Source organism: Polaribacter marinus (assembly GCF_022662535.1).
GTDB lineage: Bacteria > Bacteroidota > Bacteroidia > Flavobacteriales > Flavobacteriaceae > Polaribacter > Polaribacter marinus.
The window spans coordinates 173,014-223,127 of the sequence record NZ_JAKQYM010000006.1; the positions used below are offsets into that span (position 1 = coordinate 173,014).

At 30.0% G+C, this 50,114-nt stretch carries 53 protein-coding genes (1 of these 53 running past the window's edge); 39 read left to right on the forward strand and 14 right to left on the reverse strand.

Going from position 1 to position 50,114, the window contains the following annotated elements; all coding sequences use genetic code 11:
• From MC378_RS09875 to pheS, 4 genes are all read right to left on the reverse strand, one after another.
• A protein-coding gene (locus MC378_RS09875) for an efflux RND transporter periplasmic adaptor subunit (protein WP_242178596.1) crosses the window boundary here: on the reverse strand, positions 1-515 show its 5' portion. It extends 616 nt beyond the left edge of the window; 515 of the gene's 1,131 nt are visible here — the first part of the coding sequence; its start codon is at positions 513-515; the stop codon falls past the left edge of the window.
• Between the two features lie 11 nt (positions 516-526).
• The gene (locus MC378_RS09880) at positions 527-1,030 is read right to left on the reverse strand and encodes a GbsR/MarR family transcriptional regulator (protein ID WP_242178597.1); all 504 of its coding nucleotides are present in this window, start codon (positions 1,028-1,030) and stop codon (positions 527-529) included.
• Between the two features lie 173 nt (positions 1,031-1,203).
• Entirely contained in the window at positions 1,204-1,467 is a 264-nt protein-coding gene (locus MC378_RS09885) for a hypothetical protein (protein WP_242178598.1), read from the reverse strand.
• Positions 1,467-2,486, reverse strand: coding sequence for a phenylalanine--tRNA ligase subunit alpha (pheS, locus tag MC378_RS09890; RefSeq protein ID WP_242178599.1), 1,020 nt, complete (start codon positions 2,484-2,486; stop codon positions 1,467-1,469). Before pheS ends, MC378_RS09885 begins: the two co-directional genes overlap by 1 nt.
• Positions 2,487-2,695: 209 nt before the next feature.
• Here pheS and gdhA (MC378_RS09895) point away from each other — a divergent pair, with 209 nt between their 5' ends.
• The 7 genes from gdhA (MC378_RS09895) (at position 2,696) to MC378_RS09925 (ending at position 12,277) form a co-directional block, all read left to right on the forward strand.
• Entirely contained in the window at positions 2,696-4,039 is a 1,344-nt protein-coding gene (gdhA, locus tag MC378_RS09895) for an NADP-specific glutamate dehydrogenase (RefSeq protein WP_242178600.1), read from the forward strand.
• 114 nt (positions 4,040-4,153) lie between these two features.
• The gene (locus tag MC378_RS09900) at positions 4,154-7,186 is read left to right on the forward strand and encodes a PEP/pyruvate-binding domain-containing protein (RefSeq protein WP_242178601.1); all 3,033 of its coding nucleotides are present in this window, start codon (positions 4,154-4,156) and stop codon (positions 7,184-7,186) included.
• Positions 7,187-7,366: 180 nt separating this feature from the next.
• Entirely contained in the window at positions 7,367-8,704 is a 1,338-nt protein-coding gene (gdhA, locus tag MC378_RS09905) for an NADP-specific glutamate dehydrogenase (RefSeq protein WP_242178602.1), read from the forward strand.
• A gap of 68 nt (positions 8,705-8,772) precedes the next feature.
• Positions 8,773-9,612: an alpha/beta hydrolase family protein gene (locus tag MC378_RS09910; protein ID WP_242178603.1), complete on the forward strand. Its 840-nt coding sequence runs from the start codon at positions 8,773-8,775 to the stop codon at positions 9,610-9,612.
• Between the two features lie 30 nt (positions 9,613-9,642).
• Complete coding sequence (gene dinB, locus MC378_RS09915; protein WP_242178604.1) at positions 9,643-10,725, forward strand: DNA polymerase IV; 1,083 nt, start codon at positions 9,643-9,645, stop codon at positions 10,723-10,725.
• The gene (locus MC378_RS09920) at positions 10,725-11,831 is read left to right on the forward strand and encodes an NAD(P)/FAD-dependent oxidoreductase (protein WP_242178605.1); all 1,107 of its coding nucleotides are present in this window, start codon (positions 10,725-10,727) and stop codon (positions 11,829-11,831) included. The genes dinB and MC378_RS09920 overlap by 1 nt, the downstream gene beginning before the upstream one ends.
• On the forward strand, positions 11,828-12,277 hold the full coding sequence (locus MC378_RS09925) for a 3-oxoacyl-ACP synthase (RefSeq protein WP_242178606.1): 450 nt from the start codon (positions 11,828-11,830) through the stop codon (positions 12,275-12,277). The genes MC378_RS09920 and MC378_RS09925 overlap by 4 nt, the downstream gene beginning before the upstream one ends.
• On the opposite strand, the gene MC378_RS09930 is transcribed toward MC378_RS09925, so the two are convergent.
• Both MC378_RS09930 and MC378_RS09935 read right to left on the reverse strand, forming a co-directional pair.
• Positions 12,255-13,181 carry an ABC transporter ATP-binding protein gene (locus tag MC378_RS09930; protein ID WP_242178607.1) on the reverse strand — a complete coding sequence of 309 codons (927 nt, stop codon included), beginning with the start codon at positions 13,179-13,181 and terminating at the stop codon, positions 12,255-12,257. The genes MC378_RS09925 and MC378_RS09930 overlap by 23 nt on opposite strands.
• A gap of 234 nt (positions 13,182-13,415) precedes the next feature.
• Positions 13,416-15,491 (reverse strand): M13 family metallopeptidase, encoded by a 2,076-nt coding sequence (locus tag MC378_RS09935; RefSeq protein WP_242178608.1) that lies wholly within the window; start codon positions 15,489-15,491, stop codon positions 13,416-13,418.
• A 191-nt stretch (positions 15,492-15,682) separates the two neighbouring features.
• Here MC378_RS09935 and MC378_RS09940 point away from each other — a divergent pair, with 191 nt between their 5' ends.
• Positions 15,683-16,741 carry a flavin-containing monooxygenase gene (locus MC378_RS09940; protein WP_242178609.1) on the forward strand — a complete coding sequence of 353 codons (1,059 nt, stop codon included), beginning with the start codon at positions 15,683-15,685 and terminating at the stop codon, positions 16,739-16,741.
• Positions 16,742-16,749: 8 nt separating this feature from the next.
• Here the strand turns inward: MC378_RS09940 and MC378_RS09945 are convergent, their stop codons facing one another.
• Positions 16,750-18,813, reverse strand: a complete 2,064-nt coding sequence (locus MC378_RS09945) for a prolyl oligopeptidase family serine peptidase (protein WP_242178610.1) — start codon at positions 18,811-18,813, stop codon at positions 16,750-16,752.
• Positions 18,814-18,932: 119 nt separating this feature from the next.
• On the reverse strand, positions 18,933-19,307 hold the full coding sequence (locus MC378_RS09950; RefSeq protein ID WP_242178611.1) for a DoxX protein: 375 nt from the start codon (positions 19,305-19,307) through the stop codon (positions 18,933-18,935).
• 211 nt (positions 19,308-19,518) lie between these two features.
• Here MC378_RS09950 and trxA point away from each other — a divergent pair, with 211 nt between their 5' ends.
• The 23 genes from trxA to MC378_RS10065 all read left to right on the forward strand — a co-directional run bounded on the left by trxA (position 19,519) and on the right by MC378_RS10065 (position 38,846).
• Entirely contained in the window at positions 19,519-19,878 is a 360-nt protein-coding gene (gene trxA, locus MC378_RS09955) for a thioredoxin (protein ID WP_242178612.1), read from the forward strand.
• Between the two features lie 141 nt (positions 19,879-20,019).
• Positions 20,020-20,358 carry a PadR family transcriptional regulator gene (locus MC378_RS09960; protein WP_242178613.1) on the forward strand — a complete coding sequence of 113 codons (339 nt, stop codon included), beginning with the start codon at positions 20,020-20,022 and terminating at the stop codon, positions 20,356-20,358.
• A gap of 1 nt (position 20,359) precedes the next feature.
• The gene (locus tag MC378_RS09965) at positions 20,360-21,019 is read left to right on the forward strand and encodes a hypothetical protein (protein WP_242178614.1); all 660 of its coding nucleotides are present in this window, start codon (positions 20,360-20,362) and stop codon (positions 21,017-21,019) included.
• Positions 21,016-21,717, forward strand: coding sequence for a hypothetical protein (locus MC378_RS09970; RefSeq protein ID WP_242178615.1), 702 nt, complete (start codon positions 21,016-21,018; stop codon positions 21,715-21,717). Before MC378_RS09965 ends, MC378_RS09970 begins: the two co-directional genes overlap by 4 nt.
• Positions 21,718-21,730: 13 nt before the next feature.
• On the forward strand, positions 21,731-22,438 hold the full coding sequence (locus MC378_RS09975) for a hypothetical protein (RefSeq protein WP_242178616.1): 708 nt from the start codon (positions 21,731-21,733) through the stop codon (positions 22,436-22,438).
• A gap of 52 nt (positions 22,439-22,490) precedes the next feature.
• Positions 22,491-23,957, forward strand: a complete 1,467-nt coding sequence (locus tag MC378_RS09980; RefSeq protein ID WP_242178617.1) for a DUF5687 family protein — start codon at positions 22,491-22,493, stop codon at positions 23,955-23,957.
• 11 nt (positions 23,958-23,968) lie between these two features.
• Complete coding sequence (locus MC378_RS09985; RefSeq protein WP_242178618.1) at positions 23,969-24,664, forward strand: ABC transporter ATP-binding protein; 696 nt, start codon at positions 23,969-23,971, stop codon at positions 24,662-24,664.
• A 90-nt stretch (positions 24,665-24,754) separates the two neighbouring features.
• Complete coding sequence (gene porW / locus MC378_RS09990) at positions 24,755-26,971, forward strand: type IX secretion system periplasmic lipoprotein PorW/SprE (protein WP_242178619.1); 2,217 nt, start codon at positions 24,755-24,757, stop codon at positions 26,969-26,971.
• Positions 26,972-27,017: 46 nt separating this feature from the next.
• Positions 27,018-27,389, forward strand: a complete 372-nt coding sequence (locus MC378_RS09995) for a bactofilin family protein (protein WP_242178620.1) — start codon at positions 27,018-27,020, stop codon at positions 27,387-27,389.
• Positions 27,355-27,573 carry an AtpZ/AtpI family protein gene (locus MC378_RS10000; RefSeq protein WP_242178621.1) on the forward strand — a complete coding sequence of 73 codons (219 nt, stop codon included), beginning with the start codon at positions 27,355-27,357 and terminating at the stop codon, positions 27,571-27,573. The genes MC378_RS09995 and MC378_RS10000 overlap by 35 nt, the downstream gene beginning before the upstream one ends.
• Complete coding sequence (locus MC378_RS10005; protein ID WP_242178622.1) at positions 27,566-27,955, forward strand: DUF6168 family protein; 390 nt, start codon at positions 27,566-27,568, stop codon at positions 27,953-27,955. The genes MC378_RS10000 and MC378_RS10005 overlap by 8 nt, the downstream gene beginning before the upstream one ends.
• 80 nt (positions 27,956-28,035) lie before the next feature.
• A complete protein-coding gene (atpB, locus tag MC378_RS10010) occupies positions 28,036-29,169 on the forward strand; it encodes a F0F1 ATP synthase subunit A (protein ID WP_242178623.1) in 1,134 nt (377 codons plus the stop codon).
• Between the two features lie 36 nt (positions 29,170-29,205).
• Positions 29,206-29,394, forward strand: a complete 189-nt coding sequence (gene atpE / locus MC378_RS10015; protein ID WP_013993139.1) for an ATP synthase F0 subunit C — start codon at positions 29,206-29,208, stop codon at positions 29,392-29,394.
• Positions 29,395-29,493: 99 nt separating this feature from the next.
• Positions 29,494-29,994 carry a F0F1 ATP synthase subunit B gene (locus tag MC378_RS10020; RefSeq protein WP_242178624.1) on the forward strand — a complete coding sequence of 167 codons (501 nt, stop codon included), beginning with the start codon at positions 29,494-29,496 and terminating at the stop codon, positions 29,992-29,994.
• A 7-nt stretch (positions 29,995-30,001) separates the two neighbouring features.
• Positions 30,002-30,559, forward strand: a complete 558-nt coding sequence (atpH, locus tag MC378_RS10025) for an ATP synthase F1 subunit delta (protein WP_242178625.1) — start codon at positions 30,002-30,004, stop codon at positions 30,557-30,559.
• A gap of 21 nt (positions 30,560-30,580) precedes the next feature.
• Positions 30,581-32,158 (forward strand): F0F1 ATP synthase subunit alpha, encoded by a 1,578-nt coding sequence (atpA, locus tag MC378_RS10030; RefSeq protein ID WP_242178626.1) that lies wholly within the window; start codon positions 30,581-30,583, stop codon positions 32,156-32,158.
• A gap of 49 nt (positions 32,159-32,207) precedes the next feature.
• Positions 32,208-33,074, forward strand: a complete 867-nt coding sequence (gene atpG, locus MC378_RS10035; RefSeq protein ID WP_242178627.1) for an ATP synthase F1 subunit gamma — start codon at positions 32,208-32,210, stop codon at positions 33,072-33,074.
• Between the two features lie 96 nt (positions 33,075-33,170).
• Complete coding sequence (locus MC378_RS10040) at positions 33,171-33,656, forward strand: hypothetical protein (RefSeq protein WP_242178628.1); 486 nt, start codon at positions 33,171-33,173, stop codon at positions 33,654-33,656.
• Between the two features lie 94 nt (positions 33,657-33,750).
• A complete protein-coding gene (locus tag MC378_RS10045; RefSeq protein ID WP_242178629.1) occupies positions 33,751-34,683 on the forward strand; it encodes a hypothetical protein in 933 nt (310 codons plus the stop codon).
• 178 nt (positions 34,684-34,861) lie between these two features.
• Positions 34,862-35,614: an SDR family NAD(P)-dependent oxidoreductase gene (locus MC378_RS10050; RefSeq protein WP_242178630.1), complete on the forward strand. Its 753-nt coding sequence runs from the start codon at positions 34,862-34,864 to the stop codon at positions 35,612-35,614.
• A gap of 2 nt (positions 35,615-35,616) precedes the next feature.
• Complete coding sequence (locus MC378_RS10055; protein WP_242178631.1) at positions 35,617-36,480, forward strand: aldo/keto reductase; 864 nt, start codon at positions 35,617-35,619, stop codon at positions 36,478-36,480.
• Position 36,481: 1 nt separating this feature from the next.
• Positions 36,482-37,624: an ATP-binding protein gene (locus MC378_RS10060; RefSeq protein ID WP_242178632.1), complete on the forward strand. Its 1,143-nt coding sequence runs from the start codon at positions 36,482-36,484 to the stop codon at positions 37,622-37,624.
• A gap of 154 nt (positions 37,625-37,778) precedes the next feature.
• The gene (locus MC378_RS10065; protein WP_242178633.1) at positions 37,779-38,846 is read left to right on the forward strand and encodes a glycosyltransferase family 4 protein; all 1,068 of its coding nucleotides are present in this window, start codon (positions 37,779-37,781) and stop codon (positions 38,844-38,846) included.
• A gap of 239 nt (positions 38,847-39,085) precedes the next feature.
• Here the strand turns inward: MC378_RS10065 and MC378_RS10070 are convergent, their stop codons facing one another.
• Positions 39,086-39,868 carry an alpha/beta fold hydrolase gene (locus tag MC378_RS10070; RefSeq protein WP_242178652.1) on the reverse strand — a complete coding sequence of 261 codons (783 nt, stop codon included), beginning with the start codon at positions 39,866-39,868 and terminating at the stop codon, positions 39,086-39,088.
• Between the two features lie 47 nt (positions 39,869-39,915).
• Here MC378_RS10070 and MC378_RS10075 point away from each other — a divergent pair, with 47 nt between their 5' ends.
• Both MC378_RS10075 and brnQ read left to right on the forward strand, forming a co-directional pair.
• Positions 39,916-41,466 (forward strand): serine hydrolase, encoded by a 1,551-nt coding sequence (locus MC378_RS10075; protein WP_242178634.1) that lies wholly within the window; start codon positions 39,916-39,918, stop codon positions 41,464-41,466.
• Position 41,467: 1 nt separating this feature from the next.
• Positions 41,468-42,748: a branched-chain amino acid transport system II carrier protein gene (brnQ, locus tag MC378_RS10080; RefSeq protein ID WP_242178635.1), complete on the forward strand. Its 1,281-nt coding sequence runs from the start codon at positions 41,468-41,470 to the stop codon at positions 42,746-42,748.
• 71 nt (positions 42,749-42,819) lie between these two features.
• Here brnQ and MC378_RS10085 read toward each other — a convergent pair whose 3' ends face one another.
• The 3 genes from MC378_RS10085 to ribB are packed head-to-tail and all read right to left on the reverse strand — an operon-like array spanning position 42,820 to position 44,487.
• Positions 42,820-43,224: a hypothetical protein gene (locus tag MC378_RS10085; RefSeq protein ID WP_242178636.1), complete on the reverse strand. Its 405-nt coding sequence runs from the start codon at positions 43,222-43,224 to the stop codon at positions 42,820-42,822.
• A 24-nt stretch (positions 43,225-43,248) separates the two neighbouring features.
• Entirely contained in the window at positions 43,249-43,824 is a 576-nt protein-coding gene (locus MC378_RS10090) for a Crp/Fnr family transcriptional regulator (RefSeq protein ID WP_242178637.1), read from the reverse strand.
• Positions 43,825-44,487, reverse strand: coding sequence for a 3,4-dihydroxy-2-butanone-4-phosphate synthase (ribB, locus tag MC378_RS10095; RefSeq protein ID WP_242178638.1), 663 nt, complete (start codon positions 44,485-44,487; stop codon positions 43,825-43,827).
• A gap of 145 nt (positions 44,488-44,632) precedes the next feature.
• Here ribB and MC378_RS10100 point away from each other — a divergent pair, with 145 nt between their 5' ends.
• The 4 genes from MC378_RS10100 to MC378_RS10115 all read left to right on the forward strand — a co-directional run bounded on the left by MC378_RS10100 (position 44,633) and on the right by MC378_RS10115 (position 47,837).
• Positions 44,633-45,472 carry a helix-turn-helix domain-containing protein gene (locus MC378_RS10100; RefSeq protein WP_242178639.1) on the forward strand — a complete coding sequence of 280 codons (840 nt, stop codon included), beginning with the start codon at positions 44,633-44,635 and terminating at the stop codon, positions 45,470-45,472.
• A gap of 455 nt (positions 45,473-45,927) precedes the next feature.
• Positions 45,928-46,476: a carboxymuconolactone decarboxylase family protein gene (locus MC378_RS10105; RefSeq protein WP_242178640.1), complete on the forward strand. Its 549-nt coding sequence runs from the start codon at positions 45,928-45,930 to the stop codon at positions 46,474-46,476.
• Positions 46,477-46,509: 33 nt separating this feature from the next.
• Complete coding sequence (locus MC378_RS10110) at positions 46,510-46,866, forward strand: cupredoxin domain-containing protein (RefSeq protein ID WP_242178641.1); 357 nt, start codon at positions 46,510-46,512, stop codon at positions 46,864-46,866.
• 188 nt (positions 46,867-47,054) lie between these two features.
• The gene (locus MC378_RS10115; protein ID WP_242178642.1) at positions 47,055-47,837 is read left to right on the forward strand and encodes an alpha/beta fold hydrolase; all 783 of its coding nucleotides are present in this window, start codon (positions 47,055-47,057) and stop codon (positions 47,835-47,837) included.
• 59 nt (positions 47,838-47,896) lie between these two features.
• On the opposite strand, the gene MC378_RS10120 is transcribed toward MC378_RS10115, so the two are convergent.
• Together MC378_RS10120 and MC378_RS10125 are read right to left on the reverse strand one after the other, a co-directional pair.
• On the reverse strand, positions 47,897-48,235 hold the full coding sequence (locus tag MC378_RS10120) for a cupin domain-containing protein (RefSeq protein WP_242178643.1): 339 nt from the start codon (positions 48,233-48,235) through the stop codon (positions 47,897-47,899).
• Positions 48,236-48,247: 12 nt separating this feature from the next.
• Complete coding sequence (locus tag MC378_RS10125) at positions 48,248-48,682, reverse strand: RrF2 family transcriptional regulator (RefSeq protein WP_242178644.1); 435 nt, start codon at positions 48,680-48,682, stop codon at positions 48,248-48,250.
• Between the two features lie 220 nt (positions 48,683-48,902).
• Here MC378_RS10125 and MC378_RS10130 point away from each other — a divergent pair, with 220 nt between their 5' ends.
• Positions 48,903-49,214 carry a hypothetical protein gene (locus tag MC378_RS10130; protein ID WP_242178645.1) on the forward strand — a complete coding sequence of 104 codons (312 nt, stop codon included), beginning with the start codon at positions 48,903-48,905 and terminating at the stop codon, positions 49,212-49,214.
• 318 nt (positions 49,215-49,532) lie between these two features.
• A complete protein-coding gene (locus MC378_RS10135) occupies positions 49,533-50,054 on the forward strand; it encodes a hypothetical protein (protein WP_242178646.1) in 522 nt (173 codons plus the stop codon).
• Positions 50,055-50,114: the final 60 nt, after the last annotated feature.

Here is a 50,114-nt window from a genome sequence, read left to right on the forward strand (position 1 = left end):
TTAATAGCACCAACAAAGCCATCAACAGGACTTTTAATAGTTGCGTAACCAATATTTGCAGAAATACTACTATAATTTGCTTTTGCTTGTGCTAAGTTTGCTTTTGCAGTTTCTAATTGCACGGGACTTATTATGTTTTTTTCTACAAGTGGAATTAGTTTCTCTACTTCTACCTGTGCCACATTAATACGAGCTTTAGCAGCCCCAGCATCTTGACTTAAGGATTGTGTTTCTAGTTTAAAAAGGGTTTGACCTTTACGTACTTTTTGGCCCTCATCAACCATTACTTTTTGAATGTATCCTGATACCTTTGCTCTTACATCACTGTTTACTATTCCTTCAATGTTTGTAGGGTATTCTTTATAATCTGTTACAGTTTTTAATTGTATTTGTGCTGTTGGAAAAGCTTGAGGAGGAGCTTGTGGTTTTTGAAGTGATTCTTGTTTGTTATTACAACTTATAACAGCTAAAAAGAGGCTTAGCGATAATAGAATATATAATTTGTTGTTTTTCATTTTATAAATATTTAAATACTAATTTTATCGTTGTTTAATTTTGATTTTAATTTTTCTATAGAAGCTGAAGCTCCGTTTATAAATTCAATGTAATCGTTATGAAAGTTTAAATCGAATTTTTCTTCTTCATTTTCAATTTTATTATTATTTATTTTCTCTTTATAGTTTTTAATTTCTAGATGTAGTTCTCGTTCTTCTTTCCAATGTTTTGTCAATTTATTAATGTGTTGAATAATGGTATTCGTATTAATTATAAAATATTTTTTACGATCTCCAGTTTTAGTGAAATATTGAATCTTGTTTAAATCTTGCAAATGATTAAGGTGCGTAGATATTGTACTTTTACTTGCGCAAAGAATATTTACCATATCTTCAAAAGTTGCCCCTTTTTTTCCGGTAAGAATTATATAAGATAAAATACGAGCAGCAACAGGTGCCAACTGTTCTCTGTTTTCTAAATGAACACCTAGTTTTTCTACTAAAGCCATTTTTTCTTTACAAATATTATCTTTCATTTTTTTTGTTTTTATATGACTGTTTCTATTTTTGAAACGAATTGAAACAGTAATTTTTTTGCAAATATATTAATAGTTCGGAACAAACCGAACAAAAAGAACATAAAAAATGTTAAATAAAAAAAACCGATAGAATTATCGGCTTTAAATACTTTAGGGTGTGTGTTTTTGTGTTAAACTTCCCATATTTTATAAAACTCTTTTTTAGAGATAAGATCTCCATCACACTCATCAATAGTTAATGTACCATCACACAAACTACCAAATTCATCCTCTAAATTAGCTGCATTATATTTAGTTACTTTTCCGTTTTTATAAACAGTAATTTGTTTTAAAACCTCGTCTGAATCGTTGGTTTCAAAAAACCAAGTAGAAGTTCCCCAATCTGCATATTTATCATCTCTATTTTCGTCCCAAAATTGTGAAAAGTAGTTCATTATAATACCGATTTAAATTGTTCTAAGAAACGTTTGTCATTTTCATAAAACATTCGAATGTCTGGTATTTGATATAACAACATGGCAATACGTTCTATACCCATTCCAAAAGCGTATCCAGAGTATTTTGTAGGATCAATATTTGCATTTTTTAATACATTAGGATCTACCATACCACAACCCATAATTTCTAACCAACCAGTACCTTTGGTAATTCTGTAATCAGTTTCGGTTTCTAAACCCCAATAAATATCTACCTCTGCACTTGGCTCTGTAAAAGGGAAATAAGAAGGACGTAAACGTATTTTAGATTTCCCAAACATTTCTTTAGTAAAGTATAAAAGGGTTTGTTTTAAATCGGCAAAAGATACATCTGTATCAATATATAAACCTTCGACTTGATGAAAAATACAATGTGCACGCGCAGAAATATCTTCATTTCTAAAAACTCTTCCCGGAGAAATTGTTCTTATAGGTGGTGTATTATTTTCCATATAACGCACTTGCACAGAAGATGTGTGAGTACGTAATAAAATATCAGGATCTTGTTCTATGAAGAAGGTGTCTTGCATATCTCTTGCAGGATGATATTCTGGCAAGTTCAAAGCAGTAAAATTATGCCAATCGTCTTCTATCTCTGGGCCTTCAGAAACGGTAAAACCTATTCTATTAAAAACTTCAATAATTTGATTTTTGACCAATGAAATTGGATGACGAGAGCCTAATTCAATAGGTTCAGAAGGTCTAGACAAATCTCCATAAAACCCTTTATCTTCAACAGCATTTTCTAAAGATTCATTCAGAGCAGTAACTTTTCCTTCTGCAGATTTTTTTAAATTATTTAAGGCTTGTCCAAAATCTTTACGCATAGCTGCGTCAACATTTTTAAACTCAGCAAAAAGGTCTTTTAACACACCTTTGCTTCCTAAGTATTTGATTCTAAAAACTTCAATTTCTTCTTTAGTAGTTGCTTTAAAAGCTTCTACATCACCAATCAATTCTTTAACTTTATCTAACATTATTCATTCTAGATTAGAGTACAAATTTACATTTTTTTCAAGAGTTTTATTACGGATTTTAAAACTATTGCAATTCACACTACGAAATCGATTGAAAACAAGGGGTTTTAGAATTAATATAAATTTAATTTTAAATTTAATCAGATTGAAAATTAGCTATCTTTGTCACTTTAAATTTTTATTAATACCATAAAAAGCACATGAAAATTATGGAATCTAAAATAAACGCTTTTATGAATTACGTAAAAGAACGTAATTCTAATGAACCTGAATTTTTACAAGCTGTACATGAAGTTGCAGAAACAGTAATTCCGTTTATTGAAAAAAACTCTAAATATCAAGGGAAAAAATTATTAGAGAGAATGGTAGAGCCAGAAAGAACATTAATGTTCCGTGTGCCATGGGTAGATGATAGTGGAGAAACACAAATAAATAGAGGTTATAGAGTAGAGTTTAATTCTGCAATAGGCCCATATAAAGGAGGTTTGCGTTTTCATCCATCAGTAAACTTATCAATTTTAAAATTTTTAGGTTTTGAACAAGTGTTTAAAAATTCTTTAACAACTTTACCAATGGGTGGAGGAAAAGGAGGATCAGACTTTAATCCAAAAGGAAAATCAGACAGAGAAGTAATGGCATTTTGTCAAGCCTTTATGTCAGAATTATTTCGTCATATTGGAGCAAATACAGATGTTCCTGCAGGTGATATCGGTGTAGGAGGTAGAGAAATTGGATTTATGTTTGGTCAATATAAAAAATTACGCAACGAGTTTGTAGGTGTTTTAACAGGAAAAGGTGCAAGTTGGGGAGGATCTTTAATTAGACCAGAAGCGACGGGTTATGGTGATGTATATTTTGCACAAAATATGTTAAAAACCAAAGAAGATTCTTTTGAGGGAAAAACAGTTGCCGTATCTGGTTCAGGTAATGTTGCACAATATGCTACACAAAAAGCTACCGAATTAGGAGCTAAAGTAGTTACAATGTCTGATTCTTCTGGATATATATATGATATAGACGGAATTGATGCTGAAAAGTTAGCATACATAATGGATATTAAAAATGTTCGTAGAGGTAGAATTAATGAATATGTAGAAAAATATCCAAAAGCAAAATTTTTCGCAGGAGAAAGACCTTGGTCTACTAAATGTGATGTAGCTTTACCTTGTGCAACTCAAAATGAACTAAATGGAGATGAAGCGAAAATATTAATTACAAATGGTTGTATTTGTGTTGCAGAAGGAGCAAATATGCCTTCTACACCAGAAGCAATTACTGCTTTTCAAGAAGCAAAAATATTGTTTTCTCCTGGAAAAGCATCAAATGCTGGTGGTGTTGCAACTTCTGGTTTAGAAATGAGTCAAAATTCTTTACGTTACAATTGGACTAGAGAAGAGGTAGATACTAAGTTACATCAAATAATGAACGATATTCATGCTTCATGTGTTGAATACGGAACACAAGCAAATGGTTATGTAGATTATGTAAAAGGAGCAAATGTTGCTGGTTTTGTAAAAGTTGCAGATGCTATGTTAGATCAAGGAGTTGTGTAAATAAAAATTTTAATAATATGTAAAAGCGCATCATTTTTGATGCGCTTTTTTTATTTTTAAATAGTTTAGAAACTAAAATTTATATATTGTGTGTCAATAACAAAAGGAACAAATATGAAAGAAAATATAATAGCCAACTTAAAATCATACGCTTTTAAAGAAGTTACTTTCGATAAGTTAATGAAAAAAAGAATTCATCAGATATTAATTGTTTGTTCTAATTATGATTTTTATATGCTTGAAGAAGATGGTAGAATTGAGGAACGAATTTTTAATGAATACACTTCTTTAAATTTAAGACATCCACCAACTTTTTTACATGCAAATTCTGCAAGAAGGGCTGTTAAGAAGATGGAAACAAACACAATAGACATGGTAATTACATGGCTAGATATAGGTAATTATAAGGCTTTTGAAACCTCAAAAAAAATTAAAGAAGCTTTTCCAGATGTACCAATTGCAGCATTAAGTCATCACTCATCACAATTAAGAAGCAAGCTACAGAAAGGAAATACAGGAATTATCGATTTTGTATTTCATTGGAATGGAAATGCCGACATATTTTTAGCAATTATAAAATTAACGGAAGACAGAATGAATGCTCAAGTTGATATTAATAGCGTTGGTGTTAAAGCTATTTTATTAATAGAAGATTCATTGAAATTTTATTCGAGATATATTCCATTAATATATAAAGAGCTTCTGAAGCAGACACAAGAGCTAATGTCTGAAGGATTAAATGAGCATCGAAAAATGCTGTTAATGCGTGGGCGGCCAAAAATTTTATTGGCTACAACTTATGAAGAGGGTATGGATTTATTTAACACCTATAGAGATAATTTATTAGGTGTTATATCTGATGTTAATTATTTTAAAGATGGTGTTAGAAATGAAGAAGCAGGATTTTTATTTTTAAAACACGTTAGAAATTACAAGCGTTATTTTCCTTTTTTAATTCAATCTTCAAATGCAGATAACGAAAAACGAGCTTTAGAATTAAAAGGGAAATTTTTATACAAACATTCTGAAACTTTAGGAGTAGATATAAAAAATTATATCATAAAGTATTTTTCGTTTGGCGATTTTGAATTTTGGGACCCTGTACAAATGAAAGTTTTAGCAACTGCTAAAGATTTAAGCGAATTTCAAAAAGCACTACATATTGTAACTAAAGACTCTTTAATGTATCATGGTACAAGAAGCGAATTTTCTAAATGGGTAAAATCAAGAGCACTTTTTCCGTTAGCAGATTTGTTAAGCACTGTTGAATATGAAGAATTTGAAGACGTAGAACAAATACGAGAATTTTTAATTAGGTCTATTAAACTATACAGAGTTTATAGGTCTAGAGGTGTAATTGTAAAATTTAACAAATATAAATATGATGAGTTTGTTGGTTTTGCAAGAATTGGAGAAGGAAATTTAGGAGGAAAAGGAAGAGGTTTGGCTTTTATAGATTCCTTTTTAAAACGAAACAACTTATATAATAAATACGAAAATGTAAGTATTTCAATCCCAAGAACAGTAGTCATTAGTACAGAAGTATACGATCAATTTATAGACACACATAAACTAATTAAGTTTGCAGCAAAATGCAATAATGATGAAGAAGTTTTAAAAGAATTTATATCCAAAGAACTTCCAAAATGGGTTTTAGAAGATATTAGAGCATTTTTAAAAACAACAAAATGTCCAGTTGCAGTACGCTCATCAAGTATGTTAGAAGATTCTAATTATCAGCCATTTGCAGGTGTTTTTTCTACCTATATGCTTCCAAATTCGGACATAGACAAAATGGTTGAAATGGTTTCTAATGCAGTAAAATCTGTTATTGCTTCTGCTTTTTTCGAAAATAGTAAATCCTATTTAAAAGCAATATCACACACAATAGAAGAAGATAAAATGGCGGTAATTTTACAAGAGATTACTGGTAAACAATACCAAGATGTGTATTATCCAAATATATCGGGAGTTGCACGTTCTATTAATTTTTATCCGATTGGAGAAGAAAAACCAAATGAAGGAATAGCTAATATTGCTTTAGGTTTAGGAGAATTAATTGTTGGAGGAGGGCAGTCTTTGCGTTTTTCGCCCTATCACCCTAAAAAGGTGTTACAATTATCTTCTCCGGGCTCAACTCAAAGAGATACACAGCAATATTTTTATGGCCTAGATGTTAATCCAGATAGTTATCAAACATCAACTTCTGAAGCCATTAATAAAAAGAAGGTAACTATTAGAGGGGCAGAAAAACATGGTTCTTTAAAGTTTGTAGCATCAACCTACGATTTACAAAACAATAGGATTATACCAGGTGTAATGCATGATGGAATTCGTGTAATTACATTTGATAATATTTTAAAATACAACACTTTTCCGTTGCCAGAAATTTTACAAGAACTATTACGAATTGGGCAACGAGAAATGAGAAATCCCATAGAAATAGAGTTTGCCGTAAAGTTAGATGTTCCGTCAGGAAAGCCAAAAGAATTTAGTTTTTTACAAATTAGACCTATTATAGAAAGTGTAGAAACGGTGTGTAAATTGCCTAAAAATTTAGATATTTTAGACACTATAATTTATTCTGAATCTGCTTTAGGAAATGGAAAATATGAAAATATCTGCGATGTTGTTTATGTAAAACCCAACACATTTAATTCTGCTAATACAAGAGAAATTGCAAAAGCAGTAGAAGCCATTAATAAAAAATTTATTGATGCAGACAAACCTTATATTTTGGTAGGCCCAGGACGTTGGGGCTCAAGCGATTCTTGGTTAGGAATCCCAGTACTTTGGTCTCAAATTTCTGCAGCAAAAATAATTGTAGAATCGGGTTTAAATGATTTTAGAATAGACCCGAGTCAAGGAACACATTTTTTTCAAAATTTAACATCCTTTAAAGTGGGCTATTTAACCATAAACCCATTTATAAAAGATGGTTTTTTTGATGTAGATTATTTAAATGAACAAGAAGCTGTTTTTGAAGATCCTTATTTACGACACATTTCTTTTCAAAATCCACTTACAGTTATTGTGGATGGTACAAATAATAAAGCTGCAATTTTTAAAGCAGGTATTTCATTGAAAGATACTTACGTAAATGAAGAAAGTACAGATGAAGAGTTGCCACCTGAGGGATTTATGTAAAAATATGTGTCTAATAAAAAAGACCCCTTAAGCGTTTAAATATATTTCATATTCGTAAAAAAGGATTATTTTTTTGTTAAATCTTAAAAATACAACGAAAGATGTTGTTTAAAAATCAATTTTAAAAATGTATTTTTGTTATGAAAATTATACTATAAAATAGTTGTTAATTATATTAATATGAATGTCAAAGAAATTTTAACAAACCTAGAAACAAAACATCCTAATGAAAAGGAATATTTACAGGCTGTTAAAGAAGTTTTAGAATCTATTGAAACGATTTATAATGAAAATCCTCAATACGAATCGGCAAAAGTTATTGAACGTTTAGTAGAACCAGATCGCATTTTTACTTTTAGAATTTCTTGGATTGATGATTCAGGAAATGTTCATGTAAATTTAGGTCACAGAATACAATTTAATAACGCTATTGGCCCTTACAAAGGAGGTATTCGATTACATCCAAGTGTAAATTTAAGCATCTTAAAGTTTTTAGGGTTTGAACAAATATTTAAAAATGCCTTAACCACATTACCAATGGGTGGTGCAAAAGGAGGTTCAGATTTTAATCCAAAAGGAAAATCAGATACAGAAATCATGCGTTTTTGTCAAGCGTTCATGTTAGAATTATGGAGGTTTATTGGCCCAAGTACAGATGTACCTGCTGGAGATATTGGAACAGGAGCTAGAGAAATTGGGTTTATGTATGGTATGTATAAAAAATTACAACAAGAAAACTCAGGTGTTTTTACTGGTAAAGGTTTAAATTGGGGAGGAAGCTTAATTAGACCAGAAGCAACTGGTTTTGGAGGCGTTTACTTTACAAAAGAAATGTTAGAAACTAAAAATGATGATTTTAAAGGTAAAATAATTGCACTTTCCGGTTTTGGAAATGTAACTTGGGGTGTTGCTTTAAAAATTACAGAATTAGGCGGAAAAGTAGTTACCATTTCTGGTCCTGATGGATATATTTATGATGAAAAAGGGTTAGATAATGATAAAATAAGTTACTTGTTACAATTAAGAGCAAGTAATAATGATATTGTTTCTCCGTATGCCGATGAGTTTCCGGAAGCTACCTTTTATCCAAATGAAAAACCTTGGGGAGTAAAATGTGATATTGCAATGCCTTGTGCAACTCAAAATGAGTTAAACGGTGAAGATGCAGAAAAATTAATTGCAAATGGTGTACAATATGTAGCAGAGGTTTCTAATATGGGTTGTACTCCAGAAGCCATTCATGAGTTTCATAAAGCCAAAATTTTATACGCACCAGGGAAAGCCGTTAATGCAGGTGGAGTAGGAGTTTCTGGATTAGAAATGTCTCAAAATGCAATGAAAATCAATTGGACTAAAGAAGAAGTAGACGTTAAATTGCATCAAATAATGCATTCTATACATGTTTCTTGTTTAAAATTTGGAACAGAAGAAGATGGTTATATAAACTATGTAAAAGGAGCAAATATTGCCGGTTTTATTAAAGTAGCCGATTCAATGTTAGATCAAGGAGTAATTTAATAGTATTCTTTAATAAATAGAATTAAGAAGCGCATCAATTTTGATGCGTTTTTTTTATTTTTGATATTATGAAAATGACTAAGAATATAATTTTACAAGGCAAACATCACAAACCCATCTTAGTTGATGTTATTTATAAAGAAACTCATCAGCCTAAAAAAGTGATCATTTTTTGTCATGGTTATAAAGGGTTTAAAGATTGGGGAGCTTGGAATAGTATGGCTCAAACTTTTGCTAAAGCAGGATTTTTCTTTATAAAGTTTAACTTTTCTCATAATGGAGGAACCTCAGAAAATCCAATAGATTTTCCAGATTTAAAAGCTTTTGGTAACAACAATTATACAAAAGAATTAGATGATTTAGGGACTGTTATAGATTGGATTTCTACAAATAAAGATTTTAAAAATGAAGTTGATTTAGAAACGATTTCTTTAATTGGGCATTCTCGTGGAGGTGGAATAGTTTTGCTAAAATCGAATGAAGAAAAGTGTATAAAAAAAGTAATTACTTTGGCTGGAGTTTCAAATTATAAAACACGATTTCCAAAAAAAGAAGCTTTTCAAAAATGGAAAGAAAAGGGTGTTTATTATGTGAAAAATGGACGAAATCATCAAGAAATGCCTCACTTTTATCAATTTTATGAAGATTTTATTAGAAATGAAAATCGTTTAAATATTCAAAAAGCAACGGAAAATCTAAAGATTCCTCAGTTAATAATTCATGGTGATAATGATACTTCTGTAGCAATCAGCGAAGCGAAAAAACTACATCTATGGAACCCTAAAAGTGAGTTTAAAATCATAGAAAATGCAAATCATGTTTTTAATACTGCTCATCCATGGAAAAAAGAAGTTTTATCTAAAGAATTAGAAAAAGTCACACAAATTTGTATTGATTTTTTGAAATAATATTCAACTCAAATTCCGTATTTTCGAAAGATGGAATTACAACCTCCTTTTCGAAAAATTATACATGTAGATATGGATGCTTTTTATGCATCTGTAGCAGCGTTAGATAATCCGGAATTAAGAGGAAAAGCAATTGCTGTTGGAGGAGAAGGAAGAAGAGGTGTTATTTCTGCAGCAAGTTATGAAGCGCGTAAATTTGGTGTAAAATCTGCAATGAGCGGTACTTTAGCTAGACAAAAATGTCCGCATTTAATCTTTGTAAATAGTGATTTTGATCGTTATAAAGAAATATCAAAACAGATTAGAGAAATATTTTACGAGTATACCGATTTAGTAGAACCACTTTCTTTAGACGAAGCTTATTTAGATGTTACAGAAAACAAAAAAGGCAACCCATCTGCAAATGATATTGCTAGAGAAATTAGGCTACGTATTTTTGATGAAACTGGCTTACGGGCTTCTGCAGGAATTTCTATAAATAAGTTTATTGCCAAAGTTGCTTCAGATATTAACAAACCTAATGGACAAAAAACAGTTCATCCAGAAGAAGTTATTCAGTTTTTGGAAGATTTACCAGTCAATAAATTTTATGGAGTTGGTAAAGTTACCGCAGCTAAAATGTATAATTTAGGCATTTTTGTGGGCAACGATTTAAAGAAAAAATCATTGGAAGAATTGGTACAATTGTTCGGTAAATCTGGGGTTCATTATTACAATATTGTTCGCGGTATTCATAATAGTAAAGTAAAACCAGATCGAATTAGAAAGTCGATTGCTGCAGAAAGAACATTTGATGAAAATATTTCTTCAGAAATTTTTATGCTAGAACGTTTAGAAAAAATTGCAGATGAACTGGAAAGACGTATGAAAAAATCTGATACAAAAGGAAAAACCATTACTTTAAAAATTAAATATTCAGATTTTACGCAACAGACAAGAAGTAAAACTACCACAAATTTTATGCAAACAAAACGCGAATTTTTCCCTGTAGTAAAAAAATTATTATTTCAAGAAAAGTTGCAAAACTCTGTGCGTTTATTGGGGCTTTCTTTTGCAAATTTAAATACAGAAACAAAAGAACCTTTTTGGGTACAATTACAATTTGATTTTTAATGAATTATAGTTATTGGGAAATAAAAGAATGGTTTTCTAACATCGATTTTACGATTGTTGGTAGTGGAATTGTAGGTTTAAACTGTGCCTTAGAGCTTAAGAAAGAGCATCCAAAATCTAATGTTTTAATTCTTGAAAAAGGAATGTTGCCTCAAGGAGCAAGTACTAAAAACGCAGGATTTGCTTGCTTTGGAAGTTTATCAGAAATCATTGACGATTTACACGCACACACAACACAAGAGGTTTTTAATTTAGTAGAAAAACGTTGGAAAGGCTTAGGTTTGTTACGTGAGAATTTAGGCGATAAAAACATTGATTTTCAGCAAAACAAAGGGTTTGAATTGTTTCAAGATCCAACTTTTTTTAATGAATGTATTTCTAAAAAAGAAGAAATTAATCAGTTGTTAAACCCGATTTTTAAAAATGATGTTTTTTCTACCTCTAAGAATAATTTTGGTTTTCAAAAAGTACATCAAAAATATATTGTAAACAATTTTGAGGGACAAATTGATACCGGAAAAATGATTTCACATTTGCTTAAAAAAGTACAGAATATAGGTGTAAAAATATTGAATAATATTACCGTAGAGAGTTTTATTGAGGGAGATAAAAAAGTAAATATAAAAACTAATATATCAGATTTTTACACTAAAAAATTACTAATAACAACCAATGGTTTTGCGGGACAACTTTTAGATGAAAATATCAAACCCGCTAGAGCCCAAGTTATTATTACTGAACCCATAAAGAATTTACAGATAAAAGGAACATTTCATCTAGATAAAGGCTATTATTATTTTAGAAATATTGATGATAGAATTTTATTTGGTGGTGGAAGAAATCTCGATTTTAAAACAGAAGAAACTACTCATTTTGGTCAGACAGCAATTATTCAAAATGAATTAGAAAGAATATTAAAAGAAATCATTTTACCCAACACAAATTTTAAAATAGACCAAAGATGGAGTGGAATTATGGGAGTAGGAAATCAAAAAAAGGCAATTGTAAAACAACTTTCTAATAATGTATTTTGTGGTGTAAGATTAGGAGGAATGGGAATTGCTATAGGTAGTTTGGTGGGAAAAGAATTAGCAGATTTGTTATGAATATAAAACAAGCACTTTTTATACAATGTCAAAACTATGTAAATAATCGTTTACAAACAATTGACAAAATTATTACATCTAACCAGAATGCACTGCAATCTGAAACCAAAAGTTCAGCAGGAGATAAGCATGAAACAGGTAGAGCAATGTTGCAATTAGAAATGGAAAAAGCAGGTCAACAACTTGCGGGAATTGTTCAAATGAAAGAAATTTTGGCTAAGATTGATATTTCTAAAGCATCAAAAAAAGCACATTTAGGAAGTGTTGTCTTTACCAATAAAGCCAACTATTTTTTAAGTGTCAGTGCAGGAAAATTAACAGTAGAGGGCAAGAATTATTTTGCGGTTTCTGTTTCTTCACCAATCGGAAAAATGTTATTAGGAAGGCAAGAAAAAGATAAAATTTCTTTTAATAGTGTCGAATTTATAATTCAATTAATAAATTAATTTTTTCACCTTTTTGTAAATCAGAAGAAGAATTAAAAAATACTTTTTGCTCATCAAGAACAGCTTCAACCAACCAATAAGAACCTTTAAAAAAAGAATTTAAAACGGTTGCTTTTAATTCAGGTTTTTCAACCATTTTTAGTTGATGAGGATATACTAAATGTTTTTTATTGTTGATTGTAATTTCGTTAACGTCATCAAATAAAGAGGCAACATATTTTTCTTTTGGAGCGTTGTATATTTCTTTAGGAGTTGCATTTGCAATGATTTTTTTATTACGAATTACGAGTAGTTTATCAGCAAAAGAAAGAGCATCATCTTTATCGTGAGTAGCCACAATACACGCAATATTTTTTTCTTTTAAATAGCTAAATAAATTTCTTCTCAAAGAGTTCTTTTTAAAGTTATCTATTTGTCCAAAAGGTTCGTCAAGTAATAATAGTTCTGGTTCTTTTGCAAGTGCTCTAGCTATTGCCACACGTTGTTTTTGACCTCCACTTAAATTTTTAACTTTTGTATTTCTAAAAGCTGTCATTTCTATTACGTCTAATAATTCTTGTGTACGTTTTTCACTTTCTTTGGGATAAAAACGTGACAAGAATTTTTTGATGTTTTCTGACACGGAAGTATAAGGCATCAAATCAAAATCTTGGGCCACATATTTAAAGAAATCCATTCCAGGAACTAAATAGTGTTTTGGACCTAAAACTCGATTTTTATTCCAGAAAATTTCACCCTTTTGCAGATCTAATAAACCGTAAATTATTTTTAAAAGAGTTGATTTACCACAACCACTTTCTCCCATTATACATAAGTGTTCTCCTTGTTGTAAAGAAAAATTAATATCTTTTAAAACAGGTTTATTTTTGTGATAAGAGAAAGAAATTGTTTTGACCTTTAGCATTTTGCAAAAATAAGACTTCTAAATTGATTCGTTGCGGCAAAAAACAGGTAAGTATGTTTGCGTTAACGATTGAAGTATTTGTTTAAGCTCTTTTTTGAAGAGCAAAAAAACGAGTGCGAAAAGCGTGACCCTTGTGGTAACGGCAAAAAAAAACCGATACTTTTGCATCGGTTTTTAATTTAAGTTTTAGTGTTTGATTTTCATAAAGAGAACCTCAAAAAAAGATTTATGACCTTACCAAATTCTTACTCTGTCTTCTGGTTTTAAATACATTTTATCACCTTCTTTAACATCAAAAGCTTTGTAGAAAGCATCTACATTTTTAAGAGGCATGTAGGCTCTATACATTCCAGGAGAGTGTGTATTGGTCATGATTAAGTTTTTAAGAGCCTCATCACGCATTTTGGTTCTCCAAATAGTTCCCCAAGAAAGGAAAAAACGTTGTTCTGGCGTATAACCATCAATATCAGCAGGTCTTCCATTTTTCTTTAAGAAAATTTGTAATCCTTCAAAAGCAGCTTGTACACCACCTAAATCACCAATATTTTCTCCTAAGGTATATTTTCCATTTAAATGCATACTATCAATAGCAATAATGTCGCTGTATTGTTTTACTAATTTATCACCTACTACTGCAAATTTTTCAGAATCTTCTTTTGTCCACCAGTTTTTAAGGTTTCCATCACCGTCAAAACGAGCGCCAGAATCATCGAAACTATGTGAGATTTCATGACCAATAACCGCACCAATTCCACCATAATTTACAGCTTCATCTGCTTTGTAATCATAAAAAGGTGGTTGTAAAATAGCAGCAGGAAAAACGATTTCATTATTTACAGGATTAAAGTAAGCGTTTACAGTTTGAGGAGACATTCCCCATTCTGTTCTATCTACTTCTTTTCCTAATTTTGCCATGTTTTTATTGTAGTTCCATTTGGTAACATTAATTGCATTTTCAAAATAAGAACCCCCTTCTTCTAATCCTTTTACTTGTAATTCTGAATAATCTTTCCAAACATCTGGATAAGCAATTTTAACGGTTAATTTGTGTAGTTTTTCTAAAGCTTTTTCTTTAGTTACTTCACTCATCCAAGGTAATTGTGCAATTCTGGCCTCAAAACCAAGCATTACATTATCAATCATTTCTTTGGCTTTCTTTTTTGCTTCTGGTGGAAACATTTTTTCTACATATAGTTTTCCTAAAGCTTCACCAACAGCACCGTTTAAGCTTCCTAAAGCGCGTTCATCTCTTGCGCGTTGTTTTTTTGCTCCTTGCATTTCTTTGCTATAAAACTCCCAATTAGCAGTTTCTAAATCTGTAGAAAGTGTACTTAATGCACCGTTAATAGTATTCCAACGTAATAATAATTTAATATCTGCAACAGAACGTTTTGCAAAGATATCACTCATTGCTTTAAAATAATTTGGGTCAGTAACAATTACGGTTTCAATATCTTTTACACCTACACCTTCTAAATGAGCTGCCCAATCTATAGAGGGAGCTAATTTTTGTAATTCAGCAACAGTCATAGGGTTGTAAAGTTTACGTATATCTCTACTTTCCTCTTTTGTCATCATTGGTTCTGCTAAACTAGTTTCTAAAGCAACAATAGTAGCTGCATTCTTTTTAGCTGTAGCTGCATCATCACCAAATTCTTGCAACATTTTTGCCACAAACTCTTGGTATTTTTCTAACTTGTCTTTTACTTTAGCATCTACATAATAATCTCTAGACAAACCTAACCCTCCAGAACTCATATATCCAGCATATTGGCTGCTGTTTTTTAAATCGTTAAAAACACCAAAACCATAAAAACCACCACCACCATAAGGTGCCATGTTTGTTAAATAGGTTTCTATATCTTTTTTGGTTTTAATTTCATCTACTTTTGTTAAGTAAGGCATTACTGGTGCTTTTCCTTGTTTGTTTCTAGCAACAGTATCCATTATTGTTTCGTAATAGTTTACCGCTTTTTCTTGATCTGAATCTATTTCATTTCCTTTAGCATCTTTTACTTTTGGAAAATCTCTTTCTTTAATTGCGGTATTAAGAATTTCTAAAACATCTGCATCTGTTTTTTTGCGAAGTTGATTAAAACCACCCCAAGAAGTTTGATCGTCTGGAATTTCTGTTTTGTCTAACCAAGCACCGTTTACATGTCTAAAAAAATCATCCGTAGGTTTTACGGTTTTATCCATGTTTTCTAGGGCAATACCAGGCGTTTTTTCTTTTGGCTTTTCTTGTTTACAAGCAACAATTCCTAAAGAAGCGATTGCTGATACAAAAAATACTTTTTTAAATGTTTTCATTATTTATAAATTAGATTTAGTTATTAGTGTCTTAATTTTAAAATTGTTACAGTTTCAATTAAGATTTTCTTAAGGTTAAAATTAATATCAAATATAAGTAAATTTAAAAATAGAATTCTTTTGATTTTGTTTCTTAACTAATTTAAGTAAAGGTCTTTTAAATATACTAGTTTTGTATTTTAAAATGATATATGAAGGATTTTATAATTATTGGAGCGGGTCAATCTGGTTTAGCTATCGCTTACTATTTAAATAAGCACAATGTAAATTATTTATTAGTTGATGCAAATTCTGAAATTGGTGCCCCATGGTTAAAAAGATGGGATTCTTTAAAATTATTTACTCCTTCTGAATTTAATAATTTGCCTGGGATGAAATTTCCGTATAAAAAAGGACATTATGCAAATAAGTTTGAAGTGGCAGATTATTTAAAATCTTATGTATCTAAATTTAATATTCCTGTTGCGTTTAATCATAAGGTTACTTCTTTAAAAAAAGAAAAGGGAGTTTTTAGTTTAAAAAGTAAAACAAAAACATTTGAAGCAAAAAATGTGATTATAGCAACGGGGCCTTTTCACAAACCTTTTACACCGAGTTGTCATATAAAAATAGCTAAAAATATCTTTCAGATTCATAGTGAGCATTATAAAAGCCCTAATCAACTACAAGAAGGCGCAACATTAGTTGTAGGAGCAGGCGACTCGGGAGTGCAAATTTTAAATGAAATTTCTAAAACTAATAAACTTGTTTATTTTTCAGGGAATACAAATATTGTTTCACTTCCACAGGAATTTTTAGGCAAAACCCTTTGGTGGTGGTTTCGTAAAGTTGGTTTTTTAACGGCAAACAAATATTCTTGGATTGGAAAAAAAATAAGTAAAAGCGGGCAACCTGTTATTGGCACAGATGTAAAAAGGTTGTTCAAAAAAAAGAATGTTATTTGTGTGGGGAGAACCTTGGATGCAAATAAAGAATGCATCATTTTTGAAAAACAAAATATTTCAGATATTAAAAATATTGTTTGGGCAACAGGGTTTAAACCTAATTTTAATTGGATTGATGGTATTGAATTAGATGAAAGTCAGTACCCAAAAAATTACAGAGGTGTTAGTGATATAGAAGGCTTGTACTTTTTAGGACTTCCTTGGTTATACACTAGAGGTTCTGCTACTTTAGGAGGTGTAAAAAAAGACGCAAAGTATTTAAAGAAATATATTTTTAAAAAAACAATTAAAAAAGAAATAGATTAATCATCTATTTAATTTTTCGCCTTTGGCGAATTAGGTAATTGTTTAAAGCCCATATTAAACAAAGTAAATCCAAAAATATCTGCGTATTGCTCAATTGTTTTTGCTACAGGAGTTCCGGCTCCATGCCCCGCGTTGGTTTCTATTCTTATTAAAGTAGGATTTTCTCCTGATTGTTTTTCTTGTAATTCTGCAGCAAATTTAAAACTGTGTGCTGGCACAACTCTATCATCATGATCTCCAGTAGTTATCATGGTGGCAGGATATCTTGTTCTTTTTTTAACATTGTGTACTGGTGAATATCCTCTTAAATATTCAAACATTTCTTTACTGTCTTCCGCTGTTCCGTAATCGTAGGCCCACCCTGCGCCAGCAGTAAAGGTATGATAACGCAACATGTCTAAAACACCAACTGCAGGTAATGCTACTTTTGCTAATGATGGTTTTTGAGTCATAATTGCACCGACTAAAAGTCCGCCATTTGAGCCTCCTCGAATTGCTAAAAATTCTGAAGAAGTATATTTTTTATTAATTAAAAACTGGGCAGCCTCAATAAAATCGTCAAAAACATTTTGTTTTTTTAATTGAGTTCCTGCATTGTGCCATTTTTTTCCATATTCACCTCCGCCTCTTAAATTAGCAACTGCGTAAATTCCGCCCTGTTCCATCCAAATTACGTTTGCAATACTAAAAGAAGGCGTTAAACTGATATTAAAACCTCCGTAACCATATAAAATAGTTGGATTTTTACCGTTAAGCTCAATTCCTTTTTTATGGGTAATAATCATAGGTACTTTTGTACCATCTTTAGAGGTATAAAAAACCTGATTGCTCACATAGTCTTCTGCATTATATGCAATTGAAGGTTTCCAGTACGAAACATACGTTCCGTCTTTTGGATTAAATTTATAAGATGAAGTAGGTGTATTATAATTGGTAAAAGAAAAATACAAATCTTTGGCATCTATTTTTCCACTAAAGCCTCCAACAGAACCAATTCCGGGTAAATTGATTTCTCTAATTAATTTACCGTCAAAATCATATTGTAAAACTTTAGAAACAGCATCAACCATATAATGTGCAAACAAATAATTTGCGCCTTTAGAAATACTTAAAACGTTTTCTGTTTCAAGTATAAAATCTTGCCAATTTTCTTGCGTAGGATTTGCAAAATCTACTGTAACTACTTTTTTATTTGGTGCATTTAAATTGGTAACTAAAAACAATTTATTTTCTTTATTAGCAATTATATACGTGTCACTTTCTACCGTTTCTATTATTGGTTTTAACGTACTATTTTCTTCAGATAAATCTTTGATAAATAATTTATTTCCAGAAGTAGAAATTTGTGTAGTAACTACTAAAAAACGATTATCTTCTGTTACATAACCGCCAATATATCTGTGTTTTTCTTCTGGAATTCCACCAAAAATTACAGCATCTTCTTTTTGAGAAGTTCCTAATTTATGGTAGTATAATTTGTGTTGATCTGTTTTTGCAGAAAGCTCGCTTCCTTTAGGCTTATCGTAGCTAGAATAGTAAAATCCTTCGTTTTTGTACCAAGAAATTCCAGAGAATTTTACATCTACTAAGGTATCTTCTTTGATGGTTTTAGATTCGGCATCCATAATAATTATTTTACGCCAATCAGAACCACCTTCTGAAATAGAATACGCCAATGTTTTTCCATCTTCAGAAAAACTTAAAGCACCTAAAGAAGTTGTTCCGTCTTTAGAAAACGTATTAGGATCTAAAAAAACTTCAGCATCAGAATTGTCTTTTGTTCTATAAATTACACTTTGATTTTGCAATCCATCATTTTTAGAAAAATAAGTATAATCTCCCTCTATAAAAGGAGTTCCTATTTTTTCGTAATTCCATAATTCAGACAAACGATCTTTTAATTGTTTTCTGTACGGAATTTGCTCTAAATATTTAAAAGTAACTTCGTTTTCTGCTTTTACCCAAGCCTTTGTTTCTTGACTTTTATCATCTTCTAACCATCGGTAATTGTCTATTATTTCGGTTCCGAAATAAGAATCTACAACGGGTTTTTTATTTGTTTTTGGATACATTAAATATTTTTTATCACTTCTCTTTACAAGACACTAAAATAATACATCCAATGTAAGTTTGTATAAAAAAACCTCATACATTTAAAGTGTATGAGGTTTTAATAGAATTTAAAATTTCTTTATTTGAAAAGAGTTTTAAAACGATCCCAATATGCATAGATTAATAAGATGTTTAGAATTGTTACCACGGCAGCTCCTGCAATATTTGCAACATCAAAAGTTAGATGAAATGCCATAATGTTAATTGAAACGGGTACTAACATTATTAGTGCAAAAGGCACTGCTTTGTTTAATACCAAACACAAACCTGCAATTATATATATAATTCCTAGAATAGGAAAAATATATCCACTTCCATCTAATGCTCCCATAAAGGTACCAGCTGCTTCTGACAATTCTGGTTGAGGCATAAAATGTAAAAATTTATTGGCTCCAAAAACCAACATGGCTATTCCTAATAAATAGCGAGCAATTGTTGTTATAGTAGAATTCATAATGTAAATAGTTAATTAGTAATTAGTTATGGTTAAAAGATACAAAATTATTTAATACAAAAAGAAAGATTTTTGTTTTGTAATTTAAGCTCATAAAAAACGACTATTTTTGTGAAATCTTTTCTAAGTTGGAAAAGAAAAAATAGACTCCTATTTTTATAGGAAAGACACATTAAGACAATCTTAATGTTGTTTAGAAAAACATATTATTATGACAGAAAATTTAACAAAAGAAACCTTTTTAGAAAAGGTTTTTAATTTTGAAGAAAACCAAGAATGGAAGTTTAAAGGAGATAAACCTGCTTTAATAGATTTTTATGCAGATTGGTGTGGGCCTTGTAAAATGATTGCGCCTATTTTAGAAGAATTATCTGAAGAATATAAAGACAAAATAGACATTTATAAAATAGACACCGAAGCAGAACAAGAGCTATCTGCAGCTTTCGGAATTAGAAGTATTCCGTCTATGTTATTTTGTCCTGCAAAAGGACAACCACAAATGGCAAACGGTGCTTTACCAAAAGCGGAATTAGAACGTATTATTGCAGATGTATTAAAAGTGGCCAAATAAAATTTTAGCATTCCCGCTCAGGCAGGATTCTTTTTTTTATAATTTTACAAATCCCGGAAATATATTTTTCGGGATTTTTTTGCTCACAAAAAGAATACATAAGTGTTTTATACATAAGAAAATTATGTATATATTTACAACATGGGAAATCAAAAATTATATAAAGGTTCTTTACAAACCATCATTTTAAAATTATTAGAAACGAATGATAAAATGTATGGTTATGAAATTACCCAAAAAGTAAAAGAATTAACCAAAGGCGAATTAAAGATTACCGAAGGTGCGTTGTATCCTGCGCTGCATAAGTTAGAAGCCGATGGTTTGTTAGATGTAGAGATTGCAAAAGTTGGTAACAGACTCAGAAAATATTATAAACTTACTGAAAGTGGCAGCAAAGAAACTGCCAACAAGTTGGAAGAGATGCAAGAGTTTTTAAAAACGATGCAACATTTGGTAAACCCTAAATTAAGTTTGGAGTAATATGGAATTAACAAACGAACAAGTTCAGCAAGTAGAAAACTATCTAGATAACAAAAGTTTTGATTTTATAGATTTAAAACTGGAGATTTTAGATCATTTAATTTCTGATATTGAAAGTTTTATCGATAAAGGTTTTTCTTTTGATAATGCTTTTAAAGCAACTGTTTTAAAATGGGATAAACATTTTAAAGATTCGTCTAGTTTTTACTTTGGTTTATTGTATTCAGAATCTAAAATTGTTGTAAAAAAAGCAGTTAAAATTTTTAAACCATTTTACTTTTTGTATTTAACGGCGTACTTTTTACCTCTTATAATTTTAAAGAAATTTTCGTTTACTTTTTCTATAAACACAATCGATTATTTTGATACACTTCTAAATACATTATCTGTAATATTTTTAATATACCTAATTTATATTATTGTAAAAGTTTTTAAATCAAAAGTAAAAACAACCTATAGTTTTATTTTAAGAACGCAGTATTTAGGTGTTGTTTTTTTAATTATTCCTCTGTTATCAGGAAAGCATTTTAATGATAAAGGAGAAATGAATCCTATTTTTACAGGTTTTCTTTTAGCAGGTTTTGCAGTAACTTATATCTGCTTTTATTTTTATAAAAAACATAAAGATGCTATCAAAAAATATAAAATTTCATATTCATGAAACTCACAAAAATACAGATAGAAGAACTCTACAAGTTTACAAGAAAACATTATGTAGAATATTATGATGTACAAACGGAATTGGTAGATCATTTAGCAAACGATATAGAAAGTATTTGTAAAGAAAACCCAAGTTTAAGTTTTGAGGAGGCGCGAGATATATCTTTTAAAAAATTTGGTGTTTTTGGTTTTATGGATGTTGTACAATCTAAAGAATCGCAAATGACCAAAAAGTATTTTAAGCTTATTTTAAAGTTTATGAAAGAATGGTTTCAATTACCAAAAATAGCACTCACTTTTGGGTTACTGTTTGTTTTTTATGAAATACAAAGCTTAGAAAATGCGTATGAAATTTACCTTTCAGTAATATTTGGTGTTTTTATAATTCAGTTAATAACAGTATTGTTAAATAGAAAAAAGCAGCAAAAAAAGCAGCAAATAACTAAAAGAAGATGGCTTTTTGAAAGTATTATACAAACACAAGGTTTTGGGAGCATTGGGTTATTTGCTTTTTATACAGTTGAATTTTTATTGCCAAATTCCTCTATAGCATTTTCTGAAATGGGTCTTTTTAGAAGTGTTTTATCTGTTTTCGTAATTACATTTTTTATAATTATGAGTTATATTTCGATAGTGGTTATCCCTAAAAAAGCAACAGAGTTATTAGCAGAAACCTACCCAGAATTTAAATTATCTTAACTTTATTTTTTAGATGAAATTAACAGAAAATCAGATAGATAGTCTCTACAAATTTACCAGAAAACATTACGTTTATTTTTACGATGTACAAACGGAATTAGTAGATCATTTAGCAAACGATATTGAAGAAATTTGGGAAGAGAAACCAAATTTAACTTTTGAAGACGCAAGAGATACTTCCTTTAAAAAATTTGGCATTTTTGGTTTTATGGATGTTATAGAAGCCAAACAAAAACAAATGAATAAACGGTATTGGAAAATTTTGTGGCGTTTTTTTAGAGAATGGTTTACGTTTCCAAAAGTAGTAACTACGGTAAGTATATTTGTATCACTTTTTGTGGTGCTACAAATACAGTATTCAGAATATATTTTGTTAGGAGCTCTTTTTATTTTAGTGAGTTTCGATTTAATAAAACAAACAAAATCTAAGAAAAAACATAAAAAAAAGGAACAAAAAAAGGAGAAAATTTTCTTATTAGAAAGTATGATTGGAGATACAAGACAAGGGTTTTCTGGTTTTGCTTTCATCAATATATTTAACTCCATAAACTTGGTAAAAGTTCCATTTAGCACTTTGGGGATTTATTGGTTATTGTTAATTTCATTTTCTATAACCTGTGTAATTCTTTTGTTTTATGTTACAGGGTATTTAATTCCGCAAAAAGCACAAGAATTGCTAGAAGAAACCTATCCAGAATATAAAATGGTTAATAATTTGTAACAAAGTCAATTTTTAAACTACTTATAACCAATCAAACTAATTTACTAAACTTATGATTTCACACTTTTTAAACTTAGAATGGAAACAATTTTTTCGTTCCGCCTCTTTTGGAAAAAGTATTGGGGTAAAAATATTATTAGGCTTTTTTGCCTTGTACTTTATATTAATGTTTGGAATTTTAGGTTTTGGAGGCTATTATATATTAAAAGAGCAATTCCCTACTCAAGATCCTTTAATTTTAGTAAACAGTTATTTGCTTTTTGCAATTACCGGCGATCTAATTTTTAGATATCTAATGCAAAATTTACCAATAATGAATATTAAACCGTTATTGGTTTTGCCTATAAAAAAGAACAAGATTGTACATTTTATTTTAGCGAAATCTTCTGTCTCATTTTTTAATATCATGAGCTTGTTTTTTTACATTCCGTTTTCTTTCGTTTTAATAAATGAAGGCTATGCAACTGCAGGTGTTTTAGGTTGGTTATTCTTAATGATTTTATTAATTCAGTCTGCCAATTTTTTAAATTTCTTAATCAACAAAAACAACATTGCACTGTGGGTTTTAGCGCTAATTTTATTGGGTGGCTTTTTAGTACAACGTTATGATGTTTTTAATTTAGCAGGATTTATAGGGCAAGGTTTCTATTTTGTTTATCAAAATCCAATTTATAGTTTATTAGGTGTTGTTTTATTGGCTGTTTTATACTTCCTAAATTATAAGCAGTTAAAAAATCAGGTGTATTTAGATGAAGCTATTGCTACTAAAGTAAAAGAAGCAAATGCATCAGATTTATCTTGGACAGAAAAATTAGGAGATGTTGCGCCATTTATAAAAAACGATTTACGCTTAATGTGGAGAAATAAACGTACAAAATCTTCTATTTGGATGGTTGCAGTAGGTTTACTATATGGTTTATTCTTTTATCCAAACCCAGTTTATGCAAGTATGGATTTTATGTATGTTTTAGTAGGAATTTTTTCAACAGGAACATTCTTAATCAATTTTGGGCAATTTATTCCTGCTTGGGATAGTAGTTATTATAATATGTTAATGAGTCAGAATTTTAAATATGAACGTTATTTAAAATCAAAATTTACAATTATGAGCATTAGTGTTGTGGCGCTTTTTGTGTTAGGAATTCCTTATGTTTTCTTTGGGTGGAAAGTTTTATTAGTACATTTTGCTGCTATGATTTATAATGTTGGTATAAATACACACGTAATTTTATACGGAGGAACTTTCAACAGAAAAAAGATAAATTTAGATGAAAAAGCCGCTTTTAATTTTCAAGGAACAGGAGCTGTACAATGGATAATAGGTTTGCCTTTAATGATTTTACCAATGGGAATGTTCGCATTAATAAACTGGTTAGTAAGTTTTGAAATTGCAACATTAACTTTGGCAGTTTTAGGTTTTATTGGTATTGCTTTACATAAAAAATTAATGGCAGCCATCACCAAAAAATACATTGCAAACAAATATGTAATGATTCACGCATTTAAACAAGAAAACTAATACACAAAACAATGATACAAACTACGCAACTTTCAAAAAAATACGGAAACGCAGAGGTATTGCATATAGATTCATTAGAAATACCAACAGGACAAAGTTTTGGTTTAGTAGGTAATAATGGAGCAGGAAAAACAACTTACTTTAATATTTTATTAGATTTAATAAGACCAACAACTGGTACTATTACGAATAACAATATTGTGGTAAATACAAGTGAAGACTGGAAAAGTTTTACAGGTTCTTTTATTGATGAATCTTTTTTAATTGGTTATTTAACAGCTGAAGAATATTTCGAATTTATAGGCGATTTACGCGGCATGAATAAAGCCGATATTGCAAAATTTATTGGTCAATTTGATGAGTTTTTTAATGGTGAAATTGTTGGTAAGAAAAAATATTTAAGAGATTTAAGTAAAGGAAATCAGAAAAAAGCAGGTATTGTTGCTGCAATGATGGGGAATCCACAGGTTGTAATTTTAGACGAACCTTTTGCAAACTTAGATCCTACAACACAAATAAGATTAAAAACTATTATAAAAACCTTAACCGAAAACAGAGACATTACTGTGCTTATTTCTAGTCACGATCTTACACACGTAACCGAAGTTTGCGAAAGAATTGTTGTTCTAGATAAAGGAAATGTGGTAAAAGATATAGTTACATCATCAGAAACTTTAAAAGAATTAGAAAGCTATTTTGCAGTATAACTACTCTATTCTTAATTTATTACTATTTTTACACTCTTATTTATACTATTTTGTTAAGAAATTAGTTTTAAATAAGAGTTTTTAAATTTTATGAAATACATCAAAAAAACCATTTTTCTTTTAACTGTATTTGCAGTAATTCTTTCTTGTAGCACAAGAAAAGACACTGTTGTTAGTAGAAATTTCCATGCAATCACTACAAAATATAATGTTCTTTTTAATGGTGAAGAAGCCTTTAAAAAAGGTATAGAAGAGGTCAATAATAATTATAATGAAGATTGGTTTAAGCAAATACCTATAGAGCCAATAGAGTTTGATGAGGACAAAATTATAATACCAACTATGGGACCTGGTGCAGGTTTTGGAAGTGATACGAAAGAAGAAGCAAAAGAACTTACCACCTTTGAAAGAGCTGAGGAAAAAGCTGTAAAAGCAATACAGAAACACGGTATGAATATTAACGGAATAGAACGGAACAGACAAATAGATGATGCGTATTTATTATTAGGTAAATCTCGTTACTATTCTCAACGTTTTATTCCGGCCATAGAAGCTTTTAATTATGTTATTGCAAATTACCCAAATGCAAATTTAATTGCAGAAACAAAAATTTGGAGAGCAAAAGCTAATATTAGAATAGACAACGAAGAAACAGCAATAGAGTCTATGAAATTACTATTGGTAATTAAAGATACTTTAGAGGCCGATTTACCAGATGAAATAAAAGAACAAGCGCATACTGCTATGGCTATGGCTTATGTCAAATCAGATAGTTTACAAAAAGCAAAAAAACACCTACATTTAGCAACTAGAACTTTAAAAAACAGAGAACAAGGAGCTAGAAATTTATTTGTTTTAGGTCAGATTTATAGCGGTGAAAATAAAAAAGATTCTGCTGTTTATATTTTTAATAAGCTAACAAAATTTAGAAAAGCACCTTATAAATATAAAATTCATGCAAATATAGAATTGGCAAGAAATTTTTCTAAGGATTCTTCTACTACCACTTTATTAGAAAGAATGCAAAAGCTAATAAAAAACAGAGACAACAGACCTTATTTAGATGAGTTATATTATCAAACAGCTGTTTTACACGAAAACAATGATAGTATTAAACTTGCTATAAACAATTATAACAAATCTCTTAGAGCTAAAAACGGAGGAGACAAACAAAAAACATTTACCTATGAAAATTTAGGAAATCTATATTTTAAAAAGAATGAGTATCTTCTTGCAAGTGCTTTTTATGATAGTGTTTTACAAGTATCTAAAGATAGTTTAGATTTAAGAATTAGACGTGTAAAAAGAAAACATAAAAACTTAGCCTCTTTAATTAATTTTGAAAAAATTGTAACTACTAATGATAGTATTATAAGAATTGCTTCGTTACCTAAAGAAGCTCAAAAAACTTTTTTTGAAACACATATTGAAGCACTTAAAAAAGCAGATAAAGAAGCAGCACAGTTAAGGTTGAATCAAGCTGCTTTTGGAGGGTCTTTTGGTGTAAATTCTTTGCAATCTAACAACAAAGGAAAATGGTATTTCTACAATTCACAATCTTTAAATTTTGGAAAAACAGAGTTTCAAAAAATCTGGGGAGATAGAATTTTAGAAGATGATTGGAGATGGTCTGCCAAATCAAGAAAGAATTCTTTAAATACAGATTCTACACAAGTAGTGCAAAAAGATCTACGCTATAATTTAGAATATTATTTAGCAAGTATTCCAACAAAAACAAAAACTTTAGATAGTTTAAAAACATCAAGAAATGCTGCTTTATATGAATTGGGATTAATTTATAAAGAACAATTTAAAAATCCTGAGTTAGCAATACAGAGACTAGAAAGAGTGGCCTCTTTAAACCCAGACATAAAATTAGAATTACCAATTAATTGGCACCTCTATCAAATTTATAAGAGTTTAGGAGAAACACAAAAATCAGACAAACACAAAAACCTAATTCTTACTAAATATGCAAACACAAAATTTGCACAAGTAATTCTAAATCCAAATAAAAAAATTGAAGAAGACGTTGCTGTAAATGAGGTAGAAGAAAAATACAAAGAAGTTTATTACTTATTTAAAGAGAATAAATTTAAAGAAACTATTGCTAAAATAGATGAGATAGTTGCAACAATCCCTAATTCAGAATTAATCCCTAAATTCGAACTCTTAAAAGCGTATGCTATTGGGAAGTATAAAAACAAACAAGCATATAAAATTGCATTAGAATACGTAGCTGTTAGTTATGGAAATACAGAAGAAGGAAAAAAAGCAAAAGAGATTGTAAAACAATTAAGTAAGTAATAAAATGTTTGGTAGTAAAGACAAGAAGGTAGAAAAAAACAAGATTATGGAAAGAAACGTAATTGCAAAAAACACAGTCATTGTTGGTGATATTAAATCTGAAGGGGATTTTAGAATTGATGGAACTTTAGAAGGAACTTTAAAAACAAATGGTCGCGTAATTATTGGTGCCGAAGGTTTTATAAAAGGAAATATAGAGGCAGCAAACGCAGATATAGAAGGTAAGTTTTCTGGTCAAATGTTAGTTACTAAAACGCTGACGGTAAAAGCTTCTGCTCATATTTCTGGTGATGTTACTATTGGAAAATTATCTGTAGAACCAGGAGCAACATTTAATGCTACTTGCTCAATGAAAGGAGCCATTAAGGAACTTAACCAAAAAAATGAACAACAAAAAGCCTCAGAAAAAACCGCTTAATAAAGCATTACAACTCTCTGGTGCAGGATTGCAAATGGGCCTAACAATTTATTTAGGCTTTTTGTTAGGAGAATGGCTCGACAAAAAATTTGAAACCTCTTTTTTAACCCAAACAATTACCTTATTCGCTATTTTTTTAGCAATGTACTCACTAATTAAACAAGCCAATAAAATTAATGATTAGAAGTATTTTTTTTTGTTCTTTGACGTTTTTTACGTTGTTTTTTATTAGTTTTTATTTACATGAAAGTTACATAGAAAAACAAGCTGTAATCTTACCTTTTTCATTAAAAAAAGTCTACTTATTTCACTTGGGGTTTTCGTTGTTGATTTGTATAAATTTTCAACTATTTTCAACTGTTGATAAAATCTTTGAACAACTTGGTTTTATCTATTTAGGAACTCTCTTTTTTAAAATTATTCTTTTTTGCGCAATCTTTTACCAACCTCTCTTTACAGAAGAAAGCTTGTCTCAAATGTCTCAAATATCGCTATTCATTCCTATGATACTTTTTTTATTAACAGAGACTTTTTTTGTAGCCAGAATACTGAATCAAAAGGAATAAATAAAAATACCTTAAAAAAGGGTTTGAAGTTATGAATTATTATGTACCTTTGCGCCGAATTTAGAAAGCGTATTTTTACAATGAAGATTGCACAAAAAACAATCAAATTTCTTACAATAGCACTCATAGCGGTTTTTACGGCTAATGGTTTTGCTTCTGGTACAGACAAAAAACACGACGACCAAAATGATGGCGGACGTGTAAATACGAAAAGTGAAGTAGATGCTTATATCTTACATCACATCAAAGATTCTCATGATTTCTCTTTTTGGTCATATACAAATGATGCAGGTGAAAGAAAACATGTTGGTTTTTCTTTGCCAATCATCATTTGGACAAGTGAAGGTTTGGTGACTTTTATGTCATCAGAGTTTCATCATAATGATGACGGACACGTAATCGTAGAAAAGAAAGGGTTAAAATTCGCAAAAATTCATTCAAAGATTTTTGAATTAGAAAAAGGAGCTGCAACAGTTTCTTTTGATAAAGATCATCATGCAACAAACGCACACAAAGTATTAGATTTTTCTATTACTAAAAGTGTTGTAGGAATTTTACTTATAGGTTTCTTGTTGTTGTTTTGGTTTTCTAGATTGGCAAAACAATATAAAACAAAACAAGTGCCAACAGGTTTTGCTAGAGTTTTAGAACCTTTAGTTTTATATGTGCGAGATGAAATTGCAAGACCAAATATTGGTGATAAACACTATAGAAAATTTACAGGATATTTATTAACGGTGTTTTTCTTTATTTGGGTTTTAAATTTAGTAGGGTTAACTCCTTTAGGATTTAACGTTACTGGTCAATTAGCAGTAACAGCTTGTTTGGCTATCTTTACATTAGTAATTTATACAGTAAGTGGAAATAAGGACTATTGGATGCACATGTTGTGGATGCCGGGTGTTCCTGTTTTAATTAGACCAGTTTTAGCAATTATAGAATTAGCTGGAGCATTAATAATTAAACCATTTTCATTATTAGTACGTTTGTTCGCAAACATATCAGCAGGTCATATTGTGGTAATGAGTTTAATAGCAATTATGTTTACACTTAAAGAATCTTTAGGGGTTGTTGGAGCAACAGGGTTGTCGTTAGTATTATCATTTTTTATAACATTAATTGAGGTCTTAGTAGCTTTTTTACAAGCGTATATCTTTACAATGCTTTCGGCATTATTTATTGGTATGGCAGTAGCAGAGCCTGAGCATCATTAATACAAATTTGTTTAATTTAATATAAATACATTTATTATGTACAATTTAATTGGAGCAGGATTAATCGTAATCGGAGCAGGAATTGGTTTAGGTCAAATTGGTGGAAAAGCAATGGAAGGTATTGCTAGACAACCAGAAGCAACTGGAAAAATTCAAACAGCAATGATTATTATCGCTGCATTATTAGAAGGTTTAGCATTTGGTGCATTATTCTTAGGAAAATAATCCAGACAAAAACAAGAAATAGCGTTCTGTAACGGTTGGTTACAGAACCTATTTTTAAAATTAAACAAAAAAAAACAAAAAAAATAATTAGTTTATAGAATGGAAACTTTATTAAACGATTTTTCACCAGGGTTATTTGTAGTATCAACAATCTTACTATTAGCATTAATTGCTTTAATGGTGAAATTTGCTTGGAAACCAATTTTAAACTCTTTAGAAGAAAGAGAATCTGGAATAGAAAATGCATTGGCATCAGCAGAAAATGCTCGTAAAGAAATGCAAAACCTTCAAGCAGATAACGAAAGATTAGTAAAAGAAGCAAGAGCAGAAAGAGATGCAATGATGAAAGAAGCAAGAGATATTAGAGATAATATGATTGCAGAAGCAAAAGAAGATGCAAAAGAAGTAACTTCAGCACTTATCGAAAAAGCACAAGCTTCTATTCAACAAGAAAAACAAGCAGCTTTAGCAGAAATAAAGAAAAACGTTGCCGAATTATCTATTGGTATCGCAGAATCAGTAATTAAAAAAGAATTATCTAATAAGAAAGATCAACTAGAATTAGTTGAAGGGCTCTTAAAAGATGTTACTTTAAACTAAATTAAGCATGAAAGACGCAAGAGCAGCATTACGTTATGCAAAAGCAATCTTAAACCTTGCTAAAGATTCTAAAGAAGAAGCTGCGGTAAATGATGATATGCTATTTATTGCTACTACCATTTCTGAAAATGATGAATTTGAAGTAATGTTAAGAAGCCCTATTGTAAAATCTTCTGATAAAATAAACGTTTTAAACGCTATATTTGAAGGAAAGATAAACAATATTTCTCTTGGCTTATTTCACTTATTAGAAAGTAATAAAAGAATCGCTATGCTAGGTTCTATTGCAAAACAATATGCAATAATCTATGCTTTTGATAATCACATGCAAGAAGCTAAAGTTACAACAGCTGTTCCTTTAACTGAAGAAGTGGAAAAAGCCGTTTTAGCTAAAATTATAGCGCTTACAGGAGAAAAAGCAAATTTAGTAAACGTTGTAAATGAATCTATTTTAGGAGGATTTATATTACGTGTAGGAGATGTGCAATATGATGCAAGTATCTCTAATTATTTAAACGAATTGAAAAAGGAATTTGACAATAGTCATTACATTCCAAAAATTTAATAATACATCAAATTATAAAAGATGGCAAGTATTAAACCAGCTGAAGTATCAGCAATTTTAAAACAACAGTTAACAAATTTTGAAGCGAAAGCTACATTAAATGAAGTAGGAACTGTTTTACAAGTAGGAGATGGTATTGCTCGTGTTTACGGTCTTTCTAATGTTCAATATGGTGAGTTGGTAGAATTCGAAAACGGATTGGAAGGTATCGTATTAAACTTAGAAGAAGATAATGCAGGTGTTGTATTATTAGGTGCTTCTACTTCAATTAAAGAAGGTTCTACGGTAAAACGTACAGAACGTATTGCTTCTTTAAGAGCAGGAGAAGGAATTGTAGGAAGAGTTGTCGATACTTTAGGAAACCCAATTGATGGTAAAGGACCAATTACAGGTACAACTTACGAAATGCCTTTAGAACGTAGAGCTCCTGGAGTTATTTTTAGAGAACCAGTTACAGAACCTTTACAAACGGGTATTAAATCTATTGATGCAATGATTCCGGTTGGTAGAGGTCAACGTGAGTTAATTATTGGAGACCGTCAAACTGGTAAATCTACAGTTGCTATTGATACGATTTTAAATCAAAAAGAATTTTTCGATGCTGGTGAACCAGTATTTTGTATATACGTTGCTATTGGTCAAAAAGCTTCTACTGTTGCAGCAATTGCAAACATGTTAGAAGAAAAAGGCGCAATGGCTTATACTACTATTGTTGCTGCAAACGCATCAGACCCTGCAGCAATGCAAGTTTATGCACCATTTGCTGGAGCTGCAATTGGAGAGTTTTTTAGAGATACTGGTAGACCAGCTTTAATTGTTTTTGATGATTTATCTAAACAAGCAGTTGCATACCGTGAGATTTCTTTATTATTAAGAAGACCTCCAGGACGTGAGGCATATCCTGGTGATGTATTTTACTTACACTCAAGATTATTAGAACGTGCTGCAAAAGTTATTAATGATGACAAAATTGCAAGTGAAATGAACGATTTACCAGATTCTTTAAAAGGAATTGTAAAAGGTGGAGGTTCTTTAACTGCATTGCCAATTATTGAAACACAAGCAGGAGACGTTTCAGCATATATTCCAACAAACGTAATTTCGATTACAGATGGACAAATTTTCTTAGATGGAGATTTATTTAACTCTGGTGTTCGTCCAGCAATTAACGTAGGTATCTCTGTATCTCGTGTTGGTGGTAACGCTCAGATTAAATCAATGAAAAAAGTATCTGGTACTTTAAAGTTAGATCAAGCTCAGTATCGTGAATTAGAAGCGTTTGCTAAATTTGGTTCAGATTTAGATGCAGCTACAATGAACGTGATTTCTAAAGGACAACGTAATGTTGAAATTTTGAAACAAGCTCAAAACGATCCTTACCCAGTAGAAGATCAGATAGCAATTATTTATGCAGGTTCTAAAAACTTGTTAAAAAGTGTTCCTGTAAATCAAGTAAGAAAATTCGAAAGAGATTATATCGATTACTTAAACGCAAAACATAGAGATACTTTAGATATTTTAAAGTCTGGTAAATTAACACCAGAAGTTACAGCTACATTAGAAGCAGCTGCAGAAGAAATCTCAAAACATTTTGCTTAAAAAATAGTTGTCATTCCCACGTAAGTAGGAATAACAAAACACCAATAGAATGGCAAACTTAAAAGAAATACGTAATAGAATTACCTCTATTAAATCAACAATGCAGATTACATCTGCCATGAAAATGGTATCTGCTGCAAAGTTGAAAAAGGCGCAAGATGCTATTGTAGCAATGAGACCTTATTCTTCTAAATTAACTGAATTGTTGCAAAATTTAAGTGCAACTTTAGATGGTGATACAGGTGGAGTATATTCAACACAAAGAGAAGTCTCTAAAGTTTTAATAGTTGTTATTACATCTAATAGAGGTTTGTGTGGTGGTTTCAATTCATCTATCACTAAAGAGGTTATCAAAACTGTAAAAGAAAAATACAGTAATGTAGAAGTAGATTTATTTGCTATCGGAAAAAAAGGTGGTGATGTTTTATCGAAACAATTTAATATTGTAGCGACAAGAAACGATATTTATGATGACTTAACTTTTGATAATGTAGCTGCGGTTGCAGAAAAGTTAATGAGTTTATTTGCAGAAGGGACCTACGATAAAATTGAAGTAATTTATAATCAATTTAAAAATGCAGCAACGCAAATTCCTCAAGTAGAGCAATTTTTACCTATTAAACCTATTGAAGGTGGGGATGAAGCAGCAGTAAATTCTGATTATATTTTTGAACCATCAAAAGAAGAAATTGTTGAAGCTTTAATTCCAAAATCTTTAAAAACTCAACTATACAAATCTATAAGAGATAGTTTTGCTTCAGAACATGGAGCGCGTATGACTGCAATGCATAAGGCAACAGACAACGCAACCGATTTAAGAGATGAGTTGTTATTAACATATAACAAAGCGCGTCAAGCTGCAATTACCAATGAAATTTTAGAAATTGTTGGTGGAGCAGAAGCTCTTAACAACTAAGACAAACGTTATATAATTAAAAAAAGCGAACCAATTTGGTTCGCTTTTTTTATATCTTGGCATATCATTTGAACGCTATTATAGAAACTTACAAAAATGAAAACAACGAAAATTGCATCTATGTTACTTATTCTTTTTGGTTTTGCTCAATGTGCAAGTACCAAATTTGAAGAGAATCCACCATTTAAAATTAGCGTTGCTACATATAATCATTGGGTTGGAGGTCAACCAGGAGTTAGTGGTACTAAGGTTAATATTTATCTAGCAGAAAAATCGAACATTGTTTTTGATTCTTTATTTTTCTTAAATAAAAAAAACAAAATAGAAGTTAGAGAAGTAAAAGGTAGCAGTATATTAATAGCTAATTATAGTACATCAGTAGCTAACAATAGAAATATTAATTTAAATTTAGATTCTAAAAAAGAGCTAACAAATCAGGTTCCAAGCATTAAAAAATTTCCTTTTGAATTAAAAGAAAATGAAGCTGTAATTAGTTATAAAATTAAAGATAAAATAAAATACTTTAAAATTGTAAAGCTTAAAAAAGCACAAACAGATTTTTACCCTACAAGGCCTAAGTAGTTGATTATAAGTACGTAAACCCACTGTTTTTAGAGTGGGTTTTTTTTGGCACGCATTTTGAAAACACATAAGTATAATCGTAAAACGAAAGCTTATGAAATCTTTAAAATTACTTTTCACATTTATTATAACAAGTGCATTTTTAAGCTCTTGCGTTGTAGTTGGAGATGATTACTATACAGAACCAGGAATCTCCTTAGAACAAGTAGTCTCTGAATATGATTTATGGTATGTAGATTATCATAGAACTACAGGTAGTGGTGATGTTCCTTACATTTCTAAAGCATTTACAGTGTCTTTTTTAAATGGAATATTATACGCAAACAATAATATTGTAGATATTGGTAGAACAGGAAATGGATTGGGAATCGATGTTGGAACCTACAATACATTTAATGGGTTGTTAGAAACAAATCATGATTTAGATGGTGCTAATGATTTTGAAGTAACGGTTTTATCTAATAATGAAATTAGATTATATAGTTATAGACAAAATGTAAACTATTACTTAATTGGTTATAATGTAAATAATTTCGACTATGATAAGTTGTTTTATGAGAACATAGAATATTTTCTACAAGAGTACGTTGCTTGGGAAAAAACAGCAACAAATGGAGGTACTGCAAACACTTTTGATGAAGAAAATTATTTAGCATTTACACCAGAAAATATAACTACATTTTATAGTTCTCAAGATGATCTTGGCACAAATATTGATACTTTAGATTGGAGCTATGTAGGAGGATACGAAGTGTATGATGTAACGGGTTATGAAGACCTAAAAATTTTAACACTTAATTATGATGGCGGAGATATAGAAGAATTTGAGTTAAGCGTTATTAATGATAGTAAGATTCGTTTGTATCATGTAAGTTCAGATACAACTTACGATTTTTCTGGAAGAGGATTTGTACAATATTTAAAAGGTGTAAACTCTGAAAATAAAGCAAAAGAAAATGTAAGGAATACGGGTAGAAAACGTACTAAAGTAATAAGAAAAACAAAGAATAGAAGAGATTTAAAATAAAGTTTGGTTAGTTGATTTTTGGTTGGTTATTTTTCAATAACCAATTGAAAGGAAAACCGCTCTAGAGGTAGAGCGGTTTTTTCTTTGTTAATAATTGATGAAAACTTCACTTTTTAAAGATGTATTTCAAGATGAAGATTTCATAATTTTAAAGACAATTTAAATTTTAATAAAATAAATGAAAACTACTGCATTTATAACAGGCGCAACATCAGGTATTGGAAAAGCTACAGCAGAATTATTTGCAAAAAAAAATATTAGATTAATTCTCTGTGGAAGAAGAGCAGAACGTTTATTAGAACTTCAAAAAGAATTAAGTAAACTTACAGAGGTAACTACATTACAATTTGATGTTTCTAAAAGAAAAGAAGTTGAAGCAGCTATAAAATCGTTGCCAGAAAATTTTAGGAAAATAGATATTTTAATAAACAACGCTGGGAATGCTCACGGTTTATCGACCATACAAGATGGAAATATAGATGATTGGGATGCCATGTTAGATATTAATGTTAAAGGACTACTATATGTTTCTAAAGCAATCATTCCTCAAATGACAGAAAGGAATAATGGTTTTATTGTAAATATAGGCTCTATTGCAGCAAAAGACGTCTATCCTAATGGAAATGTGTATTGCGCTTCTAAACACGCTGTAAACGCTTTAAATAAGGGAATGAGAATAGATTTAAACAAACATAACATTCGTGTTGCCGCAATTCATCCCGGAGCAGTAGAAACAGAGTTTTCTGATGTTCGTTTTAAAGGAGACACAGAAAGAGCAAAAACGGTTTATGCCGGTTATAAAGCTTTACAAGCAGAAGATATTGCAGATATTATTTATTTTGTAGTTACAAGACCATATCATGTAAATATCGAAGATTTAGTTGTTTATCCAACGGCACAAGCTACTGCAACAATTTTAAACAAAGAGTAAGAATGTCCGTATCAAAAATAATAATTGGTTGTATGTCTTGGGGAAAATGGGGAAAACAATTTTCTACCAAAGAACAAGTAGATTTAATGAATTTTTGTGTAGAAAGTGGAAATACAACTTTTGATCATGCAGATATTTATGGAGATTATACAACAGAAATAGAATTTGGAAAAGCATTTGTAGAAAGCGGAATTCAACGTGAAAAAATAGAACTCATTTCTAAATGTGGAATTCAATATGTGGGTGAAACAAGAAGTAATAAAATTAAACACTACAACTACTCTAAAGAATATATTATTTGGAGTGCAGAAACGTCTTTACAAAACTTAAAGACAGATTACTTAGACACATTTTTGTTACATAGACCAAGTCCGTTAATGCATCCCAATGAAATTGCTGAAGCAGTTTTAAAACTTCAACAAAGCGGAAAGATTAGAAAATTTGGCGTATCTAATTTTTCTCCTTCACAAGTAGATTTAATTGCAGATAAAACTCCTGTTAATGTAAATCAAATAGAGTTTTCGTTAACACAACATTCAGCTATGCATAATGGGAGTTTAGACCAAATGCTACAAAAAAAAATTCAACCTATGAGTTGGAGTCCCTTAGGAACCGTTTTTAAAGAAGAAACAAATCAAACCAAAAGAATTAAAGAAAATTTAAAACTACTATCCAGAAAATATGAGGTATCAGAAGATGCTATTTTGCTGGCTTTTATTTTAAAACATCCTGCAAAAGTTTCACCGGTTATTGGTACCACAAATAAAGAACGAATTTTAAGTGCAAACAAAGCTTTAAAAATTGATTTAGAATTAGAAGATTGGTTTACACTCTTAGCTGCAAGTCAAGGTCATAAAGTTCCATAAAATGATAAATAAACGCTTACTTATTAAAAATTTACTTTCTCATAATGATGAGAATAGTTTTTATGATAAAAAGCAAAAATTATCTTTAAACTCAAAAGAAGGGAAAGCAAAATTTTTAAAACATATTTGTGCACTTTCAAATTCTAATCCAGAAAATAATTCTTACATAGTTATTGGAATAGAAGATGAAGAAAGTAAAATTGTAGGTGTCGATTTTTTTGATGATAGTAAGATCCAAAATCTTGTAAATGCCTATTTAAAAAACCCGCCTAAGATAGATTATGAGAATGTTTCTTTTCCAAGATTACAACGCCATAAAGTAATTGGTTTGGTTACCATTCATCCAAATAATAAAATTACTTCGCTTTTAAAAAATGCTTGGAAATATAGGAAAGATAGTATTTTTTATAGAAGAGGAAGTAATTCTATGCCGTTTTATGGCAATTATTTTGAATTAAGAAACACTAATAAAGAAATTGTTGATGCCATAGAAAAAAATGCAAGCAATAATATAGAGCTTACCTTAAATGGGGTGTTTGATTTTATTAAGAATCATAAACCAGAATACAATCCTCAGTACAAGGTTTTTAACGAACAATTTGTGTTGTGTTGGGCAGGAGAAAAAAAAATAATTAATAATGAAGAATATTTTTCTAGAGTAGATATTGAATTGATTAACGAGCAAGTTCAATTATTTTTTTCTGCTTTAGATGATGTAAAAATTAGTTACAATCAACATTCATTTATTATAACTGAATACATTTTATTAGGCTTAGTAAAAGAAGAAAAATATTATCCTTTAGAAAAAACAATTATCAATTTTAAAGAAAATGGAAAACATGATATTGTAAAAGAATTTTTGTTTCTACCCCCTAGATTTGATGATGAAATTATACAACACGTTTATCAGAATAGCAATACAATTGTTCGTAAAATAGAAATGAAACAATCACTTTCTGTAACAGAGTATGAAGATTTATTACGATTGCCAGAAAATTATTTAATTTGTTATTTACAAGGGTTTTTAGATGTAGCAGACCAGCTTAAAAAAGCAAAGAATTACATTAAAAGGTTAGAGGATAAATCTACGTATATAAAATACAAAGAAGCTTTACGTATTATTCGAAAAGTAAAGTACAATTGATTTTAATAAAAAAAACAATAATAAGATATTATTTTTCTCTATTTTGGACCATTATTAATCAATATATTAAGTAACTATTTTTAGTTTTTTTGCTATGAAATTAACTAATTTACTATTCTTTATAAGCGTGTACCTAATAAACTCTTCTATTTAAATGAGAATTTTACTAATCATTAAGAATTTTGATTTAGGTGGGGCAGAAAGTCATGTTTTTACTTTGGCAAATGAGCTTGTTCGTCAAAAACACGATGTTTATTTAATTTCTAACAGCGGTAGGCAGGTTAAGAGTTTATCTCCAATGGTTAAACATGTTTCTTTACAAATAAATAATACTTCTGTCTTAACTAGACTTCCGTTTTTATTAAATTTTATAAAGAAAGAAAAAATTGAGGTTATCCACGGACATCAACGATTGGCTATTTTTTTATCTTCTGTATTAAAATTGATTACCAAAAAACCAATGGTGGCAACAATTCATGGTAGATTAAAGAAAGATTTAAGATCTTATTTGAGTAAAAGAATGGTTTCTAAGGTGATTGTAGTTAGCGGAAACAGTTTAAAAGGCGCCAAAGCTAAAAAAGCACTTACTAATAAAACTATTTTTATTCCAAACGGAACTGCTTTTCAACAAGAAAAAACGACAAAATATAATAGCGATCTAACTTTAGTGTATGCGAGTAGAATAAACAAAAAACATGCAAGCTTAATTAACTTAATTGTAAATAATGTTTGGCCAAAAATTATACAAGAACATCCAAATATAAGGTTAGCTATTTTTGGGGATGGCCCCTGTAAAGAAGAAGTATTGCATATTTGCAACCAAATAAATAAACAACATCACGAAAAATCTGTTTTTTTTAATGGATTTAGTCAAACAAATAAAAAAAACCTAAGTAATGCTTCTCTTGTTATTGGATCTGGAAGAACGGCTATTGAAGCAATGATTAAAGGAATTCCGGTTCTTTCTATTCATACAAAATATATGGGGAAATTATTAACAAGTAAAAATTACAATGATTATAAATATGGTAATTTTGTTAATCTTGATGGTTGTGCTCCAGAAGAAAAGATGATCTATGATGAACTAAACACTTTTTTAAGCAACAAAGAATTCTTTTTTTTGGAAGCAAAAAACCTACAAAATCAAGCAAATAAAGATTTTAATATTAAACATGTTGCTCAACAAATAGTAGAAGTTTATAAAGAAGTAATTGTAGGTTAGTGCTTTGTTTTATAAATTATTACCGAGTAGTCTTAAAGTTCCCAAAAACAGTGTTGTAAGTAGCAATCCAATTCTAGTACCAAATAAGAAACCTTTAGTTAAATCAGTAAACACTAAAAATTGAGAAAGTATTTGTGAAATGACAATTACTAACAATCTTATTGAATTATAATAAATATCTTTTTTATTCGTATTTAAGGCGATTATTTGTTGCGTTTTTTTAAAAAAGTGTTGTCTTTTTATAGTTTTATAAACTTTTTTAAAACAGAAATAAATTCAAGTTTGTTTTCAATATGACTCATATGTCCATCAGGAAAAACCACAAATTCTGAACCCGTTTTTTTAGCTTCCAATAAAGTCATTTCAAAGTCTAAAATAGGGTCTTTTTTACCAATTATCATCAACTTTTTAAATTTGTTTTCTGTTAAAACACAACTTCTATTTGGACGGATTTTCATACCTTCTTGCCCTGCTATATATCCTTGTAAAGAGGTTTTTAAAGCTTCTTCCTTTATGGCTTCTATTTCTTTTTTATAAATAAATAAATTTTCTTGATGAAATAAATTAGAAATCGACATTTTAACCATTGCATTAAAATTGTTTTGCACCATTTTATTGGCTCTAGTTCTTAATTCTTTTCGTTCATCGGAATCTTCACTTGAGGTAGAATTCATTAAACACAAACCTTTTATTTTTTGAGGATGTTTTTCAGCAAAAGCCAAGGCAACATATCCTCCCAGAGAATGCCCAACCAAAAGACACTTTCTAATTCGTAAATGTTTTAAAACATTTTCTACAGCTTCAGCAAATAATTCCATTGAGTGTACATATCCTAAACAATCGCTTTTTCCATGACCTAATAAATCAATTGTAATAACTCTATTTCTTTTTGATATTTCAGGAACAATATCGGCCCACATAGTAGAATTTTCTAAAAATCCGTGTAATAAAACAATTGCGGTTCCTTTTCCAACATCAGAATAAGAAATTTGTGTGTTTTTAAAAGTGATAAAATGTTGCATAGGGCAAAAATATGTATCTTTCACTTTTAAAAATAATTTTTACAAAAATGAAATTTATAAAATCCCTTTTTTTAACATTCTTGTTTGCTACAACAGGACTTGTTGCTCAAATTAAAGAACAAGTTTTAGATGATTTAGTAAAAAACACCTTAACAACTTTTGATGTTCCCGGTATTTCTGTCGGAATTATTAAAGATGGAAAAATAGTATACGCTAAAGGGCAAGGAGTTCGTTCTTTAACCAATAAAAAAGATATGAATGAAAACACCTTGGTTGGCATAGCGTCTAATAGTAAGGGGTTTACCTGTTTTTCTTTAGCGATGATGATAGATCAAGGCAAACTAAATTGGGATGATAAAGTACGAAAATACATTCCTGAATTTCAAATGCACGATGCTTGGGTTACAGAAAATTTTACAATTAGAGATTTAGTTACACACAGAAGTGGTTTGGGTTTAGGTGCAGGAGATTTAATGTTTTTACCAGAGAATAATGATTTCACCACTCAGGATATCATACATAATGTAAAATATTTAAAACCATCGAGTAAATTTAGAACCGATTTTAAGTACAACAACAACATGTTTATTATTGCAGGCGAAGTTTTAAAACGTGTTAGCGGGCTTTCTTGGGAAGAATTTATTGAAACCAAAATTATGAAACCTGTAGGAATGATAAATAGTAAAGCATCTTACAGTAGAGTTACTGATAAATCTAATATTATTGATGCACACACAAGAGCCGACGGAAAAGTAGTTCAAATTCCACATGATTGGAGTGAAACTGCAAATCCTGCTGGTGGAATTTTAAGCAATGTAAAAGACATGCTTACTTGGGCAAATTTTTTAATGAATGATGCGGTTACTAAAGATGGAAAACGCTTGTTAAGTGCCAAACAGTTTCATGAACTTTGGCAATTACAAACCCCTTTAAAAGTGGCTAAAAATGATGCTTACAATTCTAATTTTAGAGGATATGGTTTAGGCTGGTTTTTAACAGATGTAAAAGGAGGACACAAACAAGTATATCATACAGGAGGTTTAATAGGTACAGTTACGCAGTTTACGATGATTCCTGATTTAGATTTAGGAATTATAGTCTTAACAAACCAAATGAATGGTAGTGCTTTTAATACCATTACAAATACGATTAAAGACGCTTATTTAGGATATAAAGATAGAAATTGGTTAAAAAAATTAGGAACAAATAATGCCAATTATTTAAAATACAACGACAGTATTAAAGCAAATGTTTATAAAAAAGTTGCCTTAGCTAAAGCTGATAAAAGCTTACCAAAACCAAAACAAATTGTAGGAACTTATAATGATGATTGGTTTGGAAATATGATCATTACCCATGACGGAACTAAATACAGCATAAAGTGTGAACGTTCTGCTACTTTATTTGGAGAATTATTACCTTACAATCAAACAACCTATGTGGTAAAATGGAACAATAGAAGTTATGATGCAGATCAGTTTATGCAATTTACTTTTGATGAAACAGCAAATGCAAAAAGTGCCACAATGAAACAGATAGCGCCTATAACCGATTTTAGTTTCGATTTTCAGGATTTAAACCTTAAAAAAGTAGATTAAATTGAATAAAACAAAAGAAATTTGGATTGCTGGTTTTGCACTCTTTTCGTTATTTTTTGGAGCAGGAAATTTAATTTTACCTCCCACTTTAGGTGTAAAATCTGGAGCAGATTGGTGGATTGTTGTTTTGGGATTTATCTTAACAGCAATCATTATTCCTATTTTCGCCATTTTTGCACATGCAAGATTGCAGGGAACTTTGTACGATTTTGGTAAAAAAGTTTCTCCTGTTTTTAGTACTGTTTATTGTTTTTTAATTTACATAATTGCAGTGGCAATTCCATCTCCAAGAACTGCAGCAGTTACACATGAAATGGCAATTCAGCCTTTTTTTGATACACCACCCATTTTAACAAGTATTATTTATTTTGTTTTGGTGTTTTTATTTGCAGTAAACAGGTCTAGAATAATTGGTTTAATTGGTAAGTTTTTAACGCCAATTATCGTCATCATTTTATTGGTAATTATAGGAATCGCTCTTTTAACAGCTCCCGGAATTGTAAATCCATCTACTTTTAAAAATCCATTTGTAGACGGACTTTTAGAAGGTTATCAAACCTTTGATGCTATTGCAGGTGTAGTTGTTGGAGCTGTTATTATCATCTCTTTAGATTATAGCAATCATACTACTTTTAATGAAAAAAGAACATTGATAAGAAAAGCGGGTTATATTGCCGGAATTGGTTTGCTTTTAATTTATGGAGGCTTAATTTTAAGCGGATCTTTATTTTCGTCGACCTTTGCTGAAAATGCTTCAAGAATTGAAGTTTTATCTGGTTTAAGTACGCAAACTTTAGGTCATTTCGGAACCACATTTTTAAGTGTTTTAGTTGCTTTGGCTTGTTTTACAACGGCTGTTGGTATTGTTACCGGAACTGCAGATTATATAAAAGGGATTTGTAATAATTCTAAAAGAGCCTATATTATTACTGCAGCAATTGCTTCAATTATCGGAATTATTGTAGGTAGTTACAATGTTGGTTTTATTATTGATGTTGCTGTGCCAGCCTTAATGTTTGTGTATCCAATTACTATTGTATTAATTGTATTAAATGTTGTGCCAGAAAAATACACTTCTAAATTGGTTTTTAGAACTGTTGTAATTGTTACTTTTATGTTTAGTATTCCAGATTTTTTAGGCTTTATCATTCCTAGAGAAAACTTAACCGGAATTATAAGTATCATTCCTTTAGCTAAACATAGTTTAGGTTGGGTATTGCCTACTTTGTTGGTTTTTGTTTTGTTGAATTTGAAAACTTTTGCGACCAACAAAACTAATTAAATACAATTTTACTTGAAGAAACTTGAAACAGATACTATTGATTTTTTGTTTGACAGTTTATAATAAAGAATCTAGTAACTTACTTTAGCATTGTTCTTTAACTTATCTTTTACGATAGGAAATAAATTATACGTTGGGTAAATTTCTGACTTAAAAGCTTTCCAAGCAGTTCGCTCAATGGCTAAATTTACAGCAGCTAATTTTGAAGCAGGAAGTTCCAAAACCACCATTTGACCAAGTCCCATAACCACAAACCAATTTACGATAGAAGTACCTTCTGGTGGAAAGTTTTCATAAAAACCTTGTTCTGTTCTTATCTTTTCAATCTCATGTAAATTCATACTCTGATCGTGTTTAAGAAAGATCGTTAATAACAACTTGTCACTACTTTTTATAGAATCGGTTTTAGTTTCTTTAGATTGTGAATAAGCTGTAAATTGTATTAAGAATAGACCTAGTATTAATGCGTATTTCATGTTATGATTTTTAGGTGTTTTTTGTTAAATTTTAGATTTTATCCTACTCAACGTTTCTTGTGAAATATTAATATAAGAAGCTACAATTTTGTTAGGTAAACGTTTTACAATGTTGGGATTTATTTTAAATAATTGCTTGTATCTTTCGGATGCATCTAAGGTTGTAAATGAAATCAATCTCTTAGAATTATTTACATAGGCCTTTTCTAAATAGATGCTATAAAAATCTTTCCATTTAGGAACAATGGTCATAAGATGCCTAAAATCATGGTGAGTGATATAGAGCAATTCACTGTTTTCAATAACCTGAATTGTTTCTTGTGCCGGTTCATTGGTGATAAAACTAACCAGTTCTGTAGCAAACTGATTTTCAAAAGCAATATAACGCGTAACGTCTTTTCCTTCCTCATTGATATAAAATAATCGTAAGCAACCTTTTTTTACAAAATAACTAACCAGGCTATTTTTTCCGTTGGAAAGCAAAATTTCATTTTTCTTTTTTTTAATTTTTTTAAAATAAGACAACACGATTTTTAAATCATCATCATCAATATTTATATTCTTTTTTATGAAATTAGTCAGTTCTATATGGTCTGTCATTTATTTGTAGTCTCTTACAAATTTACGATAATGAATAATATCTTGAATGGATAGCACCATCAAATTGTGTTCAATTGCAAATTGTGAAATCGTGTCAATTTTTGCCATAGTTCCGTCATCGTTCATTAATTCGCATAATACAGCTTCTGGTTTTAAACCGGCTAGTTTCATTAAATCTACGCTTCCTTCAGTATGTCCTTTTCTTTCCAGAACACCATTATTTTTTGCTCTTAAAGGAAAAATATGACCCGGTTTTGCTAAATCGGTACTACGTGCATTTTCTTTACAAGCAGCTTTAATGGTTGTTAGTCTATCTTTAGCAGAAACTCCTGTAGTAACGCCTTCTCTTGCTTCAATTGAAATTGTAAAAGGTGTTTGGAAGCTACTTGTATTTTCTTTTACCATATAAGGTAATTCTAATGCATCAGCTTTTTTATTTGGTAAACAAAGACAAACAATACCACTACATTTCCGAATCATAAGTGCCATTTGAGTATTGGTCATATGATGCGCAGAGAATATTAAATCCCCTTCATTTTCTCTATCCTCATCATCCATTAAGATAATTCCATTTCCATTTTGAAGGTGTAATAATGCTTTTTCTAAACGTTCTTCACTGTCTTTACCAAAGATTTGTAATGGATCTATTTCTGTAAGTACCATCTTAAATTGTATTTAATTTTTCAATGGCAAAACTAAAGCAGTCTCAAGTCAAACTATTTGATGTAGGTCAATAAATTTTACATTTAGAAATAAAACCTAAAGGTTCTAACTATTTTTACGACCAACAGACAAAATAAACTCAAATTTGGCAATTCAAGATATTACAAAATATTCATTTAAAGAAACCTTTTCTGTAAGTATCGTTCAGTTTGAAAAAGCCTGTACTATAGATCATTCTGTGCAACAAAACGCCTACTCTATTTATTGGATTCAAGAAGGAAAAGGAACTTACAATATCGATTTTGAACAATATACTTTTGAAGACAATGTGCTTTTTTTCTTGTCACCCGGACAAGTTTTTACTGTAGATTCTGAGCAAATAAAAACAGCCTACAAATTGAGTTTTGTACGTGATTTTTACTGCATACAAACCCATGATGCAGAAGTGGCGTGTAACGGAATTTTGTTCAATAATGTTTATGAAACTCCGTTTATAAAACCTTGTGCAAAAGACACGGCAAAACTCAACTTTATTTTAGAGAGTTTAATTGAGGAGTTTCAGCAAGATGAAACTGCACAATACGATATGTTGCAATCGTATTTAAAGCAATTTATCATTTCTTCTGTTCGTGTAAAAAAAGAAAACCATGTAATTAAAGAAGACATAGAAACGCGTCTTTTTAAAGATTTTAGTTTGTTGGTAGAGCAGAATTTTAGAAGCATGCATGCTGTTACCGATTATGCCAACCGATTAGGAATTTCACCAAAATCCATTTCTAAGCACTTTCAGAAGTTAGGCGCAAAAACACCATCCGATTTTATTAAAAACCGTATTTTACTAGAAGCAAAGCGTCAATTGATTTATACCGACAAAACCGTTAAAGAAATTGCCTTCGAACTCGGTTTTAATGATCCTGCTTATTTTACGCGCTTTTTTACCAAAGCAATTTTAAAGTCTCCTTTACAGTTTAAAAAAGAGCACTAAACTCGGTTTTTTGTCATATTGAGCGCAGTCGAAATATGGGCGTGCCCTTATCAGGTCAGGCTTTCGCAACTCGCTTTTTAAAGTTTTATCAAACTTTAAAAGAGCTCAAACAACTTGCTCTATCCTTCACGCGTGCCTTTTTGCTAACTATTTTTCCTTGTCCAAACAGTAGGAACTTTTGTCCAATTTTTGAAGTCACTATCAGTTGCATCTTTGCAGAGTCAATTATCAGAAACGCTTTTTGAAAGCATTTCAAAAAAACTGTCATTCCCGTGAAAACGGGAAACTAACTAAAACAACAACAATTATGAAAACAATAGAAAACACACAATGCCCAAACTGTTGGGGTTACCAAACCTACGACGAGCAAAACCCAGAATTACAACTTTGTGAATGCAAAGCTTAATATAAAAGAAGAATTAAAAATTAATAATAAAACAATTTAAAATACAATTATGAGCACATTTAACGTACCTACAAAAACAGAAGTATCAGAAAATAACCAAGCAATATTTAACCAATTAGAAAAAGGATTAGGTTTTGTACCCAACTTATACGCAGCATTTGCACACAGTGAAACTGCATTAAGTAATTTTTTGGCAATAGGACAAGGTAAAACTAGTTTTTCTGCAAAAGAAAAAGAAGTAATAAATCTAGCTGTAAGTCAAGTAAACCAATGTGTGTATTGTTTATCTGCACACACTGCAATTGGTAAAATGAATGGTTTTACAGAAGATCAAATTTTAGAATTAAGATCAGGAAATGCTTCTTTTGATTCAAAATTAGATGCTTTGGCAAAATTTGCAAGAAGTGTAGCAATTAATAGAGGAGCTGCAACAACAGAAGCAGTAGAAAATTTATATGCAGCCGGATACACAAAAGGAAACTTGGCAGATGCAATTATCTTAATAGGAGAAATTACCATTACGAATTACTTTCATAAAACAACCGACGTTGCGGTAGATTTTCCTATTGCACAGTCTTTAGAATTAGCAACAATATAAATCAAATTAATAAACATTTAAATAATAGAGATCATGAAAAAAGTAATCGCAATTTTAATAGTAGTTTTAGGTTTCGCATTCAGTACAAATGCACAAGAAGTAAAAACAGTTTCTTTAGAACAAACAAAAGGTGAGTTTACACAGAAACAACTTACTTTATCAGAAGGAACGTATATTTTTGAAATAACAAACACCAATGTAGGTCATAATGTAGGTTTTGTGTTGGCGCCAAAATCAGATGTAAAAGCGCATATTAAAAATGCGTATGTTACAGCACAAGTAAAGAATAATACTAAAGAAACTTCTAAAAAAGTAACCCTTACAAAAGGAGAGTATGTGTATTTCTGTCCTTTAAATCCAACCCCACAATATACACTTATAGTAGAGTAGTTTTTTAATTCAAATTAGTGTGAAGGCGAACAGTAATGTTCGCCTTTTTGTTTACAAATCAATATTTTGCTTTTTTTCAAATTACTTCTTATGCGCAACAAGTGTTGGTTAAACCTTTAACAAATAACAATATCTGTTTTTCAAAATAAAAGGCTTATTTTTGCAATTGTTTTAAAATAAATCTAGAATTGTTAAACTACTATTTATATCCCCATGCTACTTCAAAAAAATGGGTAACCTTCGTGCATGGTGCTGGTGGAAGTAGTTCTATTTGGTTTAAGCAAGTTCGTGATTTTAAAAACCAGTTTAATGTTTTAATTCTTGATTTAAGAGGTCATGGAAATAGTAAGCCAACCATAAAAGACACTTTTAAATCTAAATATACTTTCGATTCTATTACTTCTGATATTGTAGAAGTTATAGACCATTTAAAAATTGAAAAATCTCACTTTGTAGGTATTTCCTTAGGGACTATTTTAATTAGAAACTTAGCAGAGAAAAGACCAGAGTTGGTACAGAGCATGATTATGGGTGGCGCCATTATTAAAATGAATTTCCGTTCTCAGGTTTTAATGAAAGTTGGTAATGTTTTTAAGTCTGTAGTGCCGTACATGATGCTTTACAAACTCTTTGCATTTATTATTATGCCAAAGAAAAATCATAAAAAATCGAGGTTATTGTTTGTAAACGAAGCAAAGAAATTATATCAAAAAGAATTCTTACGATGGTTTAAATTAACCTCAGAAATTAATCCTTTATTACATTTTTTTAGAACAAAAGATATTAAAATTCCTACTTTATATGTAATGGGAGCAGAAGATCATTTGTTTTTACCATCCATAAAAAATATTGTTTCAAAGCACCTTTCTTCGTCACTTTTTGTTATAGAAAATTGTGGCCACGTTGTAAATGTAGAAAAGCCAGAAACCTTTAACCATAGAACAATAGGTTTTATCAATTCTTTAGCATAAAAACTTCATCTAGATATTTTATTTAAAAACATAAACACTTACAATAGTGTGTTCTGTGTTTAAGAAACTATTTTATTTACTCTACTTATAGCAGCTGTTTTTGCAATGGTAAGTCTTACAATGGCATCTTCAATACACAATAAATTATGAGGAACACTGGCTTCTAATGCTATTAAATCGCCTTTTTTAAGATGTAATTCTTCTTTGTGAATACCAAATTTAATTTCACCTTCAAAAATTTCTATCACTATTGGCTTGGGTGTCGAATGTTCTTTCATTTCTTGACTTTTTTGAAAGACTATTCTTATTTCTTTGGAAGTGTCTGTTTCCATTAGCAATGTTATTGCTGGTTTCTCTTTTTTGTTAGTTAAGTTTGCTGTTAATGAAGAAGTAATCATATCGTTTAGTTTTTAATTTTTCAAATAATAATCTGTAATACTTTTATCAGACGAAAGCTCTAATAATGTTGTGTTCTCAAGCATTTTTTTTAGATTTTCTCTAATTTCTATAAATTTAAAGTGCAAGGGGCAAGGTTTTTCTGCATTGCATTGATGTAACCCTAAACCACAGCCAGTATAAATACGATTTCCTTCTAAAACCTGAACGATATTATTTAACGAGATGTTTTGTAAATTTTGTTCATCAATATAAAAACCTCCAAAAGGACCTTTTATAGATTGTACGATGTTGTTTTTTGTAAGTTGTTGTAAAATTTTTGCAGTAAAAGCTTGTGGAGAATCTATGGCATCAGCAATAGCAGTTATGCCAATTTTTTCATTCGTTTTAGCTTGTTGAGCAATATAAATTACCGCTCTTAAACCATATTCACAAGTTTTAGAAAACATATATTTAATTTAAAAAGCTAAGGTACAAAAAAAGCATTAAGGATAAACTTATCTTTTAATGCTTTAAAAAAACATTAAAATAGTGATTTTAGTAGTAAAATAAATGTATTTAGAGCTTTTGAAGCTATGATTTAGTTATTTAAATCACTATTTTTGTTGTGTGAAAATAGGTGCAATCTTTCTTTCTTTATTTTTGCTTTTTAAGCCCTTACTTCCACTTGTGGAATATGCTACCTTTTACGATTATATTAAAAATGAACTTTGTGTAAACAAAGATATTGTTGAAATGGAATGTAATGGTAAGTGTTATTTAATGAAAGAATTAGCCAAAGCAGCAAATTCAGATAATGACACTAAAAAGAATCATTCATTCTCAATAGAACTTTCAGTTGTTTATTTTGAAAATACAACAAATTATGTTTTTGGTTTAATTCCAGAACAACATTCAAAAATAGAATCTTCATATCAAAAGATTTATAAATTTCAATACATGGGATTTGTTTTTCATCCACCGATTTCCATTACTTCATAAACGGGAACTTAAATAAGTTATAAATAGTTATGGCTAAATGTGTTTTTACATTTAGTTAGGTTTTAGTGCCTACTTTTTTCTTTCTAAAGAACTGAGAAAAATAGTCCTACAAGACCTAGTGATTTAATGTGTCCCAAAAAGGATACAATAGTTCTAATGCTATTTATTGAATCAGCTAAGTTTTCTTACGTTTTAGTATAGTGACATTAGTAATTATACATTGCTTTAACTAATTAAATACGACGCTTTTACAGTGTTTGTAGGTTCTTTTGGTGCCACTATATTTCAAATATTTTTTAATAAAATAATCATTAAGTAATGAAACTTTTACAAAGATCTGTAATTGTCATATTCGTTATGGTGACTTCTTGTACCCTAGAGAAAACGGATTATGAAGCAGAATTAACATCCGAAATCACCGAATTTATAGAATTCGAAGAAGTGACATCAATACGTAGTGGAGATTATACCATCAGTATTGAAGCTTTAAATGGTACTTTATATAAAGGGTACAACGAAATTCATCTAAAAATTAACAATACACAAACCGGTGCTGTTTTAGAGAATTCTGACGTTACTTTTTTACCAATAATGACGGATGCTAGTGGCAATACAGTTTCTTGTCCACATAGTTATCAATTAGATTTCTCTACAATAGAAGCCTATTATTTAGGGTATGTAGTGTTTACTAGCGAAAGCGATGCAACAGTAGATTGGGAATTATATATTGATTTTACACATAATAACCAAAAACAATCTGTAAATGAATTGATTACTGTTGAACAGCAAACAAATATGAATCTTAACATGACGGCTTTTACTGGGAATGATCTGTGTTAAAAACCTATTGTTTTTTGTTAAATTTTCATCTAATTACAGCAATATAAATTTTGATGATTT

Bases quoted from the DNA above. Each gene is read 5' to 3' on its own strand.
- MC378_RS09880 (WP_242178597.1), bottom strand. From the start codon at position 1,030: ATGAAAGATAATATTTGTAAAGAAAAAATGGCTTTAGTAGAAAAACTA.
- MC378_RS09885 (WP_242178598.1), bottom strand. From the start codon at position 1,467: ATGAACTACTTTTCACAATTTTGGGACGAAAATAGAGATGATAAATAT.
- pheS (WP_242178599.1), bottom strand. From the start codon at position 2,486: ATGTTAGATAAAGTTAAAGAATTGATTGGTGATGTAGAAGCTTTTAAA.
- gdhA (WP_242178600.1), top strand. From the start codon at position 2,696: ATGGAATCTAAAATAAACGCTTTTATGAATTACGTAAAAGAACGTAAT.
- MC378_RS09900 (WP_242178601.1), top strand. From the start codon at position 4,154: ATGAAAGAAAATATAATAGCCAACTTAAAATCATACGCTTTTAAAGAA.
- gdhA (WP_242178602.1), top strand. From the start codon at position 7,367: ATGAATGTCAAAGAAATTTTAACAAACCTAGAAACAAAACATCCTAAT.
- MC378_RS09910 (WP_242178603.1), top strand. From the start codon at position 8,773: ATGAAAATGACTAAGAATATAATTTTACAAGGCAAACATCACAAACCC.
- dinB (WP_242178604.1), top strand. From the start codon at position 9,643: ATGGAATTACAACCTCCTTTTCGAAAAATTATACATGTAGATATGGAT.
- MC378_RS09920 (WP_242178605.1), top strand. From the start codon at position 10,725: ATGAATTATAGTTATTGGGAAATAAAAGAATGGTTTTCTAACATCGAT.
- MC378_RS09925 (WP_242178606.1), top strand. From the start codon at position 11,828: ATGAATATAAAACAAGCACTTTTTATACAATGTCAAAACTATGTAAAT.
- MC378_RS09930 (WP_242178607.1), bottom strand. From the start codon at position 13,181: ATGCTAAAGGTCAAAACAATTTCTTTCTCTTATCACAAAAATAAACCT.
- MC378_RS09935 (WP_242178608.1), bottom strand. From the start codon at position 15,491: ATGAAAACATTTAAAAAAGTATTTTTTGTATCAGCAATCGCTTCTTTA.
- MC378_RS09940 (WP_242178609.1), top strand. From the start codon at position 15,683: ATGAAGGATTTTATAATTATTGGAGCGGGTCAATCTGGTTTAGCTATC.
- MC378_RS09945 (WP_242178610.1), bottom strand. From the start codon at position 18,813: ATGTATCCAAAAACAAATAAAAAACCCGTTGTAGATTCTTATTTCGGA.
- MC378_RS09950 (WP_242178611.1), bottom strand. From the start codon at position 19,307: ATGAATTCTACTATAACAACAATTGCTCGCTATTTATTAGGAATAGCC.
- trxA (WP_242178612.1), top strand. From the start codon at position 19,519: ATGACAGAAAATTTAACAAAAGAAACCTTTTTAGAAAAGGTTTTTAAT.
- MC378_RS09960 (WP_242178613.1), top strand. From the start codon at position 20,020: ATGGGAAATCAAAAATTATATAAAGGTTCTTTACAAACCATCATTTTA.
- MC378_RS09965 (WP_242178614.1), top strand. From the start codon at position 20,360: ATGGAATTAACAAACGAACAAGTTCAGCAAGTAGAAAACTATCTAGAT.
- MC378_RS09970 (WP_242178615.1), top strand. From the start codon at position 21,016: ATGAAACTCACAAAAATACAGATAGAAGAACTCTACAAGTTTACAAGA.
- MC378_RS09975 (WP_242178616.1), top strand. From the start codon at position 21,731: ATGAAATTAACAGAAAATCAGATAGATAGTCTCTACAAATTTACCAGA.
- MC378_RS09980 (WP_242178617.1), top strand. From the start codon at position 22,491: ATGATTTCACACTTTTTAAACTTAGAATGGAAACAATTTTTTCGTTCC.
- MC378_RS09985 (WP_242178618.1), top strand. From the start codon at position 23,969: ATGATACAAACTACGCAACTTTCAAAAAAATACGGAAACGCAGAGGTA.
- porW (WP_242178619.1), top strand. From the start codon at position 24,755: ATGAAATACATCAAAAAAACCATTTTTCTTTTAACTGTATTTGCAGTA.
- MC378_RS09995 (WP_242178620.1), top strand. From the start codon at position 27,018: ATGGAAAGAAACGTAATTGCAAAAAACACAGTCATTGTTGGTGATATT.
- MC378_RS10000 (WP_242178621.1), top strand. From the start codon at position 27,355: ATGAACAACAAAAAGCCTCAGAAAAAACCGCTTAATAAAGCATTACAA.
- MC378_RS10005 (WP_242178622.1), top strand. From the start codon at position 27,566: ATGATTAGAAGTATTTTTTTTTGTTCTTTGACGTTTTTTACGTTGTTT.
- atpB (WP_242178623.1), top strand. From the start codon at position 28,036: ATGAAGATTGCACAAAAAACAATCAAATTTCTTACAATAGCACTCATA.
- atpE (WP_013993139.1), top strand. From the start codon at position 29,206: ATGTACAATTTAATTGGAGCAGGATTAATCGTAATCGGAGCAGGAATT.
- MC378_RS10020 (WP_242178624.1), top strand. From the start codon at position 29,494: ATGGAAACTTTATTAAACGATTTTTCACCAGGGTTATTTGTAGTATCA.
- atpH (WP_242178625.1), top strand. From the start codon at position 30,002: ATGAAAGACGCAAGAGCAGCATTACGTTATGCAAAAGCAATCTTAAAC.
- atpA (WP_242178626.1), top strand. From the start codon at position 30,581: ATGGCAAGTATTAAACCAGCTGAAGTATCAGCAATTTTAAAACAACAG.
- atpG (WP_242178627.1), top strand. From the start codon at position 32,208: ATGGCAAACTTAAAAGAAATACGTAATAGAATTACCTCTATTAAATCA.
- MC378_RS10040 (WP_242178628.1), top strand. From the start codon at position 33,171: ATGAAAACAACGAAAATTGCATCTATGTTACTTATTCTTTTTGGTTTT.
- MC378_RS10045 (WP_242178629.1), top strand. From the start codon at position 33,751: ATGAAATCTTTAAAATTACTTTTCACATTTATTATAACAAGTGCATTT.
- MC378_RS10050 (WP_242178630.1), top strand. From the start codon at position 34,862: ATGAAAACTACTGCATTTATAACAGGCGCAACATCAGGTATTGGAAAA.
- MC378_RS10055 (WP_242178631.1), top strand. From the start codon at position 35,617: ATGTCCGTATCAAAAATAATAATTGGTTGTATGTCTTGGGGAAAATGG.
- MC378_RS10060 (WP_242178632.1), top strand. From the start codon at position 36,482: ATGATAAATAAACGCTTACTTATTAAAAATTTACTTTCTCATAATGAT.
- MC378_RS10065 (WP_242178633.1), top strand. From the start codon at position 37,779: ATGAGAATTTTACTAATCATTAAGAATTTTGATTTAGGTGGGGCAGAA.
- MC378_RS10070 (WP_242178652.1), bottom strand. From the start codon at position 39,868: ATGCAACATTTTATCACTTTTAAAAACACACAAATTTCTTATTCTGAT.
- MC378_RS10075 (WP_242178634.1), top strand. From the start codon at position 39,916: ATGAAATTTATAAAATCCCTTTTTTTAACATTCTTGTTTGCTACAACA.
- MC378_RS10085 (WP_242178636.1), bottom strand. From the start codon at position 43,224: ATGAAATACGCATTAATACTAGGTCTATTCTTAATACAATTTACAGCT.
- MC378_RS10090 (WP_242178637.1), bottom strand. From the start codon at position 43,824: ATGACAGACCATATAGAACTGACTAATTTCATAAAAAAGAATATAAAT.
- ribB (WP_242178638.1), bottom strand. From the start codon at position 44,487: ATGGTACTTACAGAAATAGATCCATTACAAATCTTTGGTAAAGACAGT.
- MC378_RS10105 (WP_242178640.1), top strand. From the start codon at position 45,928: ATGAGCACATTTAACGTACCTACAAAAACAGAAGTATCAGAAAATAAC.
- MC378_RS10110 (WP_242178641.1), top strand. From the start codon at position 46,510: ATGAAAAAAGTAATCGCAATTTTAATAGTAGTTTTAGGTTTCGCATTC.
- MC378_RS10120 (WP_242178643.1), bottom strand. From the start codon at position 48,235: ATGATTACTTCTTCATTAACAGCAAACTTAACTAACAAAAAAGAGAAA.
- MC378_RS10125 (WP_242178644.1), bottom strand. From the start codon at position 48,682: ATGTTTTCTAAAACTTGTGAATATGGTTTAAGAGCGGTAATTTATATT.
- MC378_RS10135 (WP_242178646.1), top strand. From the start codon at position 49,533: ATGAAACTTTTACAAAGATCTGTAATTGTCATATTCGTTATGGTGACT.